Consider the following 47035-nt stretch of genomic DNA (forward strand, 5'->3'; position numbering starts at 1 on the left):
CCGCGCTGGGTGCCCTGCGAGCGGCCCATCCCGCTGCGCGAGGTGCGCGGCGGCGGCGAGGAGCAATGGCTGCGGGAAATCAACGAGCGCGAATTGCCGGAACGCATCGATCCGGACAGCGGGCCACTGATCCGTACCGTGGCGATCGCCACCGACGCCGGCGCCCACGACCTGCTGGTCGTGGTACCGCACATCATCGCCGACGGCACTACAGTGCTGACCCTCGCCGAACAATGGCTGACCCTGGCCGCCGACCCCGCCGCGCAACCCTGGACCGCCAGCGCCCTGCCGCCGGCGGAGGATCTGCGTCCGCGCCGCTTCACCGGCGACGAAGGCGCGGCGCGCCTGGCCGAGCAGACCGCCCAGGACGAAGCGCTGGTCGGCCGCCACCGCCCGGGCCGGATCGAGCCGAGCAACCCGGTGCCGCTGGAAGCGCGGCGTACCCGCCTGCTGCACCGGGAGCTGGACGGCGCGCAGCTGGAACAGCTGCAACGACGCGCCCGCGAACACGGCACCACGGTACACGGCGCGCTGACCGCGGCGCTGGCCATCGCCGCCGGCCACGACCACCAGCGCCGCCCTAGCCACATCGCCATCGGCTCGCCGATCGACTTCCGCGACGAACTGGAGCCGCCGGTGCGCCCCGACGAAGTAGGCACCTACGTCGCCACGGTACCGGTGGTGCTGGACATCGCCCGGCCGTTCTGGGAGGTCGCCCGCGCGCTCACCGACGACCTCGGCGAACGCCGTCGCCAGGGCCATCATTTCAACCTGGTCACCCTGGTCGCCAGCGCTGCGCCGCGCTGCATGGCCGACGCGCGGCCATTCATGGCCTTCATGGAAGCCGAAGGGCCGATCAACCTGTGCTCCTCCAACATCGGTCGCTATCCGTTCCCCGAGCGGATCGGCGCCTTGCGCCTCTCCGACGCGCAGTTCCTCACCGGCATCTCGGTGAACGGCTACTTCGTGGCCGCCATCAACTCCAGCCATGGCCGGCTGTTCTGGAACTTCACCTATATCGACGAAGCGGTCCCCGGCGAACGCGCCGAACGCCTGGCCGAAGATTGCCTGGGCACCCTGCTGTCGGCGATCCACGCCCCCCAACGATCCGCCCTCGAGGAGCAATGACATGTTATTCACCAGCAAACCTCTCTCGCCCCAGGGCCGCCACGTACTGATCACCGGCGCCTCCAGCGGCCTCGGCCGGGAAACCGCGCTGCACCTGGCCGAACAGGGTTTCCAGGTGGTCGCCGGGGTGCGCCGCCAGGAGGATGGCGAGCGCCTGGCGAACGCCTGCCCGTCCGGCCGGATCAGCACGCTGCTGATCGATGTCACCGACGAGGAATCCATTGGCCGGGCCGCCGCGCAGGTGGCGGAGAAAGTCGGCGATACCGGGCTCTGGGGCCTGGTGAACAACGCCGGGATCTGCATTTCCGCGCCGCTGGAATGCGTCTCCAGCGACCTGCTGCGGCGCCAGCTGGAAGTCAACCTGATCGGCCAGCTCGCGGTGACCCGGGCGATCCTGCCGCTGCTGCGCCGTGGCGGCGCGGCGCGCCTGGTGAACGTCACCTCGGGCCTCGGCTCGGTCGCCATTCCCTACCTGGGCGCCTACTCCGCCGCGCAGTTCGCCAAGGAGGGAGTGAGCGACGCCCTGCGCCGCGAGCTGGCACCCATGGGCATCCAGGTCTCGGTGGTCAGCCCCGGGGCGATCTGGACGCCGATCTGGGGCAAGATCGCCAGCGAGGGCGAGCGCGCCCTGGCCGACGCCCCCGACGCCGTCGCCGACCTCTATCGCGATACCTACCTGCGCTTCCTCCAGGCCAACGAGGACGGCGCGCGCAACAGCGCGACCAAGCCCGCCGATGTCGCCGCCGCGGTGCATGCCGCGCTCACCGCGGCCAAGCCGCGGACCCGCTACCGGGTGGGCGCCGACGTGCGCCGCGGTACCCTGCTGGCGCGGCTGCTGCCCGATAGCGTGATCGACGGGATGTTCCGCCCCATCGTCACCGCCGCCCCGGCGGCGAAGGAGGAGCAACGTGCCTGATCGCAAACTGAGACTGGGCGAGGAACTGATCTCGCCACTGCACGCGCTCTACGACGGCCTGCAGGTGGACGGCGCGCCGCGTCCCGCGCATCGCGCCGCCGAGCATCCGGTGTGGGTGGTGACGCGCTACCGCGACGCGCGCAAGGTCCTCAACCATCCGGGCGTCCGCCGCGACGCCCGGCAGGCCGCCGAACTCTACGCGAAGCGTACCGGCAGCCCGCGCGCGGGGATCGGCGAGGGACTCAGCCACCACATGCTCAACCTCGACCCGCCGGACCATACCCGCCTGCGCTCGCTGGTTGGCCGCGCGTTCACCCCGCGCCAGGTGGAGCGCCTGCAACCGCATATAGAACGGATCACCGAGGAATTGCTGGACGCCATGGCCGGCCGCGAACAGGCCGACCTGATGGCCGACTTCGCGATCCCGCTGACCATCGCGGTGATCTTCGAGCTGCTGGGCATTCCCGAGGCCGAGCGCGAACACGCCCGCCAGTCCTGGGAGCGCCAGGCGGAACTGCTGTCGCCGGAGGAGGCCCAGGCCCTGGCCGATGCGCAGGTCGACTACCTGCGCGTGCTGCTCGAGGCCAAGCGCCGGCAGCCGGCCGACGACGTCTACAGCGGGCTGGTGCAGGCCGCCGACGAGAGCGGCCAGTTGAGCGAAGCGGAACTCGTCTCCATGGCCCACCTGCTGATGATGAGCGGCTTCGAGACCACCATGAACATGATCGGCAACGCGCTGGTCACCCTGCTGGTCAACCCGGAGCAACTGGCGTTGCTGCGGGCGCAGCCGGAACTCCTGCCCAACGCCATGGAAGAACTGGTCCGCCACGACAGTCCGGTGCGCGCCTCGATGTTGCGCTTCACCGTGGAAGACGTGGAACTGGACGGGGTCACCATTCCCGCCGGCGAATACATCCTGGTCTCCAACCTGACCGCCAACCACGATGCCGAGCGCTTCGACGATCCCGACCGCCTCGACCTCACCCGCAACACCGATGGCCATCTCGGCTACGGCTTCGGCGTGCACTACTGCGTCGGCGCCTCGCTGGCCCGGCTGGAGGGGCGGATCGCCATCCAGCGCCTGCTCGCGCGCTTCCCCGACCTCCAGTTGGCGGTGCCCCACGCGGAGCTGCAGTGGCTGCCGATCACCTTCCTCCGCGCCCTGATCAGCGTGCCGGTGCGCACCGGATGCAGCGCCCCGGCGAACACCGCCTCCCACGCCAACCCGATCGAGAGGATCGCCCAATGAATGCCAAGGAAATTCTCGTCCACAGCCTGCGCCTCCTGGAAAACGGCGATGCCCGTGGCTGGTGCGACCTGTTCCATCCGGAAGGCGTACTCGAATTCCCCTACGCCCCGCCGGGCTGGAAGACCCGCTTCGAGGGCCGCGAAACCATCTGGGCGCACATGCGCCTGTTTCCCGAGCACCTGACCGTGCGCTTCACCGACGTGCAGTTCTACGAGACCGCCGACCCCGACCTGGCCATCGGCGAATTCCATGGCGACGGCGTGGCCACCGTTTCCGGCGGCAAGCTGGCGCAGGACTACATCTCGGTGCTGCGCACCCGCGACGGACAGATCCTGCTCTACCGCGACTTCTGGAATCCGCTGCGGCACCTCGAGGCCCTGGGCGGGGTCGAGGCCGCCGCCAAGATCGTCCAGGGAGCCTGAGCCATGCCGCGCGCCGCCGTGGTCTGCGGCCTGGGCAGCTACCTGCCCGAGGCCGTGCTCAGCAACGACATGCTCGCCGCCGAGCTGGACACTTCCGACGCCTGGATCAGCAGCCGCACCGGCGTGCGCCAGCGGCATATCGCCGGCGACCTCGGCAGCGGCGACCTGGCCCTGCGGGCGGCCTCCGCCGCGCTCGCCTCGGCGGGGCTGGAGCGAGTCGATGCGGTGGTGCTGGCAACCAGCACCGGCGACTTCTGCTGCCCGGCCACCGCGCCCAGGGTCGCGGCGCGCCTGGGGTTGGTCGGCGCGCTCGCGTTCGACCTGTCCGCCGCCTGCACCGGCTTCGTCTACGGCCTGGCCAGCGTCGGCTCGCTGATCAGCGCCGGGCTGGCGGACAGCGCGCTGCTGGTCGGGGTGGACACTTTCAGCCATACCCTCGACCCCGCCGATCGCTCGACCCGCGCACTGTTCGGCGACGGCGCCGGAGCGGTGGTGCTGCGTGCCGGCGATGCCGAGGAAGAAGGCGCGCTGCTGGCCTTCGACCTCGGCAGCGACGGCCACCAGTTCGACCTGCTGATGACCCCCGCCGTCAGTCGCGCCGAACGCAGTTCCGGACAGGCCTCCAACTACTTCCGGATGGACGGCAAGGCAGTGTTCGGCCAGGCGGTGACGCAGATGAGCGACTCGGTGCGGCGGGTGCTCGACCGGGTCGGCTGGCAAGCTTCGGACCTCCATCACCTGGTCCCGCACCAGGCCAACACACGCATTCTCGCGGCGGTCGCCGACCAGCTCGACCTTCCCGTCGAGCGAGTGGTGAGCAACATCGCCGAGGTGGGCAATACCGTCGCCGCCTCGATTCCCCTGGCCCTGGCCCACGGCCTGCGCCAAGGCATCCTGCGCGACGGCGGCAACATGGTCCTCACCGGTTTCGGTGCCGGACTGACCTGGGGTTCGGTCGCCCTGCGCTGGCCGAAGATCGTTCCGACAATGGACTGAAGAGGGAAGAACAATGCCCAACGACATGGAAGACCATCTCCTCACCGTGCTCAGCGTCGCCAGCGGCGTGCCGAAGGAGGAAATCAGCCGGGACAGCAGGATGGAAGACCTGGCTTTCGATTCGCTGGTGGTCAGCGAGCTGTCGCTGAAGCTGCGCAAGGAGTTCGGCGTCACCGGGGTCGACGACGAACTCGACCTGCTGGAAACGGTGGACGAACTGTTCCAGCTGGTCGAGAAGCACCGCGCCGCCTGAGGCCAGCGAACGCCGGCGTTCCGTCACTTCTCTGCCAGGCGAAGGCGGTGCCGGGACATGGGAACGCGCATCGCCTTCGATCAACCAACACCAGAGCGAGATTCGCTGGAGGAAGAGGTGAGTCAGAACATGGATCTCACGATCGGGACGCATCGGGAGTCGGCTTTCTACGAGCTGGAGTTCGGACCGAGGACGATAATGACCCTGGCCAACTTTCCGGACGACGTGCTGCCGTTGTTGCAAATGGAAAGCCTGATGACCTTCGAGGCGATGGCCTACCTGCGCTGCGACGCACTGGTCGAGCTAGGCTGCTACGACGGCCGGGCGCTGGAAATCGCGCGCCTGCTCAATGCCCGCTATCTCGGCGTCGACCTCGACCAGCGGGCGATCGAGACGCTGCGCACGCGGATCGAGCGCGAGGGCATGAGCGATCGCGCGGACACGGTGGTCGACGACATCCTCAACCACACCAGGCACGGTGCCTCGGTCGGCTCGCGCGCGCTGTACCTGCTGCCGTTCAACCTGCTGGGCAACTTCCGCGAGCCGAAACGGCTGCTCGACTCCCTCGCCGAGCGCAGCGTGGCGGCGGTGGTCTCGGTGTTCGGCGATAGCGCCGAGGCCACCCGCGTCCGCCAGAGCTACTACCGCCGTTGCGGGGTGCAGGGCCTGGAGTTGCACACGCGGGACGACGGCACCGTGTTCACCGGCAGCGACGGCTTCTACTCGCGCTCGTATTCACGCGCCTGCCTCCACGCCCTGCTCGCCGAGTGCGGGCTGACCGTGGTGCGCAGCGCTTCGAACCTGTTCGCCCACTGCGTGACGGTGCTGCCCGAAGGCGCCGACCAGGGCTTCGGTTCGTCGGCGGCATGAGTCGCCGTCGTGCATTCATCGCGCGGCCACGGCACGGGCAGGTCGCCGTGGCTCGCTTCATCGTCGTCTGAACCGCTCGGGAGCTGGAAACATGCCTTTGATTGTCTACGTGCTCGGTGCCGCGATCTTCGCCCTGACCACCAGCGAATACATGGTCGCCGGGCTGATGCCGGCGCTGGCCGCCGAATTCGGCGTGTCCTTCGCCGCGATCGGCTACCTGGTCACCTTCTACGCCGGTGCGATGGCCGTCGGCGGCCCGCTGTTGACCACCGCCCTGCTCCGGGTGCCGCGCAAGAACGCCCTGCTCGGCCTGATCGCGCTGTTCGTGGTCGGCCAGGTCATCGGCGCCCTGGCGCCGGGCTATGCGGTGATGGTCGCGGCGCGACTGGTCACCGCGGTCGCCGCCGCGGCCTTCTTCGGCGTGGCGCTGACCGCCTGCGCCGAACTGGTCGAAGGCAACCAGTTCGGCCGCGCGTCGTCGCTGGTGCTCGGTGGCCTGATGGTCGGAACCGTGCTCGGCCTGCCCGTCGCCACCTGGCTGGGCGAATGGTACGGCTGGCGCGCGAGCTTCTTCGCGGTGGCGCTGGTGGCGGTGCTGGTCGGCCTGCTGGTGTTGCAGCTGATGCCGGCGATCCCGGGGTCGGCGGGCAGCGGCTCGCTGCGCGAGGAACTGAAGGTGTTCAGGAACGCCCATCTATGGTGGGTCTACGCCACCAGCCTGCTGCTGATCGGCGCCACCTTCGCCGGCTTCACCTATTTCGTGCCGATCCTCACCGAGGTCAGCGGCTTCTCCGCCTCGACCGTACCGCTGCTGCTGGTGGTCTACGGCCTGGCGACGCTGGTGGGCAACAACATCGTCGGCCGCCTGGCCGACCGCCATACCATCGCGGTCCTGGCCTTCGGCCTGCTGGCGGCCATCGCCGCGATGGTGGCCTTCGCCCTGTTCGGACAGGTTCCGGCGGTGGCGGTGGCGGCGCTGGTGGTGATCGGCCTGACCGGGGTGTCGATGAACCCGGCGCTGGTGACCCGCGGCGCACGTGTCGGCCATAACAACATGCTGGTCAACTCGGTGCACACCGCCTGCATCATGCTCGGCGTGATGGCCGGTTCCTGGATCGGCGGCCTGGGCATCGCCGGCGGATTCGGCCTGCAGGGCGCGCTCTGGGTCGGCGCGGCCCTCGGAGTACTGGCGCTGCTGACCCTGCTGCCGGAGCTGCGCTTCGCCCGCGCCCCGGTAGGCGGGGCACTGGGCCGCTGAGCAGGATCCCTCAGGCGCTGCGCGCCAGCCAGCGGCAGTAGCCGGCGACGCCCTCTTCCAGGCTCTGGAAATCGTCGCGGTAGCCCGCCTCGCGCAGCAGCTCCAGGTCGGCGCAGGTATGGCTCTGGTAGCGCGCCCGCAGCGACTCGGGGAACTCGCGGTAGCCGAGCAGGCCGCTTTCCACGGCCTGTTGCAGCGACAGGGGCGGCTGGTCGGCGTTGGCGCGGACGCTATTGATCACCGCCAGGGCGACCTCGTTGAAGGTCCGTGCCTGGCCGCTGCCGAGGTTGAAGATTCCCGAACGCTGCGGATGGTCGAAGAAATGCAGGTTTACCCGCGCCACGTCCTCCACCGCGACGAAGTCGCGCAGGTGGCCGCCGGGCGGGAAGCCGCCGTGTTCGCCGAACAGTTCGACCCGCCCGTCGCGGCGCAATTGCTGGTAGCAGTGGTAGGCCACCGAGGCCATCCGCCCCTTGTGTTCCTCGCGCGGCCCGTAGACGTTGAAGTAACGCAGGCCGACCACCTGGCTGCGCGCCTGCGGCAGCGCCCGCCGCACACGCTGGTCGAAGAGGAACTTGGAATAGCCGTAGACGTTCAGCGGCCGCTCGTACTGGCGCGCCTCGCGGAAGGTCCGGCCGGCGCCGTAGACCGCCGCCGACGAGGCGTAGAGGAACGGCACGCCGAGTTCCAGGCTGCTTTCCAGCAGGCGGCAACTGTAGCGGTAGTTGTTCTCCATCATGTAGCGGCCATTGCTTTCCAGGGTGCTGGCGCAGGCGCCCTGGTGGAACAGCGCGCGGACCGTGCCGAAGTCGCCGCGGGCGTATCGCTCGAGGAAGTCGTTCTGGTCCAGGTAGTCGGCGATATCGGCGTCCGCCAGGTTGCGAAACTGCTCGCCGTCGGTGAGATCGTCCACCGCGATGATGTCGGTCTCGCCACGCCGGTTCAGCGCCTGCAGCAGATTGCTGCCGATGAAGCCGGCGGCGCCGGTGACGATGATGCTCATGGGCACTCCCTTCGACAGGATGAATGCCCCCAGGCTATGCCTATGCGCCGTGCCGCCCGTTGACCTGCAACAAGCCATGGGCGGACGGCAGCGGTTCAGCGGGAAGGACGATCGTTGTGACCGAGGTCGCGTTGCGGGTCGATGCGGTCGCGAACCCGCTGCTTGAGCGCCTTGGCCTCGGGGAAGCCGCCGTCGGCCTTGCGTTCCCAGACCTGCACGCCGTCGCAGGTGATACGGAAGACGCCACCGGTTCCGGGCTCCAGGCAGACTTTTCCGAGATCGTCGGCGAAGGTGCTGAGCAGTTCCTGGGCCAGCCAGGCGGCACGCAGCAGCCACTGGCACTGGGTGCAATAGGTGATGACGATTTCGGGCTTGGCGGTGGGCATGTCGGCGGCTCAGGGGAAACGGTCGCGCCTATAATAGCCGCCTTTTCACCCGGCTCCGGATCGTTCTCATGCGCCGCCTGCTGCTCGTACTGCTGCTCCTGCTTCCCCTGTCCGCCCTCGCCGCGGAGGCCCGGCCGAAGATCGGTCTGGTCCTCTCCGGCGGTGCCGCCCGCGGCCTGGCCCATATCGGCGTGCTCAAGGCCCTCGACGAACAGGGCATCCAGATCGACGCCATCGCCGGCACCAGCATGGGCGCGGTGGTCGGCGGCCTGTACGCCTCCGGCTACACCCCCGCCGAACTGGAGCGCATCGCCCTGGAGATGGACTGGCAGCAGGCGCTGTCCGACGCGCCGCCGCGCAAGGACGTGCCGTTCCGGCGCAAGCAGGACGACCGCGACTTCCTGGTCAAGCAGAAGATCAGCTTCCGCGACGACGGCACCCTCGGCCTGCCGCTGGGGGTGATCCAGGGCCAGAACCTGGCGATGGTGCTGGAAAGCCTGCTGGTGCACACCAGCGACAACCGCGACTTCGACAAGCTGGCGATCCCCTTCCGCGCCGTCTCCACCGATATCGCAACCGGCGAGAAAGTGGTGTTCCGCAAGGGCCACCTGCCCCAGGCGATCCGCGCCAGCATGTCGATCCCCGCCGTGTTCGCCCCGGTGGAGATCGACGGCAGGCTGCTGGTGGATGGTGGCATGGTCGACAACATCCCGGTGGACGTGGCGCGCGACATGGGCGTGGACGTGGTGATCGTGGTCGACATCGGCAACCCGCTGCGCGACCGCAAGGACCTGAGCACCGTGCTCGACGTGATGAACCAGTCGATCACCCTGATGACCCGGAAGAACTCCGAAGCCCAGCTGGCCACGCTCAAGCCCGGCGACGTGCTGATCCAGCCGCCGCTGTCCGGCTACGGCACCACCGACTTCGGCCGCGTGCCACAACTGATCGACGCCGGCTACCGCGCCACCACGGTGCTCGCCGCGCGCCTCGCCGAGTTGCGCAAGCCGAAGGACCTCAACAGCGAAGCGCTCGACGTGGCGCGCACGCCGAACCAGCGCAAGCCGGTGATCGACGCGATCCGCGTGGAGAACAACTCGAAGGTCAGCGACGAGGTGATCCGCCACTACATCCGCCAGCCGCTCGGCACGCGCCTCGACCTCGGCCGCCTGCAGGACGACATGAGCACCCTCTACGGCCTCGACTACTTCGACCAGGTGCAGTACCGGGTGGTCAAGGAGAAGAAGCTCAACACCCTGGTGATCCACGCCACCGGCAAGAAAGGCGGCACCGACTTCCTTCGCCTGGGCCTCAACCTGTCCGACGACATGCGCGGCGAAAGCACCTTCAACCTCGGCGGCAGCTACCGCATGAACGGCCTCAACCGGCTCGGCGCCGAGTGGCTGACCCGGGTCCAGCTCGGCGACCGCCAGGAACTCTACAGCGAGTTCTACCAGCCGCTCGACGTCGGCTCGCGCTACTTCGTCGCGCCCTTCCTGTTCCACGAGGCACAGAACGTCGACGTCACCGAGGACAACGACCCGCTGCTGCGCTATCGCCTGGAGCGCTACGGCTACGGCCTCAACGTCGGCCGGCAGATCGCCAACAACGGCGAAATCCGCCTGGGCGCGGTGCAGGCCTACGGCAAGGCCGACGTGCGCATCGGCGACCCGAGCCTGCCGGACATCGACTTCACCGAGGGCTACTACGAACTGAAGTACTCGTTCGATACCGTCGACGACGTCAATTTCCCCCACGAGGGCGAGGAGATCGGCCTGACCATGCGCCGCTACGACAAGTCCCTCGGCTCGGACGACAGCTACCGGCAGTGGGACCTGCGGCTGAACAAGGCGCTCAGCTTCGGCGCCGACACCTGGGTGTTCGGCGGCGGCTACGGGCGCACCCTGGACGACGCCGAGGTGGTCACCTCCAGCTTCACCCTCGGCGGCGCCCGCGAGCTGTCGGGCTTCCGCCGCGACGCGCTGTCCGGGCAGAACTACAGCCTGGGACGGATCGTCTATTACCGGCGCCTCACCGAACGTTCCTTCCTGCCGCTGGACTTCCCGCTGTACCTGGGCGGCAGCATCGAGCGCGGACGCATCTGGAACAACGACAACGAATACGACAGCGGCTACATCAACGCCGCCAGCCTGATGATCGGCTTCGATACGCCGCTGGGGCCGCTGACCTTCAGCTACGGGATCAACGACGAGAACTTCAAGGCGTTCTACCTGAACCTCGGGCAGAACTTCTGAGCGGAGTTCAGGCGATCAGCGCCAGCAACTCGCGCGCCTCGGCCTTCTGCCACGGGTCGCCGTGCGCCACCACCAGGCGCAGGATGCGGCTGGCCTGGTCGAGATCGCCGCTGTCGATGCAGGCACGGGCCCGGTCCAGGCTGGCCGAGGCCTCCTCCGGCGGCACCGTGGCCGGCTCCGGCTGGTCGAGTTCGAGGTGTTCGTACTCGGCGACATCCGGCAGTTCATGGAGATTGCTCTCGAACGCCAGGGGCTCCTCCTCCGCCGGTTCCGCCTTGCCGGCAGCGGCGCGGCGCGGCAGGTCGGGGTTGTCCAGGGGATTCTCCAGGGCGCCCCAGTCGAGATCGAGATCGAGGTTGAGGTCGCCGAAGCCGTCGGCGCCCGAGGTCGCATCCGGTTGCTGCAAAACGGGCGGCTCGGCCAGCGGCAGGTCGCTCCAGTCGTCGTCCTTGGTTGTTGCCGCCGGCGTCTCGGTCGCCGGCATCTGTAGCAGCGCCGGGTAGCGTCCGCGCAACTCGTCGATGGCCTCCGGGTTGCCGCCACTGGCCAGGGTTTCCTCGGCCAGCGCGTCGAAGCCGGCCGCATCGCCCAGCTCAGCCAGCACCAGCAACAGCTTCATCCGCGCGCTCAGGCGCTGCGGCTGCTCGGCGAGTACCTGACGCAGCAGGTCGCGGGCCTGTCCGTAGCGACCGTAGGCGATATAGATGTCGGCGCCGTCCAGCTTGTCCGCCGCAGCCATGGCGGCGCGCGGAGCGGCGGCCGGAGCAGGCGGAGGAGACGGCGGCGGGCTGGAGGGAGCGGCGACCGGCGGCCTGGCCTGTTCCTCGACCTTTGCCGGCGCCGGTGCGGCCGCCGGGGGGCGCGGCGCACGCCGCAGCGGCAGGTTCAGGGCGACCCGGCGCTTCGGTTCGACCGCCGGGACAGGAGCCTCTTCGCGGCGGCGACGCAACAGCAATACGCCGAGCAGGGCGAGGACCAGCAGCAGGACGATCATCCAGCGCCAGTGCTGCGAGTCCGTCAGCGTTTCAACCGGTTGCGCAACCGAAGGCGCGGCCGCGGCGGGCGGCGGCGCCGCGGGCCGCACCGCCTGGCGCCGGGCCAGTTGCTGTTGCAGTTCGGCGACCTGGCGATCGCGCTGCTGCAGTTGTTCCTGCAAGGCCTGCAACTGGCGTTGCAGATCGTCCATCCGCTGGCTCAGTTCCTCCCGTTGCCGGGCCAGCGCCTCGGCCTCGGCATCCGCCTGGCGCTGCGCCTCGACGAGAGCCGCCGGAGCGTTTTCCACCACGGCGGCATCGGCTGGCGGCAGGACTTCCACGGCCGCCTCCTTCACGGCGCCGGGCGCGCCTCGCTCCGGCTGGTAGCCGGCCGGCAGGCGCAGGCGCGCGCCGGCCTTGAGCCGGTGCCGGTCGGCATTGACGAAGGCCTGCGGATTGAGCTGGTACAGGGCCTCCATGAGTTGCGCGCGATCGGCGTTGCCGGCACCACGCAGGCGTCCGCTGATGGCCCAGAGGTTGTCGTTGGGGCGAGCCAGGTATTCGTCGCCCGGCTCCAGCAGTGCCGGGTCTACGACGGCCGCGGCACTACGCGGCGCGGGCGCCGGCGTCGAGGATTGCCGCTGCGGCTCGATCCCGCTGCGCGCGGCCGGAAGCATGCGCGGCGTATAACCGAGCGGATCGAGCAGTACGGTGAATTCGCGCACGATGCGGCCGTTGGGGCGGGCCACCTCCACCAGGAAATTCAGGTAGGGCTCCTGCACCGGTCGGCTCGAGGACACATGGATGCGATTGCCACCGCGCCCCTGGAGCACCGGACTGAAACGCAGCTCGTTGAGGAACTGCAAGCGTTCCACCCCGGCCGCGGCGAAGACGTCGGCGCCCGCCAGGCGGACCTCGATCTCGTCCGCGCCGAGATCGCCGACGTCGAGCAGTTCGATATCCGCATCCAGCGGCTGGTTGAGCGCCGAATGCAGGGTGATGTCTCCCACTCCCAGGGCGCTCGCCTGCCCGGCCAACAGGCACGACCAGGCACACAACATGACACGCAAGGCTTTACCGGGCATTCCGTTCTTTTCTCCGCACTTCGAGCACACAGCCGGCCAGCGGTCGACTGCTACATCTATTTCACGTTAGCCCGAATTTCGCCCCGTACAGGGCTGAACGCACCACATGGCGCAAGACATGGCTTTTTGCCATCACTGAATAGAGGAATGCCGTGGAAACGGTCAAGATTTTTCGTCAGAAAACCGACGAAAACCTCTGTAGAGGGCTTTCGGACGAAAGCCCAGGAGGTGATGCCATAAAAATGGCGATTCTAGCGGAATTTCGTGACGCAGTGCTCAGCGCTTTTCCAGGTTCGCCAGGATTCGCAAGAGCACCTGCTGGCACAGCGCCTGCTCGGACTCGTCGATGCCGGTCAGTACGTCGTTGCGAACGCTGGCGGCGATGGCCTCGATATCGGCGATCAGCACATCGGCCTTGGGCGTCAGCACGATGTGCTTGGCCCGCCGGTCCTCCGCCACCGCCAGGCGCCGTACCAGGCCCTGGGACTCGAGGCCGTCGAGCAGCCGCGCCAGGGTCGGGCCTTCGACCCCGACCGATTGGGCCAACTCGCGCTGGGTGGGCGAATCGCGATGGCGCGCCAGATGCAACAACACCAACCAGCGCGCCTGGGACAGGCCGAGGTGACTGAGGCGGCGGTCGAGTTCAGCGCGCCAAGCACGGGAAGTCTGGGCTAGCAAGGTGCCGAAATAGTGCTTGTCTGTCTGAGCCATAGGAAAAAGGAGGTCCGATATTTCATTTGACTAATTATTAGTCGGCTAATAATGCCCGTCCAATTTCCCCCCGTACAATGACAAATTGTCGCACGATATGCCCAGGCCAGGCCCTGTCTACCACTTCGCGTACTGGTCCTCGACGAAGCCCCAGAGCCGCTCGATCCTCACCTCGGCACGACCTCGCGGACGCAGCACACCGCTGAAACAACCGAATATCTGCTTGAAGTTGCTCGCCAGCAGACCGAGGTTCAGCCGCTCCTGATGCATGCCGTGAGCCTCGAAGCGCAGCTCCACCTGGCCATCGTATGAACGGATGGTCCAGGGCCGCAGCGGCTGGTCGCGGTCGAAGTCGAAGCGCACGCTGTCGACCTTCAGCAGTTCGCCGTCCAGCCAGTAGCAGTTCTCGGTGAAGCTGGTCTCGTTGACTCCGCACGACAGGTTCAGGCCGACCCGCAAGCCGTCCGCCTCGCCGGACAGGCAAGCCCAGTTCCAGAAGGTTTCCGGGCGCATGTAGCCCGCCGACCAGTCGTGATGGGCGAAGGCGTCCAGCGCCTGCAGGTCGTGGTCGCCGAGGGCGCTGCGCACGTCGCCGCGACAGCGCACGCCGGCCACCTTCTGCGCGTAGACCCAGCCGTTCACCGCGGTCGGCGTACATAGGCACATCGGCTGGAAGCTCGGCGCCTCCTCGCTGAAGCAGGCGTCGATGCGGGTGCCATCGTCGAGTTCCACCAGCAGGCGTTTCTCCCGGTGAACCATACGGTTCTCCAGGCGTAGCAGGTTGCGCCCCTGGCGCAGTTCGCAGACGCCGTCGTCCGGGGTCTGGGAAAACCGGGTTCCGAACCCCAGCGGCAGCTTGAAGCGCCGCTCCAGCATGCGTCCGCTGGAAGGCTGGTAGAGGTAGACGAAGCCGACGCCAAGCAAGCTCAGCTGAGCCAGGGCGCAGCCGCCGATCAGCTCCGGGCTGATCAGGCCAAAGTACTGGAACTGATGGAAGCGTCGCCATTTGCCCAGGGCCCCCACGCGCCGGCCCATCGGCGAACGGAAGTCGAAATCGCGGTAATTGATGTGCTGCGGGGCACTCGGGAAGATGCCGTAGTGCGGTTGGCCGTTGGCCTGGATCAAGCGCTGCATGGGGTCCGTCCGGAAGTCGTCTCGCGGTGGGGCCGGCAGCTCTGCGAAGAGCGGCCGTGCCTGGCATTTTTCCTGTCGAACCTAGCATTCGCCGCCTCGTCCCGCAGTCACCGGCGGCGCCAGCCACAGGGACAAAATCGGCCATGGACTCAGGCCACCACCTGGTTGCGGCCGAACGCCTTGGCTTCGTAAAGCGCGCGATCGGCATGCTCGTAGAGATCGTAGAGACGCTTCAGGTCGTTGCCCGGGGTCGGCCACAGGCAGGACACGCCGACCGACAGGGTCACTTCGCGCGCCGTGTCCGACGCCTCGTGCTCCATGCGCAGCGCCTGGACCTGTGCGCGCAGCGCTTCGGCGCGCAGCCTCGCCTCGTGCTCGTTGGCGCCGTACAGCAACAGGGCGAACTCTTCGCCGCCCAGGCGCACCGCCATGTCCAGCGGACGCCTGGCATTCGCCTCGAACACCGCGCCGATGCGCTGCAGGACCGCATCGCCAGCCTGGTGTCCGTAGCGGTCGTTATAGGCCTTGAAATGGTCGACGTCGCAAAGCAGCAGCGCCAGGGTCTTCTGTTCGCGCTGGGCCTGGCGCCAGAGGCGGTCGAGGTGCTGGTTGAAGCTGCGCCGGTTGTGCAGGCCGGTCAGGCTGTCGTGGTCGGCCATCACCCGCAACAGGCGGCTGATGAGGAAATGCTCGCGCGACTTGAACTCCAGCAGGTAGCAGCCGACCGCGCCGATCAGGTTACCGAACAGCAGGAACAGCAGGTTGTTGCCCAGCGGCTCCTGGGTACCCGCCCACCACTCGAAACCCAGGTAGGCGAGCAGCACGACCAACGCACAGCTCAATGCCTGCGACAACCGCAGGCCGGCGAGGAAATAGGCGGCGAAACTGACCAGCAGCAGGCCTTCGTAGGGATAGCCGGGATCCGCCCGGTGCGCCAGGCCGACCACCGCCGCCGCACCGACGCCAAGGGCGAGGACGCAGGCGATGCTCAGCGGCACCATCAGCTGGATGTGCCGGCGCAGCATGATCAGGCAGCCGCAGACCAGTAGCAGGACCAGCACGCCAAGGCGCACCGCCAGTACGCCCCACAGCGGGGGACCAGCGAGGATCAGCAGGTCGATGCCGATGAACGCCAGCCAGACGAGCATGCCGACGCTGAGGGCGATGCGTTTCAGCGCGAAGCTGTCCTCCAGCATGTAGCGCCGGTAGTCACGCTCCAGTTCGGGAAGGAAACGCAGACCGCGGAAACCGCGGTTCAATTGGTCGGCATAGAGGTTGGAACGGGAGTCGTCCAACCGGTCCTTCTGTGTCACGCACACCTCTTCTCTTGGAGGGCTTGGCGTCACAGTAGACGCTTGCGAAGGACGTCACAAGATTGGCGTCAGAAAATACCGGCAAATGGCCATATCACGACTCCAGTTCCACCTGCAGGGCGGCGCGCACGCAGTGCAGCACGCCACTCGGCACCCGCTTGCCGAAACGCTCCTCCAGCGCCGCCACCGGCGGCAGTTCGCCGTCTTCCTCGAGGAAGGCGTCCTGGATTTCGCCGAGGAGTTCCTCGGGCAGATCCAGCGCCTGCTCCAGGCTCACCTGCTGACCGGCGATGGCCTCGGCGAGCATCGCGTAGACGTTCTTCTCGCTGCAATTGAGCTGGCGGGCTATCTGCGCCGGGGTCATCCCCGCACAGGCCAGGCTGGCCAATTCGTGGCGCAGGTCCTGCGGCGGCGCGGCGGGCGCCGCCGGCGAGTCGGTGAGGACATCGAGGAAGGCCTGGCCGTAGCGCTCCAGCTTGCGCGCGCCGACCCCGCTGACCTGGGCCATGTCGGATAGCGAGCGCGGCTGGCTGCGGAGCATTTCCAGCAGGGTCGCGTCGGGGAAGATCACATAGGGCGGCACCGAATGCTCTTCGGCCAGCTTGCGCCGCAGCGCGCGCAGGGCCTCCCACATTTCCCGCTCTTCGCTGCGCACCAATTGGCTGGCGGCGCTGGCGCCGCCGCTGGAGGAGCCCTTGGCGCGCTGTGGTTTGAGGTCGCGGCGCAGCTCCAGCCGCACCTCGCCCCGCAGCAGCGGACGACAGGCCTCGGTCAGGCGCAGGCCGCCGAAGCCGTCCAGGTCGACGTCGGCCAGGCCGCGCGCGACCAACTGGCGGAACAGGGTCCGCCACTCGTCTTCGCCACGCCCCTTGCCGATCCCGAACACCGCCAGGTGCTGGTGGCCGAGACTGCGGATCTTCTCGGTCTCGCGGCCGAGCAGGATATCCACCAGATGGCCGACGCCGTAGCGCTGGCCGCTGCGGTAGATCGCCGACAGCGCCTGGCGCGCGGATTCGGTGGCATCCCAGGTTTCCACGCCGTCCACGCAGTTGTCGCAATGCCCGCAGGGCTGCGGCATCTCCTCGTCGAAATAGGCCAGCAGCGCCTGGCGCCGGCAACGGGTTTCCTCACAGAGCGCCAGCATGGCTTCCAGCTTGTGCCGCTCGACGCGCTTGTGCCGCTCGTCGCCCTCGGAACTCTGCATCATCTGCCGCAGCAGCAGGACGTCCTGCAGACCGTAGGCCATCCAGGCGTCGGCCGGCAGGCCATCGCGGCCGGCGCGGCCGGTTTCCTGGTAATAGGCCTCGAGGCTCTTGGGCAGGTCGAGGTGGGCGACGAAACGCACGTTGGGCTTGTCGATGCCCATGCCGAAGGCAATGGTCGCCACCATGATCAAGCCTTCCTCGTTGAGGAAGCGCTTCTGGTGGTGGGCACGCAGTTCGTTGGACAGTCCGGCGTGATACGGCAGCGCGGGGAAGCCCTGGTTGCCGAGGAATTCCGCGACCTCCTCGACCTTCTTCCGCGACAGGCAGTAGACGATGCCGGCATCGCCGCGCCGCTCGGAGAGGAAGCCGAGCAACTGCTTGCGCGGCTGCTCCTTGGGCACGATGCGGTAGAAGATGTTCGGCCGGTCGAAGCTGGAGAGGAACTGCTCGGCGTTCTGCAGGTGCAGGCGCTGGATCATCTCCTCGCGGGTACGCATGTCCGCGGTGGCGGTCAGGGCGATCCGCGGCACCTGCGGGAACAGCTCGGCAAGCTGGCCGAGCTGCAGGTATTCGGGACGGAAGTCATGGCCCCATTGCGACACGCAGTGCGCTTCGTCGATGGCGAACAGGCCGACCGGCAGTCGTTGCAGGAAGGCCAGCATGCGCGGCTGGACCAACCGCTCCGGTGCCAGGTAGAGCAGCTTGATCTCGCCACGCTGCAGGCGCTCGGCGATGTCCCGCTGCTGCTCGGGGTTGAGGGTGGAGTTCAGCGCCACCGCCGGCACGCCGAGTTCGTCCAGGGTGGCGACCTGGTCCTCCATCAGCGCGATCAGCGGCGACACCACCACCGTCAGGCCTTCGCGCAGCAGCGCCGGGACCTGGAAACACAGGGACTTGCCACCGCCGGTGGGCATCAGTACCAGCGCATCGCCACCCTCGGCTACCCGCTCGATGATCCGTGCCTGGTTGCCACGGAAGGCGTCGTAACCGAAAACGTCTTTGAGGATGCGTAGGGCTTGCTCGCGCATGAAGGACTCCAAATCGAGCGGCGCATTATACGCCAGGGAGGCTCGATCGGGCCGGTACCTTGTCGCCGGAAAGGACGAAAACCTCAGCGATAGCGCTGACGTTCCTGTTTGAAAAGGATGCGGACGATGGCGAATTCGCGCTCCATCTGTTCGATCAGCGCCGGCGCCCGTTGCAGGTCGCCGCGTCTGGCGCTTTCCTCCAGCTCCTTGCAGTAGCCGGCGAGGAGTACCGCGCCCATGTTGCTGCTGCCTCCCTTGAAGCTGTGTGCGGTATGCCGCAAAGCCTGGGCATCGCCGGCCTGAAGGGCGGCATGCAGGCTGCGCAGGCGCTCCTCGGAGTCGAGCACGAAGGTATCCAGCAGGACCGGATATTCGTCCTCCATGACCTCCTGCAGCGAAGCCAGAACACGATCATCGAGATGCGGCGCGGACATTCGATCGCTCCCTGAAGTCGACTTCCGATGCCCTACCCATTAGGAGCACCGCGACGAAAGCGCGATTATGCCTGAGGCGACCAGAAAAACTCCACGGACACCACCTTTCCGTCGGCCGACCACTGGCAACGATCGGACAATTCGCGGATCAGGCGCAAACCCCTGCCGCAGAGGCGTTCCTGGCGCTCCACGGCATTCAGCGCGCGCTCCACGTCGAAACCTTCGCCGCTGTCCTCGACCCGCACCAGCAGACGCCCCCCCGCGCCATGCGGCGCCAGGTCCAGGTGCAGCCGCACGTAGCCGTCGCGCAAGGCCTGCAGGCGGCTGACCCGCTCCTGGTAATAGCGGGCGAATCCCGCCGCGTCGCTCTTCATCGTCGAATCGAGGCCGATGACGCCATGTTCCAGGGCGTTCGAATAGAGTTCGGCGAGTACCGTATACAGCGCGCCGCCGCGCGCGCGCAGGTCGTGGACCTCGAGCAGCAGTTGCAGCACATGGGGCAGCGGGTTGAAATGCTTGAGGGTTTCGGCGCGGAATTCGAAGCTCACCGACCAGTCCAGCGGACTGCTCACGCCGCTATCGGAAAACGCCAGCGGCGGGCATTGCAGGCCGCTATCCGGCTGCAGCCGCACTTCGAGCATGCTCACGTCGTCCTGCACCGCGCCGCGGAACTGCGCCAGGCTGCGCTGGATCTCGTCGAACAGCGCGGACGGCTGGCGATTGCGCTCGAACAGCTGGAGCAGCCGCGCCTCGCCGAACATCTCGCCAGCCTTGTTGCTGGCCTCGAGGACCCCGTCGGAAAACAGGAATATCCGATCTTCGATATCCAGCGGATAGGTTTCGCAACGGTCGCTGAACGCCGCCGGTTCGAGGATTCCCAGCGGCAGGTGGCGGGACACCAGGGCGACCCGCTCGCCGCTGGCGGCGCGCAGCAGGTAGCCGTCCGGCAAGCCGCCGTTCCAGACCTCCACCAGTTCGCGCTGGAAGCTCAGGTTGAGCAAGGTGGCGCAGCAGAACACGCCGACCGGCAGGATGCGCTTCAGCTTGGCGTTCATCTCGCGGAGGATGTCGGCCATCGGATAGCCCTTGGCGGTCATCCCGTAGAACACCTCGGCCAGCGGCATCGCGCCGATCGCCGCCGGCAGGCCGTGGCCGGTGAAGTCGCCGAGCAGCACGTGCATGCCGCCGGACGGCTTGTAGGCGGCCAGCAGCAGGTCGCCGTTGAACAGCGCGAGGGGCGATTGCAGGTAGCGCACGTTGCTGGCGTTCAGGCAGCCGGAATGGGCCACCTTGTCGAACACCGCCTTGGCCACCCGCTGTTCGTTGAGCAGGTGCTCGTTGTGCCGGACGATCAGGTCGCGCTGCTCCAGCACCGTTCGTTGCAGCAGGTGCAGGCGTCCCATGGCGTTGATCTTGGCTTCGAGGATCACCCGGTTGTACGGCTTGGAGAGGAAGTCGTCGCCGCCCGCCTCCAGGCTCTGCACCAGCGCCTCGGTTTCGCTGAGGGAGGTGAGGAAGATGATCGGCACCAGCTCTTCGCCAGCCTGCTGCTTGATCCGCCGGGCAGCCTCGAAGCCATCCATCACCGGCATCATCACGTCCATCAGGACCAGTTGCGGCCGCTCGGTCTCGAACAGCGCCACCGCCTCCAGGCCGTTGCCGGCGGTCAGCACGCGGTGCCCCTGGCGGCTGACGATGGTCGACAGCAGCAGGCGGTCGGCCGCGTTGTCCTCGGCGATGAGAATCGTCAGGCTCTCGATCCGCGCCGCCGGGGGATTCATCTCAGCTGATCTTGAACAACTGCTCGAAGTTGGAGATGGCGAGGATCTTGCGCACTTCCGGGCTGCAGTTCGCCAGGCTGATCTGCGCGTTCTCGCCGCCGGCGTGGTCGCGCAGCAGCAGGAGCATGCCGAGGGCCGAGCTGTCCAGGTAGGTGGCGTTGCGCAGGTCGACGACATAGCGTCGCGGAGTGATCGCGACGCGCTCGTAGGCGTCGCGGAAATCCTGATGGGCCCCGAAGTCGAAGCGCCCCTGGATCTGGATGGTCAACTCTTGCCCATCGGCCGAGGGCAGCGCAGTGATGGCCATGGAAGTCTCCTGGTAGGCGTGGCGGATCGAGGGAAGGCTTGAATCATGTAAGCAGTTCCCCGGCAAAGCGGCAACTTGCCAGATCACCTGACTATCAGAAATATCTGTCAATACAACTAGATCGCGCAGTCCTAAACTGCCCCGCTCCGAGCCAGCCGTCCTGTGCCGAGCGGGCTGCGACGGCGCCGCCGCGCGTGGCGCTCGGAGCCTGGGCAGTGGGCGAAAGTCTCGTCCCACCTGCCCGTCCCAAGCGGACCCGCGCCAGGCTGCCAGGTCACCCCCGGCGCAACCTGGCGCGGGTCCGCTTCCTTGCGCTACTTGGCCCGGTAGATGATGCCCGGGCTGCACTGCACCATCTGGTAGTGGTCGGGCAGGTTGTTCAACGCCTCGGAGGCGCCGAGGAACAGGTAGCCGCCAGGCTTGAGCGTGCCATGGATGCGCAGCAGGATGTCGCGCTTCACCTCGGCGGAGAAATAGATCAACACGTTGCGGCAGAACACCATGTCGAACTTGCCGAGGCTGGCGTAGCTGTCCAGCAGGTTCAGGGCACGGAACTCGACGCGGCTGCGGATCGCCGGCTTGACCGCCCAGCGCCCCGGTCCCTTGGCGTCGAAATAGCGTTGCAGACGCTCCGGGGACAGACCGCGGCCCATCGCCAGGGTGTCGTATTCGCCGGCCTTGGCGGCGGTGAGCATCGACCCCGACAGGTCGGTGGCGACGATCTGCACGCCCGCCTTCAACTGCCCCAGGTTGGTCTTCTCGAACTCGTCGATGGCCATCGACAGCGAGTACGGCTCCTGGCCTGACGAACAGGCCGCCGACCAGATCCGCAGGCGCTGCCCGCCGTTGGCCTTGATCAGTTCGGGAAGAACCCGCTGCTTGAGCACCTCGAACGGGTAGGTATCGCGAAACCACAGGGTCTCGTTGGTGGTCATCGCGTCCACCACCATCTCGCGCAGGCCGCCGCGCTGGGTCTGGATGCGCTGCACCAGCTCTCCCAGGCTCTTGATGCCCTGCTGCTCCATCAGCTTGTTCAGCCGGCTCGAGACCAGGTACTGCTTGTTGCTGCCCAGCACAATGCCGCAGGTCTTCTCGAGGAAGACCCTGAACAACTCGAAATCCGCATTAGCTGCCGACACGCATAAGCCTCTTCGCCCTGGGCGACCGGAACGCAGCCGGTCGCCCGTATTCACATTGTTGTCGAGGGCCGATCGCTCAGCCCGCGTCCACCGCCTTGATCCGCTCCACCACCCGCGCCGCCAGATCGTCCGGACGGAACTTGGCGAGGAAGTCGTCCGCACCGACCTTCTTCACCATCGCCTGGTTGAAGACCCCGGACAACGAAGTATGCAAGAGAATGTGCAGTTTCTGCAGGCGGGGATCGCTACGGATTTCCGCCGTCAGGGTATAACCGTCCATTTCCGGCATTTCGATGTCGGAGATCAGCATCAGCAGCTCGTCTTCCGGACGCCGTCCCTCGGAGAGCATGTTCTGCAGGTACTCCAGGGCCTGGCGCCCGTCGTTGAGCGCGGTCATTTCCACGCCGACCGCCTCCAGGCAACGGATTACCTGCTTGCGCGCCACCGACGAATCGTCCACCACCAGCACCCGCTTGGTCACCGCGCGGCTCTGGGTCTCGGCGTCCACCACTCCGTGGGACACTTCCTCGGACGTCGGTGCGACCTCCGCGAGCACTTTTTCCACGTCGATGATTTCCACCAACTGCTTGTCCACCCGGGTCACCGCGGTCAGGTAATGCTCGCGGCCGGCGCCCTTGGGTGGCGGATGGATCTCTTCCCAGTTCATGTTGACGATGCGCTCCACCGAGCGCACCAGGAAGCCCTGCACCTTGGTGTTGTACTCGGTGATGATCGCGAAGCTGTTGGTCAGGTCCTGCAACCCGCGGCGGCCGGTGGCCAGCGCCAGGTCGAGGATCGGAATGGTGCCTCCGCGGATGTTCGCCACCCCGCGCACCACCGGGCTGGACTTGGGCATCACCGTCAGGCGCGGGCACTGCAACACCTCTTTCACCTTGAACACGTTGATGCCGTAGAGCTGGTTGCCGTCCAGGCGGAACAGAAGCAGCTCCAGACGGTTCTGTCCGACCAACTGCGTACGCTGGTTGACTGAATCCAAAACACCGGCCATTGGCGCTCCCCTCAGACGGTCGTGCCGGACTCCGGCACGACCATTGCTTAACCCGTTGCATGAAACAGGCAACGACAGTTTTTCGACGAATAATGGCATGTAGCCATACTTCTCTACGGTTTTTACCCGTTTTGCTCGGGCTCGGCTACCTGTGCGCGGCTAACAACAGCCAGGCCCAGGGTTTTACCGCTCCCGAGGTACTTATCGGCTCCACCCAGGGGTTTCTTGAATTCAAGGTAGAAGAATATCTGCAGAATAGCGGACTCGACGGGCGCTACCAGATTCAGGTCAATCGCGTCGACCCGCGCTTGCGCCTGGCCGAATGCGACAGGGACTTGACGCTCAGCCAGGAAAGTCCGGCACAACCGATCGGCAGGGTCACCGTGCGCATCAGTTGCGAAGGCAGTGCGCCCTGGACCATCTTCATGCCGGCGCAGGTGAAACTGTTCCGCCAGGTAGTGGTCGCGGTGCAGCCACTCAAGCGCGCGCACGTGCTGGAGGATGCCGACATCGCCCTGGTCGAGCGCGACGTCGGCCTGCTGACCCAGGGCTACCTGACCGATCCGGCCCGCGTCGTCGGGCAGAAGCTGCGCCGACCGGTGGTCAACGACCAGGTGCTGGCGCCGGTCTTCCTAGAGCAGGCCGAGGCCGTGCGCAAGGGCGACCAGGTGGTGATCCTCGCACGCACCGCCACCATCAACGTCAAGATGCCCGGCGAGGCGCTGTCCGATGGCGCCCCGGGCCAGCAGATCCGCGTGCGCAACCTGCGCTCGCAGCGGATAATCAAGGCCCGCGTGATAGAACCCGGCACGGTCGAGGTGAATATGTAGAGGGAAAGCCGTGGCCGGTAGCGCTGGCGCTACCCCGGCGGGTTTCTCTAAACTGGGAAACGACGCACGAAAATAAGTCCTAAAGTTTTTCAAGCCTTCGCCGAAAAGCTAGGCAAGCGTCCAATACCTTCGAGGTTTACAACCATGGTCATCGACTTCAACCGGCTGAATCCCGGCAGCACGCCAGCCACCACCGGCCGTACCGGCAGCACCGCCGCGGGGCGTCCCGACGCCACTGGCGCCGACAAGGCAGGCCAGGCCGCGACTTCCGCTCCGAAGAGCGGCGAGTCGGTGCAGATCAGCGAAACCGCCCAGAACATGCAGAAAGTCACGGACCAGCTGCAGACCCTGCCGGTGGTCGACAACGATAAGGTTGCCCGGATCAAGCAAGCGATCGCCGATGGCACTTATCAGGTCGACAGCGAGCGTGTTGCCAGCAAGCTGCTCGACTTCGAATCCCAGCGCTGACCTCGAAGGACGCGCTGGAGGACATTGGACGCCGAATGAACTCCCGAGCCCGAGATGCCTGACTCCCCTACCCTGCTCGATCTGTTCGCCGAGGATATCGGCCACGCCAGCCAACTCCTGCAGTTGGTCGACGAAGAATTCCAGGCCCTGGAACGGCGCGAGCTGCCGGTCCTGCAACAGCTTCTCGGGGCCAAGCAGCCACTGATGCAGCAACTGGAGCGAAATGGCCGGGCCCGCGCGGAAATCCTCCGCGAAGCCGGCGTTTCCCTCGACCGCGAAGGCCTTGCCCGCTACGCCCGCGAGCGCGCGGATGGCGCCGAGCTGCTGGCGCGCGGCGACGAACTGGGCGAACTGCTGGAGCGTTGCCAGCAGGCCAACCTGCGCAACGGGCGGATCATCCGCGCCAACCAGGCTTCCACCGGCAGCCTGCTGAACATCCTCCGCGGCCAGGACGCCCCGAGCCTGTACGACAGCCGCGGCGGCACCGCCTCGAGCAGCCGGCAACGTCCGCTCAGCCAGGCCTGAACCCGACCAGCACACGTATCAAGGCACAGTGCTATCATTGAGGCATTCGTGCCCCAGGAGAGCATTGAAGGTGCCCAACCCGTTCGTCGAAGAAGCGGGGCCGCAACCCCCGAAGGTGCTCAAGGCCCCCGTGGAAATCCAGGCCAACCTGCGCCTGCTGCAGGATAGCCGCGACTCCCTGCTGATCACCTTTGCCGATCGCAACCAGCGCTTCCAGAGCTTCCTGGTGGACATCGACCGCGACCGCGGGATGGTCGCGCTGGACGAACTCATCCCCAACACCGGCGAACGTTTCCTGCAGAACGGCGAGGCGTTTCGCGTCGAAGCCTTCCACGAAGGCGTGCGTATCGCCTGGGAATGCGAGCGCCCGGTGCAGTTCGGCGAACACGACGGCGTCCCCTGCTACTGGGCCGCCCTTCCCGCCGAAGTGCTCTACCACCAGCGCCGCAACGCCTACCGCGCCAGCATCAAGCAGAGCCAGCCGATCGCCGCGGAAATCGCCGGGGAAAAACTCCGCGCGCCGCTGAGCGGACAACTGCTGGATATCTCCGCCACCGGCGCCAAGCTGCGCTTCGCCGGCAATGTCGCCGAACGCCTGCATCCCGGCGAGATCTACGAAGACTTCAGCGCCCAGCTGCCACAGGGCGCGATCAGTAGCGCGATCGAACTGCGTCACGTGCGCTTCGACGAAAAGCTCGACGCGACCTTCGCCGGCGTCCGCTTCAGCGAGATGAGCGGCCTCGCCCAGCGTCAGGTGGATCGCTTCGTCTACCAGTTACAGCGCGAAGCGCGGCGCTTCGAGAAAGACGAACTGTTCTGAGTTTCACAGGACCAGCCCCAGCGCCGCCAGGCGCGGCAGGTCCTCGGGACGGTCGACGTCCCAGAGCGCCGGCAACAGGTGATGCTCCCAGCCCAGTTGCCGGAGACGCTCGCAGGTGAGCGCCAGCAGGCGGTCTCCGCCCCAGGGCATCGACTCGAACAACAGCGGGTCGACCCGGGTCAGGCCGAGCAGCGCGTAGCCGCCCCGCTCCACCGGCCCCAGCACCGCCTGGTGGCGGCCCAGGGCGGTGCAGGCCGCTTCCAGGTAGTCGCCGTCCAGCACCGGGCAGTCGTGGCGAATCAGCAGTACCGCCTCGCTTTCCGCCAACCCCAGCGCCGCGATACGCCGCATGCGCTCGCCGGGGTCGCCGGCCGGCTGGCTCATCAGGCTCCAGCCCAATGCCACCGCCAGCGCCTGCAGATCGCTGTCCAGATCGTCGTCGAACCAGAGGATGCGGGCGCTGAAACCGCGATCGGGCAGGCGCAGGGCGCGTTCCAGCAATACCCGCTGCAAGCGTCCCGCGCTCTCCTCGCCGATGGCCTGGGCGATCTTCGGCCGCCGCTGCCCGGGCGGCAGGTTGCGCACCATCAGGTGAAGGGAAAGCGTCGGACTCATCGCAACCTCTCCTGCCTATCGGCTCCCGCGGCGAGCGGAGTTCAGTTCTGCGTCGCACCGTCGGCCTGCGGCGCGTCGGGCTCGCCATCGACCATCTGCTCCTGCACCGCCTGTTCGTCTACCCGCGGATCGAGCGCCGCGACCAGCGGGGAGCTGGTCATGTTGTCCGGGGTCGGCACGTGGTGCAGCGGCGCGTCGTCGACCCGGTGCAGGCCGCTGACCTTCTCCGGATGGACCCGCCAGACCAGGATCAGCGCGCAGGCGCTGACGAACGCATATAGCATGTTAGCGCCAAACAGCCGCATCAGCGCGCCGGCCGCCAGCGGTCCGATGCAGGCGCCGACGCCGAAGGTCACCAGCAGCATGGCGGTCAGCGAAACCCGTCGCTCGGTCTCCACATGGTCGTTGGAAAAGGCCACTGCCAGCGGATAGAGGGTGAACTGCAACATGCTCGCGGCGATTCCCAGGGCCAGCAGCAACGCCAGCGGCATCTGTTGCAACAATGCCAGCGGCAAGGCGAACAGGCACAGCAGGATGGCGCAGGCGCGGATCAGCCAGGCGCGGTCGCGACGGTCGGACAGCCAGCCGAGCGGCCACTGCACCAGCAGCCCGGCGAAGATGCAGGCGCCCATGTACAGGCCGACCTGCTCGTTGGGCAACCCCAACTGGTTGGCATACAGCGGCGCCAGGCCATAGAAGGAGCCGACCACCAGCCCCGAGACCAATACGGTGGTCAGCGACTGCGGCACCCGGCGGATGAAGAAACGTGGTTCGAGCGGCGCCGGGCGCAGCGCTGCGGGGTGGATCTTGTGGGTCAGGGCCAGCGGCACCAGGCACAGGGCGAAGCAGAAGGCCACCAGCATCAGCAACTCCGGCCCCAGTTGCGGATGCGCCACCAGGATCATCTGGCCGAGCACCAGGCCCAGGTAGGAAGCCGCCATGTAGCCGCCGAACACCGCGCCGCGCTGGCTGGCATCGGCCTGCTCGTTGAGCCAGCTCTCGATCACCATGTACTGGCACATCAGGCCCAGGCCCATCACCATGCGCAAGGCGATCCAGGCCGGCAGCCAGGGCAGCAGGCCATGGCCGAGGACCGCGGCGGTGACCACCCCGGCGCAGGCGACGTAGGCGCGGATGTGGCCGACCCGGGCGATCAGCCGGTGACCGACCTTGCCGCCCAGCACCAGGCCGAAGTAGTTGGCTGCCATCAGCGCGCCGACCCACAGGCCGTCGACCTTGTCCGCCGCCAGGCGCAGCGCCAGGTAGGTGCTGAGCAGGCCGGAGCCGGTGAGCATCAGCAGGGTAGCGAAATAGAGAGCGCGAAAAGAGAAGAAAATCCGCCGCATCGGACCTCCGGTCCCGTACAAGGGAGCCGGCGCCGCTCGCGGACTGCCCGGCTCGCACAGCGTTGGAGTCCCGGGGAGGCCCCGGGACAGGACGCGGGATGCCGAAGCCGGCACCCGACACCACGACCCTGCCGCCGCGAGGCGGCAGGGGGTGACACAGGGCTAGGAAAGTACCACGGTGGATCAGGCCTGGGCTGCCAGGACGCGACGCTCCCAGGGGCTGATCTCGTCGAAGAAGCTGGTCAGTTCCATGCTCTTGGTCGCCACGTAGCCTTCGACGAACTCGCTGCCGAACAGTTCGCGCGCCAGCGCGCTGCCTTTCAGGCGCCGCAGGGCATCGTACATGGTGCAGGGCAGGGTCAGTTCCTCCGGTACCTCGAACTCGCCCTGGATCGCCGGGCTCGGCTCCAGTTCGTGCTCCAGGCCGTAGAGACCGGCGGCCAGGCTGGCGGCGATGGCCAGGTAAGGGTTGGCGTCGGCGCCCGGCAGGCGATTCTCGACGCGCCGCGCGGAGGCTCCGCTGGCCGGGATGCGCAGGCCGGCGGCACGGTTGTCGTGGGACCAGCAGGCGTTGTTCGGCGATGCGTAGGGATGGCAGAGGCGCTGGAAGGAGTTCACGTGCGGCGCGAAGAAGGGCGTGAAGTCCGCCAGGCAGGCCTGCTGGCCGCCGATGAAGTGGCGGAACGCGGCGGAAGGCTCGCCATCGGCTTCGCTGAAGATGTTTCGCCCGCCGTCCAGTTCGACGATGCTCTGGTGGATGTGCATCGAGCTGCCCGGCGTCTTCGCCAGCGGCTTGGCCATGCACACCACGATCAGGCCGTGCTTGAGCGCGACCTCCTTGAGCAGGTGCTTGAACAGGAAGGTCTGGTCGGCCAGCAGGACCGGGTCGCCATGCAGGAAGTTGATCTCGAACTGGCTGGTGCCCATCTCGTGCATGAAGGTGTCGCGCACCAGGCCCAGCGCATCCATGCAGCGGTAGACGTCCTCGAAGAACGGCCGCAGGCCGTTGTTGGAAGACACGCTGAAGGCCGAATAGCCCAGCTCGCGCCGGCCATCCGGCCCCAGCGGGGCCTGGAACGGCTCGTTGGGATCGGTGTTCGGGGCGAAGACGAAGAATTCCAGTTCGGTGGCCACCACCGGTTGCCAGCCGTGGGCGGCGTAGCGCGCCACCACCTGCTTGAGCAAGCCGCGGGTGGACAACCCGGACGGCGTGCCATCCAGTTCCTGCGCATCGCAGATGGCGAAGGCGCGCGGAGTGTTGCTCCAGGGCAGGCGATGGACCTGGGTCGGCTCGGCGACCAGCGCCAGGTCGCCATCGTCGCTGCCATAGAAGCGCGCCGGCGGGTAGCCGCCCATGATGCATTGCAGCAGCACGCCACGGGCGAGCTGCAGGCGCCGGCCGCTGAGGAAGCCCTCGCCGGTCATCACCTTGCCGCGCGGCACCCCGTTGAGGTCGGGGGTGACGCATTCGATTTCTTCAACTCCAGCCAGCCGTTCGGCGAGTGAGCCTTGGCCTTCGATAGTCATGACTTCTTATCCTTGTTGGTATCGCGGATGCCGCACCGGGCGGCGGCCGCGTACAAAATACGCATCGCTTGTTCAAGATATCAAGCATGCGGCACATTCTCGCGTGTGCAAAGCCTTTCGCCGCAGAGGCGTTCTGCCTTGCCTGCCGGGTACGAGGAAAAACGCCGGCCAGGCGTATATCCTCTGTGCCTTCGCCGCCCTACCCGCCACAGGAGTACTGCCGTTGATTCTCGGAACACCCAAGGCCGACTGGCTCGCCGAATTCCCGCGCCTGGCCGACCTCATCGCCCTGCGTCCGAGCGAGTGGTTCAACCCGGCCATCGCGCCGAGCGCCGAAGCCCTGGCCGACGTCGGCCTCGGCGCCGCCGACGTGGCCGACGCCAGCGCCCGCCTGCAGCGCTTCGCCCCGCTGATCGCCCGGCTGTTTCCGGAAACCGCCGCCAGCGGCGGCATCATCGAGTCCGACCTGGTCGAGGTCGCCACCTTCCACGATGCCCTGCGCCAGCATTACGCCGCCGAACTGCCCGGCCGGCTCTGGCTGAAACGCGATAGCCACCTGCCGATCTCCGGCTCGATCAAGGCCCGCGGCGGCATCTATGAAGTGCTCGCCCATGCCGAGCGCCTGGCCCTGGAGCACGGCCTGGTCGGCCTCGACGACGACTACTCGCGGCTGGCCGAGGCGGATTGCCGGGCATTCTTCGCCCGCCACCGGATAGCGGTGGGCTCCACCGGCAACCTGGGCCTTTCCATCGGCATCATCGGCGCCGCGCTGGGCTTCCAGGCCAGCGTGCACATGTCCGCCGACGCCCGCCAGTGGAAGAAGGACAAGCTGCGCGCCGACGGCGTGACGGTGGTGGAGTACGCCTCCGACTACAGTGTCGCGGTGGAACAGGGCCGCCGCGAAGCGGCCGGCGATCCCTACACCCATTTCGTCGACGACGAAAACTCCCGCGACCTGTTCCTCGGCTACGCCGTCGCCGCCGAGCGACTGCGCGGCCAGTTGGACGCCGCCGGCATCCGCGTCGACAGCGAGCACCCGCTGTTCGTCCATCTGCCCTGCGGGGTCGGCGGCGGTCCCGGCGGGGTGGCCTTCGGCCTCAAGCTGGCGTTCGGCGACGCGGTGCACTGCCTGTTCGCCGAGCCGACCCATTCGCCCTGCATGTTCCTCGGCGTCTATACCGGCCGCCACGAGCAGGTTTCGGTGCAGGACTTCGGCATCGACAACCGCACCGCCGCCGATGGCCTGGCGGTGGGGCGTCCGTCGGGCTTCGTCGGCCGCGCCATGCAGCGCCTGCTCGACGGCTACTACACGGTGGACGACGACGAACTGTTCCGCCTGCTCGCCTTGCTCGAGCGCAGCCAGGGCATCCGCCTGGAACCCTCGGCCCTGGCCGGCGCGCCGGGCATCGCCCGGGTCACCCGTGAGCCGCAGGGCTATCGCGAACGCATGGGGCTGACCTCGGCGCGCCTGGCCAATGCCACCCACCTGGTCTGGGCCACCGGCGGCGGCATGGTGCCCGAGACGGAAATGCGCGCCTACCTGGAGCGAGGCCGCTCGCTGCTGGACTGACACCGACACGCGCGGGGCGCCACGACCGTCCCGCCACCTCCCGACGAGGACCTTGCATGCGCACACCCGCCTGGCTCGGCAGCGGCATGCCGCTGCTCTTCGTGCTGCTCTGGAGCACTGGATTCCTCGGCGCCAAGTTCGGCCTGCCGTACGCCGAGCCCTTCACCTTCCTGGCCATCCGCCTGCTCCTCGCGGCCGCCCTGCTGGCCGCCTTCGCCCTGCTCAGCGGTGCGCCCTGGCCGGGCTCGGCACGGCTGGCCGGGCATGTCGCGGTCGCCGGCCTGCTGGTCCATGGCCTGTACCTGGGCGGGGTGTTCCTCTCCATCGAGCACGGCATGTCGGCCGGCCTGACCTCCCTGTTGGTCGGCCTGCAACCGCTGGCTACCGCGGCCCTGGCCGGCATCTGGCTCGGCGAGCAGGTCAGCCGCCGGCAATGGCTGGGACTGGCGCTCGGCCTGGCTGGCGTAACCCTGGTGGTACTCGGCCGCATCCACGGTGGCGCCGACGGCCTGGCCTGGGCCGCGGTGCTGGTGGCACTGGCGGCGATCACCTGCGGCACGCTGTACCAGAAGCGCTTCTGCGGCGGCATGGACCTGCGCACCGGCGGCGTCGTCCAGTACCTGGCCAGCGGCGCCCTGCTCGGCCTCGCCGCCCTGCTTTTCGAAAGCCGCGAGGTGCAGTGGAGCACGCCGTTCGTGCTGACCCTCGGCTGGCTGGTGCTGGGACTCTCGTTCGGCGCCGTCGGCCTGCTCTACACGCTGATCCGGCATGGCGCCGCGTCGAAGGTGGCGAGCCTGTTCTACCTGGTGCCGCCAGTGACCGCGCTGGCCTCCTGGCTGCTGTTCGACGAGCGCCTGGCGCCGGCGGCGATCGGCGGCATGCTGCTGGTGATGCTCGGCGTCGCCGCTGGTCAACTGGCCGGGCCGGCGCGCCTGAGGCCTCAGTGGCTGTAGTGCCGGGTGGCGGCGAAGCGGTTGAGGAACAGGTGGATCACCAGCACCGTCATCAACGTGATCAGCACCGCGAAGCACACCGAGGTAAATCGGTAGAGCACGCTGTACATCATGTCGTGGGTTGGCGTCAGGTACTGGCCGAGGACGATCGCCAGGGTGGTCAGCGCGCCGAAACCGATCCCCGGTACGCCGTTCTCCAGCATGTGGATGCGCGCGCAGAACATCGCCGAGATCCACAGCAACAGGGCGACGAAGGGCAGGATGTCGTAGTGATCGTAGAGCAGCACCTGCAAGCCCACCGCCAGCGCACAGCCGAGCAGCGTACCGAGGGCGCGGATGCGCCCGGCGAAGTGCACGCCCTTCCAGTGCATGGGAAACAACACCAGGATCGAGGCGATCTGCGCCGACAGCGAGTCCTTCAGGTCGAAGGTCTGGAAGACCACGAAGGACAAGGTCGCCACCGTGGCCCCGAGCAGCGTCTCGTGGCGCCGGCTGGGGGCGTCCTTGGCCGGCGCCTGGCGCGGCGACCGCGGTTCGACGTCGGGGAACAGGTAGAACATCAGCACGGCGATGGCCACCGTCAGCCAGGTGGCGACCATGTTGCTGGCGAGCATGTCGAACAGATCGACGTCCGGATAGCTGGCAAAGTGCAGCAGCATCGAGAGGAACACCGAACTCAGTGCGCCGAAGAAGAACAGCGGGCCGCGCGCCATCAGGGCGAAGCGGTAGACGAAGAGGCCGAAGACGATAGGCGTCATCAGCAGCGGCCGGTCGCCGAACAACCCGTACAGCACCAGTACCTCGACGCTGATCACCACCGAGTTGGCGAGGAACTGGCGGACGATGTGCAGGTTGATCACCGGCGTCAGGCCGAGCAGCAGCATCGGGTAGACGCCGAAGAACGAGCCGTAGTCCCAGTTCATCAGCTTGCAGACGAAGAACCCCAGGGTGCCGCCGCCGGCGATGCGCAGGCACTGACGCAGGTCGTTGGCGGACATCGCGAGCTTGGCCGGCATGGCGTCAGTAGACGTAGTGCAGCAGGCTGATGGCGACGATCTGCGCGCGACCGAGCAGATGGCTCAGGCCGTCGCCGGGATAGAGCTGCACGGTGGCCTTGGCACCGGTGGGCAGCAGGCCTTCGGGAAGTTCGTCGAGCACCACGTGCAGGCGCTGGCGCTGGGCGTCGCGAACCCAGCGGTCGGAGGTGACCGGCGCGGCGAGGTCGCCGTTGGCGTCCAGCTGGCCCTCCTTGACCCCGGCGTCGATGGCCGCCACCCGCGCGCCGAACACTTCGCCGGGACGCGCGTCGAACACCACCGCCGCACGGTCGCCAGGGCGCACGTAGCGCAGCGATTTCTCGCGGAAGTCGGCGACGATGTCGATACGGTCGTCCACCAGCGCCGCCACCGGCGTTCCGGCCGGAACGTAGGTGCCCGGGGTCAGTTGCAGGTTGCTCAGGGTCCCGGCGCGGTCGGCCCGGACGCTGCTGTATTGCAGTTGCAGACGAGCCTGGGCCAGGGCATTGCGCGCCTGGCGCAGGCGCAGGTTGTCCTCGCCGGCCGTGCCGCGTCGCGCGGTCAGCTCGCCGATCCGCGCCTGGGCCGCGGCGACCCGGGCACGGGCGGCCTGGGCCTGGGCGCTGACCTGCTCGTGCATCTGCTGCGACACATGGTGGCGCTGCACCAGTTGGGCGGTGCGGCGCGCCTCGCTGTCCAGCTCGCCGGCGCTGCTGCGCGCGGCCAGGAGGTCGGCCTTGGCCGAGGCGATGGCGGCATCCAGCTCGCGGTTGGTGCGCTCGGCTTCCTCCAGTGCCAGTTCGGCCTGGCGCACGGCCAGTCGGAAAGGCTCGGGATCGAGGCGGAACAATACTTCGCCGGGCTGCACGTGGCCGTTGTTGGACACCAGCACCTCGGCGACCTGACCGCTGACACGCGGCGCGACGCGCACCACCGGCCGGGTCAACTGGGCCTGCGGGGTGAGCGGCATCCACAGGTCGGCGACCAGGAAGTAGACGAACAGCAACACGAATACCGCGATAGCGACTTGAACCCAACGGGCAAATCGTTGATCGGGAGTCATAGGGTACGAGCCTCGAATCCAGCGGGAATGCAGTCGCCGCAGCGGGGCCTGAATGCGGGGGTTGGCGCGGCCGGGATGGAACCGGCGACCCGGACGACGGCCAGTGGGTAGCCGTCGCCGCTGCGGCGACCAGGTGACGCAGTATATTTCGAGACAATCGCCCCTGGCCTGCCGGCATCGGCAATAGATCGTTACAGACAGCGTAACAATCGAACGAGCCGGCACGGCAGGCCGCTGCCGCAGTCCGGCACCGGGCCATGCATCGCCAGTGCCAGGACACCCCTGTAGCCCTCCTGCGAACTCTAGCAGTGGTCGCGCCCGGTCGACGGCGTAGATTGGCTGAACGATGCGTCCTTCCTGCCTGCGCATCGCCTGCCGCCAAGGACTGCGGATTTCTCCCGACACGCCATACCGCGCGCCAGACGGCTGCCTGAAAAGGCAGGCCAGGTATTCAGTGGAGATACACCATGGCAACACAAGGAGTGTTCACCCTTCCCGCCAACACCCGGTTCGGCGTCACCGCCTTCGCCAACTCGTCCGGAACCCAGACGGTGAACGTGCTGGTCAACAACGAGACGGCCGCGACCTTCAGCGGGCAAAGCACCAATAACGCCGTCATCGGCACCCAGGTGCTCAACTCCGGCAGCAGTGGCAAGGTACAGGTCCAGGTCAGCGTCAACGGCCGCCCCTCGGATCTGGTCTCGGCACAGGTAATCCTGACCAACGAGCTGAACTTCGCCCTGGTCGGCTCTGAAGACGGCACCGACAACGACTACAACGACGCCGTCGTGGTGATCAACTGGCCGCTCGGCTAGGAGTTCGGAAGGGACGGGATGGCGGCAAGCCGCCATCCCTTTCCGACTTCCTGCTATGCCTTGAGCACCTGCCCGAGCAGCAGCAGGCCGGGCAACCAGGCGGTGAATATGGCGCTGGCCAGGGTCAGGTAGGCCACCGGCTTCTGGATGCTGCGGGACAGCCCCAGCAGCAGGAAGAAACAGAACCAGAGCAACGCCCAGACTGTCCAGTTGACCGCGTTCCACAGGCCGAACGGACCACTGGCGCCGGCGAACGACTCGATCGCCACGGTGCAGGCGGTGAGGCTGACGAACAGGCAGAACCAGCCGAGGCCCTTGCCGTCCACCTCGAGGAACTGGTTGGCGGCCACCCACAGATAGGTAAAAGCGAATAGCAGGGTTAGCGCTCCGGCCTTCAGCGAGCCCTGCCCGGCTGCTGCGGAAAAGATCAGGTAGAACGCGACGCAGGCGCTCAGCACGCCGACCAGGAAGTTGATCACCGCCACCTCCCGACCGCTGATCTTGCCCAGCAACCAGACGGCATTGAGAAACAGCACCGCGCCAACGTACAGCAGAACCAGTCCCAGCATCATGACGATACCCCTCTTGTTATTGTTCTGGTCGGCCCGGATCGCTCAGGCGGACGGCTCGTTTCCCAGCAACTCCTGAGCGATCTTCAGGATCGGCTCGCGCCGCTTCATCGCTTCCCGCGACAGGTACTGGTGCGCCTCGCGCTCGTCCCAGCCATGGCGCTGCATCAGCAACGCCTTGGCCTGGTTGATCCGGGCCTGGCCGGCGATGCGTTCCTGAAGCTGCTCGGTCTTCTGCTTCAGCTTCGCCATTTCCTCGCTGATGCGCCGCGCCGATACCAGCACAGGCAGCACCCGGTGGGCGTCGAGCGGCTGGGTGATCACGCCGTGGCACTCCAGCTCGATGATCTGCGAGAGCACCGCGGGGCTTTCGTACTCCACCAGCGCCACCAGGGTAGTGCGCGGAGTTCCGGCGGCGAGCAGCGCAGCGATCTCGTCGTGGTGGCGATTCTGGAAAATGCTGGTGAAGACCACGTCCACCGGCACGTCGAAAGCTTCCGGCGGCGGCCAGCACTGGCGCACCGAACAACCGATGCGGATCAGTTGCAAGACCAGGGCGTCGCTGACCTCTCCCGGCGGGTTGAGTACCAGCACCTGCAACTCGCGCAGGCTGCCGAGCAGCGAGTTGGCGCTCATGGGAGCGCTCCCCCGCCCATGCTGGCGGACCAGTCGTCGAGGTTATGCACGACGACATAAGGATCGGGGCGAATCGGTTCGGGCGACTGCCAGCGGACCTGGAACACGCCGCGCGCATCGATTTCCGCGATGCGCGAAGACAGGCGGCTGTGGTTGTTCTGGCGCTCCACCCGGACCGGCCCCTGGGGCGCGTCGATGTCGATGTCGTACAGGTGCCGCTGCACGTCTTCCACCCGCCAGCTGCCTGCGGCCTGCGCGGCGCGGCCGAGCAACAAGGTCTGCCAGTAGGCCGCCTCGGCCCAGGCGGTGATGGTCGCGTTCTCCGGGAAGAAACCATGGCAGGCCTGGACGAAGGCTCGGCTGGCGGGCGTATCGATGCTGGAGAAGTAAGGCGCGACCACCACCTGCCCCTCTGCCACGTCGCTCTCCATCTTCGCCACCTCCGCCTCGCTGGTGGTCAGGCTGGCGATCGGCGGCCGCCTGCCATCGCCGTAGCGACGGGCGATGGCGCGATACAGCTCGGCGGTGCCGGTGCCCACCACGGTGGAGAAGACCACGTCGGCGCGCGCCTGGTAGATGCGCTCGACGGCGCGCTGCACGTCGTCGTCGGAGGGATACAGCGGAATGTAGATTTCCTCGAGCACCGTGCCGCCGTGCTGGCGGTACAGGTGGCGCATCACATGGTTGCTTTCCCGCGGATAGATGTAGTCCGAGCCGATGAACACCACCCGCTCGCCGTAGTGGCGAATCAGGTACGCCGCCAGCGGCGCACTGTTCTGGTTCGGCGCCGGACCGCCGTAGACGATGTTCGGCGAATACTCGAAGCCCTCGTAGGGGGTCGGGTAGCAGAGCAGCGCGTCGGCGCGCTCGACCACCGGCATCACCGCCTTGCGCGTGTGCGACATGTAGCAGCCCACGAGGAACCGTACCCCCCGGTTGCGAATGAAGTCCTCGGCGCACAGCCGATAGCGGTCCGGGTCGCCGCCAGGGTCCTGGGACAGCGTTTCGATCGGGCGACCGCCGACGCCGCCCTCGCGGTTCAGTTGCTCGACCGCAAGCAATGCGCCATAGCGCTGCGAGCGCTCGATATCGGCGGTGACGCCGGTTTCGGAGAACAGCAGGCCGATCAGCGGCCGCTCCTGGTGCGATCCCATCCGTTTCCTCTCCTGTGACTGTCGCTCAGCGCCGCACGAAGCGAACCCGCTCGTGCTCCAGGCTCGCCAGGTAGGTCGTGCAGTTCCCGTCGCCCGGCTGGTGGTGGTCGAGCAGATGCTCGGCCAGCGGTACCTCGAGATGATGACGGACGCTGCGGCGCAACGCACGAGCGCCGAACTGCCGGTCGAAGCCAGCGCGGGCGATCTTCGCCAGCACCTCGGGGGTCGCCTCCAGGCGACAGCGATGCTTCTCCAGGCGCCGGTTGAGCCGCTGCACCTCCAGCTCGACCAGGCGCGCGACGACGTCGCGTTCGATCCAGTTGAAGGTGACCACGCTATCGAGACGATTGACGAACTCCGGCGAGAAAGTCTTCAGCAGCCGGGCCCGGACCATCCCGTCGATGTCCCGCCGCCGGCGCTCGCCGCCGACCGGCAGCAGGCGCCAGGGCAGGCGCTGGCGACGCTCGTCGTAGCGCTGGATCTCATGGGCGCAGAGATTGCTGGTCATGAACACCAGGGTATTGCGGAAATGGTAGGTGCGTTCGCCGGAAGCGACCCGCAGCAGGCCGTTGTCGAGTACGTTGAGCAACGCATGGACCACTTCCGGGCTGGCCTTTTCCAGTTCGTCGAAGAGAACGATGCCGGGGCGCCCGGGACTGCCGTCCAGCTTGTCCTGCTCCAACAGGGTGGTGCCCTCCTTCGCCCCGACGTAGCCCGGCGGCGCACCGGTGAGGGCGGCGGCATAGTGCTCCTGGGACAGGGTGTTCATGTCCACCCGGCAGAACCCCTCGGCGTCGCCGTGCAGGGCCCTGGCCAGGGCGCGCACGATCTCGGTCTTGCCGACCCCGGTGGGGCCGAGGAACAGCGCGCTGAACAGCGGACGGCGCGGGTCGGCGATGTCCGCGCGAACCACCTTGAGCATGTCCTCGACGGCCTGTAGCGCCGGTTCCTGGCCGAGCACCTCGGCGCGCAGGCAGTCCATCACCGCCGCCGGGTCGAAACGGAAACGGCTGTGCAGGGCGCTGCGGTGACTCAGGTGGGCCTGGAGCAGACTTGCCTCGGCAAGATTCTCCCGCGCCAGGGCCTGTTCCTCGTCCTGCTGCCGGCGGGACTGGTCGAGCATGTCGCTCAGAAAAGGCATGGATGAAACTCCTTCTGCCACAGGGGGAAATGGCGGAGACGGCGTGCCGCACGACGGCACGCCGGGCTGGCGGCGTCTGCCGTCAGGCCTCCTTCTCCAGTCCCTCGTAGGGCAGCCGGCCGACCGGGCATTGCGCCACACCGGTAGTCGAGCGGGTCAGTCGCTCGACATTCTCGCGCGCCTTCTCGGCGTCGGTGACCCAGGTGCGGTAGAACTCGAACGGACACTCCGCCAGGCCCCGGTCGCCATCGCCGGACGCCTGCAAGCCGCTGTAGCCGCGGTGGAGGATCTTGAACAGGTGGTTCTGCGACTGATCGTTGGCGCGCGCATCGCGGATCTGCGAAAGCGACAGCTGGGCGTACTGGATACCCATTTCCTCCTCGCCGCACTCACCGAGGGTACGACCGTCGAAGCCGATGATCGCCGAGTGGCCGAAGTAGGAATACACGCCGTCGAAGCCGGCGGCGTTGGCCACCGCCACATAGCAGTTGTTGGCCCAGGCCATGGCCTTGGCCATCATCACCTGCTGGTCCTTGGCCGGATACATGTAGCCCTGGCAGCGCACGATCAGCTCGGCGCCCTTCATCGCGCAGTCGCGCCAGATTTCCGGGTAGTTGCCGTCGTCGCAGATGATCAGGCTGATCTTCATGCCCTTCGGCCCTTCGCTGACGTAGGTCTGGCCACCGGGATACCAGCCCTCGATGGGGCACCAGGGAATGATCTTGCGGTACTTCTGGACGATCTCGCCGTTGTTGTCGATCAGCACCAGGGTGTTGTACGGCGCCTTGCGCGGATGCTCCTCGTGCCGTTCGCCGGTGAGGGAGAATACGCCCCAGACGTTGGCCTTGCGGCAGGCGCGGGAGAATATCTCGGTTTCCTCGCCGGGGATCGCCACCGCGGTTTCCATCATCTCCGCCGGATCGTACATGATGCCCTGCAGGCTGTACTCGGGGAACACCACCAGGTCCATGCCGGGCAGGCCCTGCTTCATGCCAACGATCATGTCGGCGATCTTCCGGGCGTTGTCCAGGACCTCCGCCGCGGTGTGCAGGCGCGGCATCTTGTAGTTGACCACCGCCACTCCGACGGTGTCGTTGCTGCTGGAAATATCACCGTGACGCATGGGTATCACCTCTTGTTGTTATTTTTTCGGGACGAAAAAAGGCCCTCCCGGGTAACCCCGGGAGAGCCCATTTGCTCTGTGCGTATGCGTTAGGTTCGGTCCCGCGACATCGACGCTGATGCGCACGACCTGATGGCGCCACTTATAAGCCCCGTCGGAAGGAGCTGTCAAGGTTCATGTATCGTTATGTAAAACATGGAAGTGACAAGCGTATGCAAACGGCATCCGAAGCATCCAGCCTTCTGGGCGACGTACCAAGCCTCTATGGGAATTCTACACAGTCAGGCACTGGAAACAGTCGCTTGCCGCGCCCCGATGGTGACGAAGACAGGCGGCAAGGCAATCCCAAGAGGTGAAAACAAGCTCAGAGACATCAGGAGCGATGCGGGGAGTCCCCAAGGTAGAGCCCAGGTAATAAATACTGTCTACACATTAACGGCAAGAAGCATGAAATTCACTCGAATATTAGCTCATTGCCAAATAATTTCTCTCCTTATGGAGTTGGCGCATATGCATACGAGATATGGTATGGAGATATTCTTTCCTGCAACGCGGAACGACGGAAGTTTGGCACATAGCGTCCCGAAGAGGGACGCCATTGATGCAGATGCTAGGGAGTTTGAGAGGGATTTCTAACGAAAGCCATATACAGCACAATACAAACCAGTGATGATTACCCAGCTTGTGGAAGGCGGATCACGAACATTCGATCTCGCCTGAATACGAAGCACAGAATTCCAAGAATTATTGTCATCTTGACGTAGAACCACCAGGAGGTGGATATCTGGTCACTGAACAGGGAAAAGACAATGGCAGAAAAGAGGTACGAGGAAAGGACTGTAAAGTATAGGCTACCTTTCTTCGCTTTACAGTATGCATAAGAGCAAAGCATTCCATACAGAGCCATCACTCCTATTACGCCCAAAGCGCCATAGTGCGGATACATTGAGAAGAACATCGAGTAAACGTTGCCGAGTTCACCAGGCGCATACTCATAGAAGTCAAGATGAAGAGGGGGTTTCTGGCAGAGACCAACTGTAGCCAATATGCTGCAAAAGCCATTTAGCGGCGACCAATATGGCTCTAAATGTATTGAGCCCTGATAGTACCTATCGAAGAGAACAGGCCCTTGCAAAGCATATCCCGCCACATGACGATAGAGCTCTATGAAAAGAGTCGAGATCCCATCACCTTCATGAAATTGAATCTTGGATGTAGCGACAGCGCCAACAGCAATAACTAAAAACATTGCCAAACCTATTACAAGAAGGCTTTTTAAAGAAGGACTCCCCTTGACAAGTATGTAGATAAAGAATAACCCGACAAGCATCTGCATAAGTGATGCTCGACCACTTGCGAGCAAGATAACCCCCATCCATGGAACAGATATAGCCAAGAAGCCTAGGACTCCACACTTACCGCGCAAGTATAGTAAAACCACAAGTGGTATGACGGTCTGTCCAAGCTGTAAATAGTTCATTGAGAGCGAGCTTAAAACGGGCTCACCGGATACAGACTGGGCGCGCGCCATATACGCAGCCTCGCGCAGTGTTGGAGCTATAGAAGACAAGTCTCTATAAATTACCGTAAGAAATACGATGTGCGCCAAGCAGAAAAAGATTACGAGCGCCCTGGTCCGAAGTTCGCTATCGAACAGAAAATTTGAACTCGGCGCACGAAAGTAACCGTTGTAAAGAAACGAGAAACACCCAGCGGAGAGGGAGAATGACATCACACCAAACAGAAAAATTAGCAGTGCATCAGACTCGACACGGTAGAACCCTATCAACGATGCTAGACTGACACCGATGAGACCTAGCCCCCAGGTGATAGGCATAGCGACCGAGGGGTGTATGGCGCTACGCGCTAGAAGCCTCGCAGCCACTGCAAATATGAGCAGGGTTGCACCGGTGAGCATCGCGTACATGGCATCCTCCAGACTGACAGGCGCCGATTGTAGCCGATAGCCACATCTCTGTGGCTACGATTCACTTCAGGATCCAGCTGTTCATTGCTTCAAAGCTCGGCGTACCGTCCTGCGGTTAGGTTCAGGGTTGTGCCATCAGTATTGGTGTAGGTCGCATAGGTACTGTCAGAGATTCTGCCCCGGCGCTAGTGATCTTAACGCTTCCACCCGAACATTCCTCATACGACCATAAAGGGGACAGATTTATTTTCTCTACTCTAATTTTTCTAGCATGGAGACTCCAGTTCAGATGCCGTAAAGGAATTTCGCGATGCCTAGGCAAGGGCGCATGGTTTAGCGAGTTATTTGCTTTGAGTAGTTCAGCGTGGGCGCAGTCGCTGAAATTAGAGTAGTAAAAATAAATCTGTCCCCTTTTCTCTGTCCCCTTTTCTCTCGCGCGGAGGGGTGTACTGCCTGACGCCGGGCGGCAAGAAAAGCTATCGGAGAAAGTGACGGCAAGCGGACTGGCGAAGCGGCGAGGGAAGCTGGAGCAGAGCATGAAATGGCGTCCCGGAGAGGGGTCGAACCTCCAACCTTCCCCTTAGGAGGGGGATGCTCTAACCAATTGAGCTACGGACCATAAAGGGGACCGGGCCGGCGCCACAGCTCCCCCAGTTCGATATCGAGGTTTGACTTAACTAAGCCTGCCAGCATGCTTGCAAGCTCGCCGTAATTAGCATCAAAGACACCATCTGGAATGCGACAAGGTTTAAGTTGGTCTTAAAGATGGTTGGAGACCTTCAATTTACTTGGCTTTTCTGCTTATTAGTTTTATCTCGTCTTCTATTTTTGGGTAGTGGAGTAGTGTTGAGTCTCTTGTGAGCATCAATAGTCCTGATTTTAAGTATTCCCAATCACTTTTGGGGTATTCTTCTGAGTAGAGATTCTCATCAATGATTCCGACAATTATAGCTGTATCTCCGTCGCCAAGATCAATTTTGTCTCCCAGCTCTACTTTTTTTCCATTTGAATATCTCATGAGTAACCTCAGTTTATAAACGGCTCTACTGGAACTGCGTTTTTCGGTAGCTGCTCAGGTTTTAATACGTAGTTTTTCTTCTGCCAGAAGCATCGGCAATTGTTGGGGTTCTGATTGGCAACAAACATGTTGTGATGAGATCCATAAACCCCGTGTTGCATTTCGTCGTCTGGAATAATGTCTAATGGTCTATAGCCCAAGGTTCCAACAGGAATGATCCTGCCGCTAATTGTCTTGCACGGCGGGCAGTCTTTTGGGCAGTTTTGCTCTTTTGTATCGCTGTCAGCTTGTGGCGTAGCTCCGGAAATACTAGCCACCAGCAATACTCCCCCTAACAGTCTTCCCGCAGGTAATCGAATATTTCCGGGTATCCAATCGTATGCTGATTTAGGAATATCAATCTCTATTGCTGCTAGACCTAAAGGATCAATACGGTTGAGGGGGGCTCCCTGTACATATCCGTATGTGTTCACTCCCCCACTTAGTCCAATCGGATCACTCTCCACATACCGCCCAGTCTCCGGATCATAGTCGCGGAAGTAGTTGTAGTGCAGCCCGCTCTCCGCATCGTAGTACTGCCCGGGGAAGCGCAGGTTGACCTGGGTGCTGCCCTGGCTCAGCGCTTCGCCGCGGCCGAAGGCGTCGGACTGCCACTGCCAGGCGATCTGGCCGCTGGCATCGGTGGCCAGGCGCGGGGTGTCGAGGTGGTCGCCATGGAGGTAGAGCAGGGACGGGTTGCCGACCTTGCCCTGGGCGTCGTAGTCGGCGTCGATGGTGGCCAGCGGCAGGCTGTCCAGCCACAGGTAGTACTGGGCTCGCAGTTTCCGGCCGCTGCCGTCGTGTTCGGCTTCGCCGAGCAACTGGCCGTCGGGACCGTAGAGGTAGGTGGTGATGCTCTCGGGGGTGAGCTTGACGATGCGTTGGCCGAGGGCGTTGTAGCGGTATTCGGCGACCTGCTGGCCGTCGAGGCTGACGCTTTGCAGGCGGCCCTGGGCGTCGTAGGCCAGTTTGCGTGCGGCGCGGTCCTGGGTGAGGTTGCCGGCGGCGTCGCTGGTCACCGCTTGCGCGCCGATGGAGGTCAATCGGTTGCTGTCGGGCGCGTACTGGTAGTCCTGGCTGCTGGCGGTGCCGCCTGAGGCGGGGTTGTCGCTGCGTTGGGTGCGGTTGCCGACCGCGTCGTAGGCATAGCTGCGCCCGCCCTGGACGCCGCGTTCCTCGGTCAGGCGGTCCAGCGGGTCGTACTGGTAGTCCAGGGTGCCCCAGAGGCTGTGGCGGTGCTGCTGGATATTGCCATTGGCATCGTGCTGGTAGTCGCTCTGCCAGGGGCCGACCTTCTGCCGCAGCAGTTGGTAGTCCTGGTCGTACTCGCGGCTGAGAGTGATGCCGTTGCCCCAGGTCAGGCGCAGCAGCGGGCCGAAGGGCAGGTAGGCGATCTGCCCGACCAGGGTGCTCGGCGCCTTGTCGCCCACTGCCAGGGTCACGCTGGCGACCTGGCCGCCGGCGTTGCGCGGGTAGCCGATGGCGAGGCCGGAGGGGTAGCCGATCTCCAGCAGTTGGTTGGCCGCGTCGTAGCGGTAGGTCACGCGGTCGAGCAGGGTCTGCTGGTCGAGGCGGATGCTGCGTACCTGCTCGACCAGGTTGCCGCGCTCGTCGTAGCGGTACACCAGGCTGTCGCGGGCACCTTCGATGGCGCCCAGGCGGCCGATGCCCTTGTTGCCGTCGGCGGTGAGATCGTAGCGGTACTGTACGTCGAGGCTCGGGTCGCTCGGCGAGTGGCGCTCGATCAGGCGATTGAGGGCGTCGTAGCGATACTCGGTGACCGTACCGCGAGCGTCGGTGCGGCGGATGACGTTGCCGGCGGCGTCGTGCTCGAAGGTGGTGGTGCCGCTGTCCGGGCTGACCAGTCGGGTCAGGTTGCCGAGGCCGTCGTATTCGTAGCGGGTGGTGACGCCGCGCGGGTCCTTGACCTCGGTGAGGTTGTCCTGGGCGTCGTAGGCGAGTTGGGTCTTGCCGCCGAGGGGATCGCTCTGGCCGACCAGCCGGTCGAGGGCGTCGAAGGCCTGGCTGTGGGCGAACTGGCGCGGGTTGGTTTCGCCGACCGGATTGTCGTTGAGGTCGTAGGCGAAGCTGCGTGTCTGGCCGCCGGCGCCGACCGCACGGAGCAGCCGGCCAAGCTCGTCGTAGGCCCATTGCTGCTGGCGCACCAGGCTGCCGCTGGCGTCCTTGATGCGCTGGGCGGTGCGATTGCCCTTGGTGTCGACGTCGTATTCGAGGCGTTCGCCGAGGTTGTTGCCGATCGCCACCAGGCGCCGTGCGTCGTCGTATTCGTAGCTCAGCCAACTGCCGTCGCCACGGGTGACGCGGGTGATCTGGCCGACTGCGTCATAGTCGAAGCGGGTGGTGCTGCCGGCGGTGCTGACGGAGGCCAGCCAGCCGTCGACGCCGGTGTAGGCGAGGCTGCTGGTGACGCCGTTGGCATCGGTGATGCTGCCGGGCTTGCCGCGCTCGTCATAGTCGCCGAGGCGGGTGACCTGGCCGAGGGCGTTGGTCACCTGGGTCAGGTTGCCGCGACTGTCGTAGGCATAGAGGGTGACGTCCTGCACATCGGTGCGCGGACCGTCGGCGCGCTCGATCAGGCCGAGGGCGTTGTAGCTGTAGCTCCAGGCGCGCTCGGCCGCCTGCGCGGGCAGGGCCAGGGCGCAGGCCAGGGCGAGGGCGCCGAGACGGGGGAAGTATGGGGGGATGCGCATGGGTGTCGTCCTTGTCAGCGGGTGGTGACGGTCTCGCCGGTCTTGCGTCCCTCGGCGTCGTACTGGTAGCGGGTGATCCGGCCGGGCTCGCTGACCTGCACCGGGAGGAACAGGGTCGGGTGCCAGTCGGTTGTGATGGTGCGCGCCTGCGCAGTGCCGGCGGCCTCGGTGCGCGAGGTCTCCAGGCCACGGGCGTTGTACTGGTAGGTGGTCAGGTTGCCGTTGTTGTCGCGTTTGCTGGTGAGCAGGCCCTGGTCATCGTAGGTGAAGGTGGAATTGCTGCTGGGGCAGTTGGGAGAGGGTTCGCCTTCGATGGCGACGATGCGTTTGATGCCCTGGATCACCTGGAAGCGGTAGGTGGCCTGCTTGCCGTATTCGTTGGTGACGGTGGTGGAGGCGTCATCGTTGTAGGCGAGGGAGACCTTTTCGGCGCCGTTGGCGTGTTCGCTGGAGATGGCGCGGCCTTGGTTGTCGTAGGCCCAGGTGGCGAAGCGGCGATTATTGTTATCCTGGATGCCTGTAAGTAGTTTTATGTTCCTCGGGTCGTCATAGAGGTACTGTGTTTTCGTGTTGTATTGCCCATCTGTTCGTGTTACCGAAGTGAGTCGCTGTTCCTTGTCGTATGTGTACTCAATGGATATACCCCCTATCTGAGCGCGAAGGAGTTGATGGTTGGCCAATGTCATCAACTTTGGAAATTATCCATAAATATCATATAATTAGCGCTCAAATCAGTGCATGGGAGAAGCCCTTTTGACTACCTATACCGCATCGCTTGACACCGCCAGCCAAACCCTGGCTTGAAAATTGTACAAAAAATAACCAGCCCGCTCGATTGTCCCGCCTTCATCGCCGCCCACCGCCAGAATCCTCAAGACTTTACCCGCCGACGCCAGCTCACCTTCAAGAACCTCGTCCTGTTCCTGCTCAATCAGCCGCGCACGGCCCTGCAAACCGAACTCGATCAGTTCTATCGCGTACTCAATCAGGCGTCGACTGAGACGCAAATGGTCACTGCGCAGGCCTTCTGCAAAGCGCGCAAAAAGCTCAACCCCGAGGTATTTGAAAGTCTCAATCGCCTCCTGCAGCAACAAATTGACTGCTTCGGGCTGCGTCAGAAGTGGCGTGGGCTGAGGGTGCTCGCGGTGGATGGCTCGACCGTGCATTTACCCCTGGAGTCGACCATGGCGACCTTCTTTGGCAGTCACTCTGGCTTTCCCATGGCTCGCTTGTCCACACTCTACGAAGTCGCTGACGGTCAAACCTTGCATAGCCTGATCGTGCCCCTGACAGTCGGTGAGCGCGACTGTGCCCATCTGCACCTTGAGCACCTGCCGGCTGACAGCCTGACGCTGTTTGACCGTGGTTACCCTGGGCACTGGTTATTCGCGCTGTTCGCGCAGCAACAGCGGCACTTTCTGATGCGCCTGCCCTGTGGCTATAACGCCCAGGTCAAAGCGTTTCTACACTCTGGCCAAGTTGAAGACACACAGCTTTTCGTGGCCAACCATCCTGAAGCACGTCTGTTCTGCTCCGAGGCTGGCGTTGATCCTGCCAGCCAGATCGAGCTGAGACTGATCCGGGTCGAGTTGGCCAACGGCGAAAGCGAAGTATTGCTGACCTCGCTGCTGGATCGAGAAGCCTTTCCCGCTGAGGTGTTTGCCGAGCTTTACCACCGCCGCTGGGGCATCGAAACCGACTTCCGTCGCCTCAAACAAACCCTGACGCTGGACAACTTCAGCGGCCGCAGCGTGACCGCTGTAAAGCAGGACTTTCATGCCGCTCAACTGTTGAAGAACCTGGCGCTGTTGATGCAGCACCTGCTACAGCCGGTCATCGAACAGCGCCACAAAGGTCGCAAGCTGCGATGGAAAGTCAACTTCACCCAAGGCGTGTCACGGCTCAAAAATACCCTGGTCGAGCTGCTGGTGCGGCACTGTGCTCAGGGGCTGAGCAATGTGCTGGCCTTGATGGCTAAAAGCCTCAGTGCCGTACGCTCAGGCCGTAGCTTTGCGCGCCAACGCAAACGCGCAGCCAGCCGAGGTTGTGAGGGCTACAAACCGACGCGCTGAAGAAACACCACCGCCCAACCTCCGTGCAAAAAAAGCTGGCCACAAGCGGTCGGCATAGGCTCGTCCGGAGGACGAGAAATCTCGCCTAGACAGCCGGAACAGACGATGATCACATCACCGCCAGCCCAGCTAGACCGCCTGATTGAGCGGCAGAGGCCTGGTCATCGCCCGACGGCCATGGCGGCTGGCTGCTTCGGGGGGCTTGCCTTGGGCAGGGCTGCAGCTTAGGTTGATGACATTG

The 47035-nt window shown here is 65.6% G+C and carries 41 protein-coding genes, 1 tRNA gene and 2 pseudogenes; 17 read left to right on the forward strand and 27 right to left on the reverse strand.

Annotated elements, in window-relative coordinates; translation table 11 throughout:
* The 8 genes from ACTJJX_RS14795 to ACTJJX_RS14830 all read left to right on the forward strand — a co-directional run.
* Positions 1 to 1128, forward strand: a 1128-nt coding sequence (locus ACTJJX_RS14795; RefSeq protein WP_258153668.1) for a phthiocerol/phthiodiolone dimycocerosyl transferase family protein, incomplete at its 5' end; no start/stop codon positions are given.
* A 1-nt stretch (position 1129) separates the two neighbouring features.
* Entirely contained in the window at positions 1130 to 2044 is a 915-nt protein-coding gene (locus ACTJJX_RS14800; protein WP_016852608.1) for an SDR family NAD(P)-dependent oxidoreductase, read from the forward strand.
* The gene (locus ACTJJX_RS14805) at positions 2037 to 3293 is read left to right on the forward strand and encodes a cytochrome P450 family protein (RefSeq protein WP_003091710.1); all 1257 of its coding nucleotides are present in this window, start codon (positions 2037 to 2039) and stop codon (positions 3291 to 3293) included. Before ACTJJX_RS14800 ends, ACTJJX_RS14805 begins: the two co-directional genes overlap by 8 nt.
* The gene (locus ACTJJX_RS14810) at positions 3290 to 3715 is read left to right on the forward strand and encodes a nuclear transport factor 2 family protein (protein WP_003091711.1); all 426 of its coding nucleotides are present in this window, start codon (positions 3290 to 3292) and stop codon (positions 3713 to 3715) included. Before ACTJJX_RS14805 ends, ACTJJX_RS14810 begins: the two co-directional genes overlap by 4 nt.
* A 3-nt stretch (positions 3716 to 3718) precedes the next feature.
* The gene (locus tag ACTJJX_RS14815; RefSeq protein WP_003091712.1) at positions 3719 to 4711 is read left to right on the forward strand and encodes a beta-ketoacyl-ACP synthase III; all 993 of its coding nucleotides are present in this window, start codon (positions 3719 to 3721) and stop codon (positions 4709 to 4711) included.
* A gap of 13 nt (positions 4712 to 4724) precedes the next feature.
* Positions 4725 to 4964: an acyl carrier protein gene (locus tag ACTJJX_RS14820; protein WP_003106204.1), complete on the forward strand. Its 240-nt coding sequence runs from the start codon at positions 4725 to 4727 to the stop codon at positions 4962 to 4964.
* Between the two features lie 117 nt (positions 4965 to 5081).
* Positions 5082 to 5834 (forward strand): SAM-dependent methyltransferase, encoded by a 753-nt coding sequence (locus ACTJJX_RS14825; protein WP_016852607.1) that lies wholly within the window; start codon positions 5082 to 5084, stop codon positions 5832 to 5834.
* A 91-nt stretch (positions 5835 to 5925) separates the two neighbouring features.
* Positions 5926 to 7092, forward strand: coding sequence for an MFS transporter (locus ACTJJX_RS14830; RefSeq protein ID WP_003106206.1), 1167 nt, complete (start codon positions 5926 to 5928; stop codon positions 7090 to 7092).
* Positions 7093 to 7102: 10 nt separating this feature from the next.
* On the opposite strand, the gene rfaD is transcribed toward ACTJJX_RS14830, so the two are convergent.
* Both rfaD and ACTJJX_RS14840 read right to left on the reverse strand, forming a co-directional pair.
* Complete coding sequence (gene rfaD, locus ACTJJX_RS14835; protein ID WP_003106207.1) at positions 7103 to 8095, reverse strand: ADP-glyceromanno-heptose 6-epimerase; 993 nt, start codon at positions 8093 to 8095, stop codon at positions 7103 to 7105.
* A 95-nt stretch (positions 8096 to 8190) separates the two neighbouring features.
* Positions 8191 to 8481: a SelT/SelW/SelH family protein gene (locus ACTJJX_RS14840; protein WP_003091717.1), complete on the reverse strand. Its 291-nt coding sequence runs from the start codon at positions 8479 to 8481 to the stop codon at positions 8191 to 8193.
* A 68-nt stretch (positions 8482 to 8549) separates the two neighbouring features.
* Between ACTJJX_RS14840 and plpD the strand changes: the two genes are divergently transcribed.
* Positions 8550 to 10736: a patatin-like phospholipase PlpD gene (plpD, locus tag ACTJJX_RS14845; RefSeq protein ID WP_003113139.1), complete on the forward strand. Its 2187-nt coding sequence runs from the start codon at positions 8550 to 8552 to the stop codon at positions 10734 to 10736.
* Between the two features lie 7 nt (positions 10737 to 10743).
* Here plpD and ACTJJX_RS14850 read toward each other — a convergent pair whose 3' ends face one another.
* The 10 genes from ACTJJX_RS14850 to ACTJJX_RS14895 form a co-directional block, all read right to left on the reverse strand.
* Positions 10744 to 12795, reverse strand: a complete 2052-nt coding sequence (locus ACTJJX_RS14850; RefSeq protein WP_016852606.1) for a FimV/HubP family polar landmark protein — start codon at positions 12793 to 12795, stop codon at positions 10744 to 10746.
* 276 nt (positions 12796 to 13071) lie between these two features.
* Positions 13072 to 13506 carry a MarR family transcriptional regulator gene (locus tag ACTJJX_RS14855; protein WP_003091721.1) on the reverse strand — a complete coding sequence of 145 codons (435 nt, stop codon included), beginning with the start codon at positions 13504 to 13506 and terminating at the stop codon, positions 13072 to 13074.
* 117 nt (positions 13507 to 13623) lie between these two features.
* Positions 13624 to 14640, reverse strand: a complete 1017-nt coding sequence (locus ACTJJX_RS14860) for a DUF2804 domain-containing protein (RefSeq protein WP_016852605.1) — start codon at positions 14638 to 14640, stop codon at positions 13624 to 13626.
* Positions 14641 to 14789: 149 nt separating this feature from the next.
* Positions 14790 to 15959 carry a GGDEF domain-containing protein gene (locus ACTJJX_RS14865; protein ID WP_003119637.1) on the reverse strand — a complete coding sequence of 390 codons (1170 nt, stop codon included), beginning with the start codon at positions 15957 to 15959 and terminating at the stop codon, positions 14790 to 14792.
* An 88-nt stretch (positions 15960 to 16047) separates the two neighbouring features.
* Entirely contained in the window at positions 16048 to 18186 is a 2139-nt protein-coding gene (gene recQ, locus ACTJJX_RS14870) for a DNA helicase RecQ (protein ID WP_003091724.1), read from the reverse strand.
* 83 nt (positions 18187 to 18269) lie between these two features.
* The gene (gene htpB, locus ACTJJX_RS14875) at positions 18270 to 18620 is read right to left on the reverse strand and encodes a two-component system sensor histidine kinase HtpB (protein ID WP_003091725.1); all 351 of its coding nucleotides are present in this window, start codon (positions 18618 to 18620) and stop codon (positions 18270 to 18272) included.
* Positions 18621 to 18685: 65 nt separating this feature from the next.
* Positions 18686 to 20401, reverse strand: a complete 1716-nt coding sequence (gene hsbR, locus ACTJJX_RS14880; protein WP_003098751.1) for a two-component system response regulator HsbR — start codon at positions 20399 to 20401, stop codon at positions 18686 to 18688.
* Between the two features lies 1 nt (position 20402).
* Positions 20403 to 20708, reverse strand: a complete 306-nt coding sequence (gene hsbA / locus ACTJJX_RS14885; RefSeq protein WP_003091727.1) for an anti-anti sigma factor HsbA — start codon at positions 20706 to 20708, stop codon at positions 20403 to 20405.
* Positions 20709 to 21022: 314 nt separating this feature from the next.
* A complete protein-coding gene (cheR, locus tag ACTJJX_RS14890; protein WP_003091728.1) occupies positions 21023 to 21847 on the reverse strand; it encodes a protein-glutamate O-methyltransferase CheR in 825 nt (274 codons plus the stop codon).
* 76 nt (positions 21848 to 21923) lie between these two features.
* Positions 21924 to 22856 carry a chemotaxis protein CheV gene (locus ACTJJX_RS14895; RefSeq protein ID WP_003098747.1) on the reverse strand — a complete coding sequence of 311 codons (933 nt, stop codon included), beginning with the start codon at positions 22854 to 22856 and terminating at the stop codon, positions 21924 to 21926.
* A gap of 131 nt (positions 22857 to 22987) precedes the next feature.
* Between ACTJJX_RS14895 and flgA the strand changes: the two genes are divergently transcribed.
* From flgA to flgZ, 4 genes are all read left to right on the forward strand, one after another.
* Positions 22988 to 23686, forward strand: coding sequence for a flagellar basal body P-ring formation chaperone FlgA (gene flgA, locus ACTJJX_RS14900; protein WP_003098745.1), 699 nt, complete (start codon positions 22988 to 22990; stop codon positions 23684 to 23686).
* Between the two features lie 144 nt (positions 23687 to 23830).
* Positions 23831 to 24154, forward strand: coding sequence for a flagellar biosynthesis anti-sigma factor FlgM (gene flgM / locus ACTJJX_RS14905; RefSeq protein ID WP_003098742.1), 324 nt, complete (start codon positions 23831 to 23833; stop codon positions 24152 to 24154).
* A gap of 54 nt (positions 24155 to 24208) precedes the next feature.
* Positions 24209 to 24679, forward strand: a complete 471-nt coding sequence (locus ACTJJX_RS14910; protein WP_003091733.1) for a flagella synthesis protein FlgN — start codon at positions 24209 to 24211, stop codon at positions 24677 to 24679.
* Positions 24680 to 24707: 28 nt separating this feature from the next.
* A complete protein-coding gene (flgZ, locus tag ACTJJX_RS14915) occupies positions 24708 to 25499 on the forward strand; it encodes a flagellar brake protein FlgZ (protein WP_003119635.1) in 792 nt (263 codons plus the stop codon).
* Between the two features lie 3 nt (positions 25500 to 25502).
* On the opposite strand, the gene ACTJJX_RS14920 is transcribed toward flgZ, so the two are convergent.
* From ACTJJX_RS14920 to ACTJJX_RS14930, 3 genes are all read right to left on the reverse strand, one after another.
* A complete protein-coding gene (locus ACTJJX_RS14920) occupies positions 25503 to 26114 on the reverse strand; it encodes a TIGR04282 family arsenosugar biosynthesis glycosyltransferase (protein WP_003113134.1) in 612 nt (203 codons plus the stop codon).
* A 41-nt stretch (positions 26115 to 26155) separates the two neighbouring features.
* Positions 26156 to 27460, reverse strand: coding sequence for an MFS transporter (locus ACTJJX_RS14925; protein ID WP_003098737.1), 1305 nt, complete (start codon positions 27458 to 27460; stop codon positions 26156 to 26158).
* 183 nt (positions 27461 to 27643) lie between these two features.
* Positions 27644 to 28885 carry a glutamine synthetase family protein gene (locus ACTJJX_RS14930; protein WP_003119633.1) on the reverse strand — a complete coding sequence of 414 codons (1242 nt, stop codon included), beginning with the start codon at positions 28883 to 28885 and terminating at the stop codon, positions 27644 to 27646.
* A 325-nt stretch (positions 28886 to 29210) separates the two neighbouring features.
* Here ACTJJX_RS14930 and dsdA point away from each other — a divergent pair, with 325 nt between their 5' ends.
* On the forward strand, positions 29211 to 30557 hold the full coding sequence (gene dsdA, locus ACTJJX_RS14935; RefSeq protein ID WP_016852604.1) for a D-serine ammonia-lyase: 1347 nt from the start codon (positions 29211 to 29213) through the stop codon (positions 30555 to 30557).
* A gap of 56 nt (positions 30558 to 30613) precedes the next feature.
* Positions 30614 to 31493, forward strand: a pseudogene (locus ACTJJX_RS14940) (DMT family transporter).
* Between the two features lie 4 nt (positions 31494 to 31497).
* Here the strand turns inward: ACTJJX_RS14940 and ACTJJX_RS14945 are convergent.
* Together ACTJJX_RS14945 and ACTJJX_RS14950 are read right to left on the reverse strand one after the other, a co-directional pair.
* On the reverse strand, positions 31498 to 32508 hold the full coding sequence (locus ACTJJX_RS14945; RefSeq protein ID WP_003122410.1) for a DUF2955 domain-containing protein: 1011 nt from the start codon (positions 32506 to 32508) through the stop codon (positions 31498 to 31500).
* A gap of 22 nt (positions 32509 to 32530) precedes the next feature.
* Positions 32531 to 33589, reverse strand: coding sequence for an HlyD family secretion protein (locus tag ACTJJX_RS14950; protein ID WP_003119629.1), 1059 nt, complete (start codon positions 33587 to 33589; stop codon positions 32531 to 32533).
* Positions 33590 to 34056: 467 nt separating this feature from the next.
* On the opposite strand from ACTJJX_RS14950, the gene lecB reads away from it, so the two are divergent.
* Complete coding sequence (lecB, locus tag ACTJJX_RS14955; RefSeq protein WP_003098728.1) at positions 34057 to 34404, forward strand: fucose-binding lectin LecB; 348 nt, start codon at positions 34057 to 34059, stop codon at positions 34402 to 34404.
* 53 nt (positions 34405 to 34457) lie between these two features.
* Here the strand turns inward: lecB and ACTJJX_RS14960 are convergent, their stop codons facing one another.
* The 10 genes and pseudogenes from ACTJJX_RS14960 to ACTJJX_RS15005 form a co-directional block, all read right to left on the reverse strand.
* Positions 34458 to 34976, reverse strand: a complete 519-nt coding sequence (locus ACTJJX_RS14960; RefSeq protein WP_003098725.1) for an AmiS/UreI family transporter — start codon at positions 34974 to 34976, stop codon at positions 34458 to 34460.
* Positions 34977 to 35018: 42 nt separating this feature from the next.
* Positions 35019 to 35609 carry a transcriptional antitermination factor AmiR gene (amiR, locus tag ACTJJX_RS14965; RefSeq protein ID WP_003098722.1) on the reverse strand — a complete coding sequence of 197 codons (591 nt, stop codon included), beginning with the start codon at positions 35607 to 35609 and terminating at the stop codon, positions 35019 to 35021.
* Positions 35606 to 36763 (reverse strand): aliphatic amidase expression-regulating protein AmiC, encoded by a 1158-nt coding sequence (gene amiC, locus ACTJJX_RS14970; RefSeq protein ID WP_003117566.1) that lies wholly within the window; start codon positions 36761 to 36763, stop codon positions 35606 to 35608. Before amiC ends, amiR begins: the two co-directional genes overlap by 4 nt.
* 25 nt (positions 36764 to 36788) lie before the next feature.
* Positions 36789 to 37904: an AAA family ATPase gene (locus tag ACTJJX_RS14975; RefSeq protein WP_003098718.1), complete on the reverse strand. Its 1116-nt coding sequence runs from the start codon at positions 37902 to 37904 to the stop codon at positions 36789 to 36791.
* 82 nt (positions 37905 to 37986) lie between these two features.
* Positions 37987 to 39027 (reverse strand): aliphatic amidase, encoded by a 1041-nt coding sequence (locus tag ACTJJX_RS14980; protein WP_003091756.1) that lies wholly within the window; start codon positions 39025 to 39027, stop codon positions 37987 to 37989.
* Between the two features lie 673 nt (positions 39028 to 39700).
* A complete protein-coding gene (locus ACTJJX_RS14985) occupies positions 39701 to 40954 on the reverse strand; it encodes an O-antigen polymerase (protein WP_003122406.1) in 1254 nt (417 codons plus the stop codon).
* Between the two features lie 542 nt (positions 40955 to 41496).
* Positions 41497 to 41571 (reverse strand) — tRNA-Arg (locus tag ACTJJX_RS14990).
* Between the two features lie 167 nt (positions 41572 to 41738).
* Entirely contained in the window at positions 41739 to 41972 is a 234-nt protein-coding gene (locus tag ACTJJX_RS14995; protein ID WP_010791872.1) for a hypothetical protein, read from the reverse strand.
* Between the two features lie 8 nt (positions 41973 to 41980).
* Positions 41981 to 44722 (reverse strand): RHS repeat domain-containing protein, encoded by a 2742-nt coding sequence (locus tag ACTJJX_RS15000; protein WP_016852603.1) that lies wholly within the window; start codon positions 44720 to 44722, stop codon positions 41981 to 41983.
* A 14-nt stretch (positions 44723 to 44736) separates the two neighbouring features.
* Positions 44737 to 45354: pseudogene (locus tag ACTJJX_RS15005) on the reverse strand (DUF6531 domain-containing protein); the annotation flags it as partial.
* A 168-nt stretch (positions 45355 to 45522) separates the two neighbouring features.
* On the opposite strand from ACTJJX_RS15005, the gene ACTJJX_RS15010 reads away from it, so the two are divergent.
* Positions 45523 to 46794 (forward strand): IS4-like element ISPa1635 family transposase, encoded by a 1272-nt coding sequence (locus tag ACTJJX_RS15010; protein WP_004423958.1) that lies wholly within the window; start codon positions 45523 to 45525, stop codon positions 46792 to 46794.
* The last annotated feature ends 241 nt before the right edge of the window (positions 46795 to 47035 follow it).

The organism is Pseudomonas sp. 22490, from assembly GCF_052044465.1.
Classification (GTDB): Bacteria; Pseudomonadota; Gammaproteobacteria; order Pseudomonadales; family Pseudomonadaceae; genus Pseudomonas; species Pseudomonas aeruginosa.

Bases quoted from the DNA above. Each gene is read 5' to 3' on its own strand.
- ACTJJX_RS14800 (WP_016852608.1), top strand. From the start codon at position 1,130: ATGTTATTCACCAGCAAACCTCTCTCGCCCCAGGGCCGCCACGTACTG.
- ACTJJX_RS14810 (WP_003091711.1), top strand. From the start codon at position 3,290: ATGAATGCCAAGGAAATTCTCGTCCACAGCCTGCGCCTCCTGGAAAAC.
- ACTJJX_RS14815 (WP_003091712.1), top strand. From the start codon at position 3,719: ATGCCGCGCGCCGCCGTGGTCTGCGGCCTGGGCAGCTACCTGCCCGAG.
- ACTJJX_RS14820 (WP_003106204.1), top strand. From the start codon at position 4,725: ATGCCCAACGACATGGAAGACCATCTCCTCACCGTGCTCAGCGTCGCC.
- ACTJJX_RS14830 (WP_003106206.1), top strand. From the start codon at position 5,926: ATGCCTTTGATTGTCTACGTGCTCGGTGCCGCGATCTTCGCCCTGACC.
- rfaD (WP_003106207.1), bottom strand. From the start codon at position 8,095: ATGAGCATCATCGTCACCGGCGCCGCCGGCTTCATCGGCAGCAATCTG.
- ACTJJX_RS14840 (WP_003091717.1), bottom strand. From the start codon at position 8,481: ATGCCCACCGCCAAGCCCGAAATCGTCATCACCTATTGCACCCAGTGC.
- plpD (WP_003113139.1), top strand. From the start codon at position 8,550: ATGCGCCGCCTGCTGCTCGTACTGCTGCTCCTGCTTCCCCTGTCCGCC.
- ACTJJX_RS14850 (WP_016852606.1), bottom strand. From the start codon at position 12,795: ATGCCCGGTAAAGCCTTGCGTGTCATGTTGTGTGCCTGGTCGTGCCTG.
- ACTJJX_RS14855 (WP_003091721.1), bottom strand. From the start codon at position 13,506: ATGGCTCAGACAGACAAGCACTATTTCGGCACCTTGCTAGCCCAGACT.
- ACTJJX_RS14860 (WP_016852605.1), bottom strand. From the start codon at position 14,640: ATGCAGCGCTTGATCCAGGCCAACGGCCAACCGCACTACGGCATCTTC.
- recQ (WP_003091724.1), bottom strand. From the start codon at position 18,186: ATGCGCGAGCAAGCCCTACGCATCCTCAAAGACGTTTTCGGTTACGAC.
- htpB (WP_003091725.1), bottom strand. From the start codon at position 18,620: ATGTCCGCGCCGCATCTCGATGATCGTGTTCTGGCTTCGCTGCAGGAG.
- hsbR (WP_003098751.1), bottom strand. From the start codon at position 20,401: ATGAATCCCCCGGCGGCGCGGATCGAGAGCCTGACGATTCTCATCGCC.
- hsbA (WP_003091727.1), bottom strand. From the start codon at position 20,708: ATGGCCATCACTGCGCTGCCCTCGGCCGATGGGCAAGAGTTGACCATC.
- ACTJJX_RS14895 (WP_003098747.1), bottom strand. From the start codon at position 22,856: ATGGCCGGTGTTTTGGATTCAGTCAACCAGCGTACGCAGTTGGTCGGA.
- flgM (WP_003098742.1), top strand. From the start codon at position 23,831: ATGGTCATCGACTTCAACCGGCTGAATCCCGGCAGCACGCCAGCCACC.
- ACTJJX_RS14910 (WP_003091733.1), top strand. From the start codon at position 24,209: ATGCCTGACTCCCCTACCCTGCTCGATCTGTTCGCCGAGGATATCGGC.
- ACTJJX_RS14920 (WP_003113134.1), bottom strand. From the start codon at position 26,114: ATGAGTCCGACGCTTTCCCTTCACCTGATGGTGCGCAACCTGCCGCCC.
- ACTJJX_RS14925 (WP_003098737.1), bottom strand. From the start codon at position 27,460: ATGCGGCGGATTTTCTTCTCTTTTCGCGCTCTCTATTTCGCTACCCTG.
- ACTJJX_RS14930 (WP_003119633.1), bottom strand. From the start codon at position 28,885: ATGACCGGCGAGGGCTTCCTCAGCGGCCGGCGCCTGCAGCTCGCCCGT.
- ACTJJX_RS14945 (WP_003122410.1), bottom strand. From the start codon at position 32,508: ATGTCCGCCAACGACCTGCGTCAGTGCCTGCGCATCGCCGGCGGCGGC.
- ACTJJX_RS14950 (WP_003119629.1), bottom strand. From the start codon at position 33,589: ATGACTCCCGATCAACGATTTGCCCGTTGGGTTCAAGTCGCTATCGCG.
- lecB (WP_003098728.1), top strand. From the start codon at position 34,057: ATGGCAACACAAGGAGTGTTCACCCTTCCCGCCAACACCCGGTTCGGC.
- ACTJJX_RS14960 (WP_003098725.1), bottom strand. From the start codon at position 34,976: ATGATGCTGGGACTGGTTCTGCTGTACGTTGGCGCGGTGCTGTTTCTC.
- amiR (WP_003098722.1), bottom strand. From the start codon at position 35,609: ATGAGCGCCAACTCGCTGCTCGGCAGCCTGCGCGAGTTGCAGGTGCTG.
- amiC (WP_003117566.1), bottom strand. From the start codon at position 36,763: ATGGGATCGCACCAGGAGCGGCCGCTGATCGGCCTGCTGTTCTCCGAA.
- ACTJJX_RS14975 (WP_003098718.1), bottom strand. From the start codon at position 37,904: ATGCCTTTTCTGAGCGACATGCTCGACCAGTCCCGCCGGCAGCAGGAC.
- ACTJJX_RS14980 (WP_003091756.1), bottom strand. From the start codon at position 39,027: ATGCGTCACGGTGATATTTCCAGCAGCAACGACACCGTCGGAGTGGCG.
- ACTJJX_RS14985 (WP_003122406.1), bottom strand. From the start codon at position 40,954: ATGTACGCGATGCTCACCGGTGCAACCCTGCTCATATTTGCAGTGGCT.
- ACTJJX_RS14995 (WP_010791872.1), bottom strand. From the start codon at position 41,972: ATGAGATATTCAAATGGAAAAAAAGTAGAGCTGGGAGACAAAATTGAT.
- ACTJJX_RS15000 (WP_016852603.1), bottom strand. From the start codon at position 44,722: ATGCGCATCCCCCCATACTTCCCCCGTCTCGGCGCCCTCGCCCTGGCC.